This is a genomic window from Pseudomonas sp. Lb2C2 (genome assembly GCF_052112205.1).
Taxonomy (GTDB): domain Bacteria; phylum Pseudomonadota; class Gammaproteobacteria; order Pseudomonadales; family Pseudomonadaceae; genus Aquipseudomonas; species Aquipseudomonas kilonensis.
On the sequence record NZ_JAUTYW010000006.1, the window covers coordinates 288358 to 346028 of the forward strand.

General features: G+C 61.8%; 45 protein-coding genes and 3 pseudogenes (2 of these 48 only partly in view). 24 read left to right on the forward strand and 24 right to left on the reverse strand.

Annotated elements, in window-relative coordinates:
* The 15 genes from gspD to Q7F16_RS19980 form a co-directional block, all read right to left on the reverse strand.
* Positions 1–866, reverse strand: partial view of a type II secretion system secretin GspD gene (gene gspD, locus Q7F16_RS19910; RefSeq protein WP_409556663.1) — the start only. 1063 nt of this gene lie to the left of the window's left edge; only the first 866 of its 1929 coding nucleotides appear in the window; the start codon lies at positions 864–866; the stop codon falls past the left edge of the window.
* 8 nt (positions 867–874) lie between these two features.
* On the reverse strand, positions 875–1402 hold the full coding sequence (locus Q7F16_RS19915; protein WP_409556662.1) for a type II secretion system protein N: 528 nt from the start codon (positions 1400–1402) through the stop codon (positions 875–877).
* Positions 1399–1941, reverse strand: coding sequence for a cytochrome b (locus tag Q7F16_RS19920; RefSeq protein WP_046065116.1), 543 nt, complete (start codon positions 1939–1941; stop codon positions 1399–1401). Before Q7F16_RS19920 ends, Q7F16_RS19915 begins: the two co-directional genes overlap by 4 nt.
* Before the next feature lie 67 nt (positions 1942–2008).
* Positions 2009–3475, reverse strand: a complete 1467-nt coding sequence (gbpA, locus tag Q7F16_RS19925) for an N-acetylglucosamine-binding protein GbpA (protein ID WP_409556661.1) — start codon at positions 3473–3475, stop codon at positions 2009–2011.
* Between the two features lie 341 nt (positions 3476–3816).
* The gene (gene hemE, locus Q7F16_RS19930; protein ID WP_014336172.1) at positions 3817–4884 is read right to left on the reverse strand and encodes a uroporphyrinogen decarboxylase; all 1068 of its coding nucleotides are present in this window, start codon (positions 4882–4884) and stop codon (positions 3817–3819) included.
* A gap of 267 nt (positions 4885–5151) precedes the next feature.
* Complete coding sequence (locus Q7F16_RS19935; protein WP_003196992.1) at positions 5152–6570, reverse strand: FAD-dependent oxidoreductase; 1419 nt, start codon at positions 6568–6570, stop codon at positions 5152–5154.
* Between the two features lie 33 nt (positions 6571–6603).
* On the reverse strand, positions 6604–11052 hold the full coding sequence (gltB, locus tag Q7F16_RS19940; RefSeq protein WP_014336171.1) for a glutamate synthase large subunit: 4449 nt from the start codon (positions 11050–11052) through the stop codon (positions 6604–6606).
* Positions 11053–11402: 350 nt separating this feature from the next.
* Complete coding sequence (locus Q7F16_RS19945) at positions 11403–12989, reverse strand: AAA family ATPase (protein ID WP_046065076.1); 1587 nt, start codon at positions 12987–12989, stop codon at positions 11403–11405.
* Between the two features lie 10 nt (positions 12990–12999).
* The gene (gene aroB, locus Q7F16_RS19950) at positions 13000–14100 is read right to left on the reverse strand and encodes a 3-dehydroquinate synthase (protein ID WP_409556660.1); all 1101 of its coding nucleotides are present in this window, start codon (positions 14098–14100) and stop codon (positions 13000–13002) included.
* A 148-nt stretch (positions 14101–14248) separates the two neighbouring features.
* Positions 14249–14767 (reverse strand): shikimate kinase AroK, encoded by a 519-nt coding sequence (gene aroK / locus Q7F16_RS19955; protein ID WP_003196983.1) that lies wholly within the window; start codon positions 14765–14767, stop codon positions 14249–14251.
* Between the two features lie 4 nt (positions 14768–14771).
* Entirely contained in the window at positions 14772–16859 is a 2088-nt protein-coding gene (gene pilQ, locus Q7F16_RS19960) for a type IV pilus secretin PilQ (protein WP_409556659.1), read from the reverse strand.
* A 13-nt stretch (positions 16860–16872) separates the two neighbouring features.
* The gene (locus Q7F16_RS19965) at positions 16873–17400 is read right to left on the reverse strand and encodes a pilus assembly protein PilP (protein WP_014336165.1); all 528 of its coding nucleotides are present in this window, start codon (positions 17398–17400) and stop codon (positions 16873–16875) included.
* Entirely contained in the window at positions 17397–18020 is a 624-nt protein-coding gene (gene pilO / locus Q7F16_RS19970; RefSeq protein WP_014336164.1) for a type 4a pilus biogenesis protein PilO, read from the reverse strand. Before pilO ends, Q7F16_RS19965 begins: the two co-directional genes overlap by 4 nt.
* Positions 18017–18583: a PilN domain-containing protein gene (locus Q7F16_RS19975; RefSeq protein WP_046065071.1), complete on the reverse strand. Its 567-nt coding sequence runs from the start codon at positions 18581–18583 to the stop codon at positions 18017–18019. The genes pilO and Q7F16_RS19975 overlap by 4 nt, the downstream gene beginning before the upstream one ends.
* On the reverse strand, positions 18583–19647 hold the full coding sequence (locus Q7F16_RS19980; RefSeq protein ID WP_014336162.1) for a pilus assembly protein PilM: 1065 nt from the start codon (positions 19645–19647) through the stop codon (positions 18583–18585). Before Q7F16_RS19980 ends, Q7F16_RS19975 begins: the two co-directional genes overlap by 1 nt.
* A gap of 208 nt (positions 19648–19855) precedes the next feature.
* Between Q7F16_RS19980 and Q7F16_RS19985 the strand changes: the two genes are divergently transcribed.
* Entirely contained in the window at positions 19856–22300 is a 2445-nt protein-coding gene (locus Q7F16_RS19985; protein WP_373419637.1) for a penicillin-binding protein 1A, read from the forward strand.
* A 258-nt stretch (positions 22301–22558) separates the two neighbouring features.
* Here the strand turns inward: Q7F16_RS19985 and Q7F16_RS19990 are convergent, their stop codons facing one another.
* Together Q7F16_RS19990 and rpmE are read right to left on the reverse strand one after the other, a co-directional pair.
* On the reverse strand, positions 22559–23827 hold the full coding sequence (locus tag Q7F16_RS19990; protein ID WP_014336160.1) for a malic enzyme-like NAD(P)-binding protein: 1269 nt from the start codon (positions 23825–23827) through the stop codon (positions 22559–22561).
* A 322-nt stretch (positions 23828–24149) separates the two neighbouring features.
* A complete protein-coding gene (gene rpmE, locus Q7F16_RS19995) occupies positions 24150–24374 on the reverse strand; it encodes a 50S ribosomal protein L31 (protein WP_014336159.1) in 225 nt (74 codons plus the stop codon).
* Between the two features lie 289 nt (positions 24375–24663).
* Here rpmE and Q7F16_RS20000 point away from each other — a divergent pair, with 289 nt between their 5' ends.
* From Q7F16_RS20000 to Q7F16_RS20045, 10 genes are all read left to right on the forward strand, one after another.
* Complete coding sequence (locus tag Q7F16_RS20000) at positions 24664–26883, forward strand: primosomal protein N' (RefSeq protein ID WP_409556658.1); 2220 nt, start codon at positions 24664–24666, stop codon at positions 26881–26883.
* Positions 26884–27134: 251 nt separating this feature from the next.
* On the forward strand, positions 27135–28871 hold the full coding sequence (gene argS / locus Q7F16_RS20005; protein WP_046065069.1) for an arginine--tRNA ligase: 1737 nt from the start codon (positions 27135–27137) through the stop codon (positions 28869–28871).
* A gap of 1 nt (position 28872) precedes the next feature.
* The gene (locus tag Q7F16_RS20010) at positions 28873–29577 is read left to right on the forward strand and encodes an SPOR domain-containing protein (protein WP_014336156.1); all 705 of its coding nucleotides are present in this window, start codon (positions 28873–28875) and stop codon (positions 29575–29577) included.
* A gap of 262 nt (positions 29578–29839) precedes the next feature.
* The gene (gene hslV, locus Q7F16_RS20015) at positions 29840–30370 is read left to right on the forward strand and encodes an ATP-dependent protease subunit HslV (protein WP_003196958.1); all 531 of its coding nucleotides are present in this window, start codon (positions 29840–29842) and stop codon (positions 30368–30370) included.
* Between the two features lie 56 nt (positions 30371–30426).
* Positions 30427–31764, forward strand: a complete 1338-nt coding sequence (gene hslU, locus Q7F16_RS20020; protein WP_003196955.1) for an ATP-dependent protease ATPase subunit HslU — start codon at positions 30427–30429, stop codon at positions 31762–31764.
* A 196-nt stretch (positions 31765–31960) separates the two neighbouring features.
* Complete coding sequence (locus tag Q7F16_RS20025) at positions 31961–32338, forward strand: gamma-butyrobetaine hydroxylase-like domain-containing protein (protein ID WP_018606686.1); 378 nt, start codon at positions 31961–31963, stop codon at positions 32336–32338.
* Positions 32339–32616: 278 nt separating this feature from the next.
* The gene (gene phaC / locus Q7F16_RS20030) at positions 32617–34296 is read left to right on the forward strand and encodes a class II poly(R)-hydroxyalkanoic acid synthase (protein WP_014336154.1); all 1680 of its coding nucleotides are present in this window, start codon (positions 32617–32619) and stop codon (positions 34294–34296) included.
* A gap of 260 nt (positions 34297–34556) precedes the next feature.
* Positions 34557–35414: a poly(3-hydroxyalkanoate) depolymerase gene (gene phaZ, locus Q7F16_RS20035; protein WP_003186648.1), complete on the forward strand. Its 858-nt coding sequence runs from the start codon at positions 34557–34559 to the stop codon at positions 35412–35414.
* 112 nt (positions 35415–35526) lie between these two features.
* Complete coding sequence (phaC, locus tag Q7F16_RS20040; protein WP_095963518.1) at positions 35527–37209, forward strand: class II poly(R)-hydroxyalkanoic acid synthase; 1683 nt, start codon at positions 35527–35529, stop codon at positions 37207–37209.
* Between the two features lie 60 nt (positions 37210–37269).
* The gene (locus Q7F16_RS20045) at positions 37270–37890 is read left to right on the forward strand and encodes a TetR/AcrR family transcriptional regulator (protein WP_046064123.1); all 621 of its coding nucleotides are present in this window, start codon (positions 37270–37272) and stop codon (positions 37888–37890) included.
* A 203-nt stretch (positions 37891–38093) separates the two neighbouring features.
* Here the strand turns inward: Q7F16_RS20045 and Q7F16_RS20050 are convergent, their stop codons facing one another.
* From Q7F16_RS20050 to Q7F16_RS20060, 3 genes are all read right to left on the reverse strand, one after another.
* A complete protein-coding gene (locus Q7F16_RS20050; RefSeq protein WP_409557400.1) occupies positions 38094–38990 on the reverse strand; it encodes a phasin family protein in 897 nt (298 codons plus the stop codon).
* Between the two features lie 10 nt (positions 38991–39000).
* Positions 39001–39423, reverse strand: coding sequence for a phasin family protein (locus Q7F16_RS20055; RefSeq protein WP_046064121.1), 423 nt, complete (start codon positions 39421–39423; stop codon positions 39001–39003).
* Between the two features lie 184 nt (positions 39424–39607).
* The gene (locus tag Q7F16_RS20060; protein WP_014336150.1) at positions 39608–39883 is read right to left on the reverse strand and encodes a polyhydroxyalkanoic acid system family protein; all 276 of its coding nucleotides are present in this window, start codon (positions 39881–39883) and stop codon (positions 39608–39610) included.
* Between the two features lie 155 nt (positions 39884–40038).
* Between Q7F16_RS20060 and ubiE the strand changes: the two genes are divergently transcribed.
* The 13 genes and pseudogenes from ubiE (at position 40039) to Q7F16_RS20125 (ending at position 50170) form a co-directional block, all read left to right on the forward strand.
* Positions 40039–40809 carry a bifunctional demethylmenaquinone methyltransferase/2-methoxy-6-polyprenyl-1,4-benzoquinol methylase UbiE gene (gene ubiE, locus Q7F16_RS20065; RefSeq protein ID WP_003196937.1) on the forward strand — a complete coding sequence of 257 codons (771 nt, stop codon included), beginning with the start codon at positions 40039–40041 and terminating at the stop codon, positions 40807–40809.
* Positions 40809–41433, forward strand: a pseudogene (locus Q7F16_RS20070) (ubiquinone biosynthesis accessory factor UbiJ). Before ubiE ends, Q7F16_RS20070 begins: the two are co-directional and overlap by 1 nt.
* Positions 41430–43034, forward strand: a complete 1605-nt coding sequence (gene ubiB, locus Q7F16_RS20075) for a ubiquinone biosynthesis regulatory protein kinase UbiB (protein ID WP_014336148.1) — start codon at positions 41430–41432, stop codon at positions 43032–43034. Before Q7F16_RS20070 ends, ubiB begins: the two are co-directional and overlap by 4 nt.
* Positions 43035–43115: 81 nt before the next feature.
* Positions 43116–43514 (forward strand): phosphoribosyl-AMP cyclohydrolase, encoded by a 399-nt coding sequence (gene hisI / locus Q7F16_RS20080; protein WP_003196931.1) that lies wholly within the window; start codon positions 43116–43118, stop codon positions 43512–43514.
* Positions 43507–43839: a phosphoribosyl-ATP diphosphatase gene (locus tag Q7F16_RS20085; RefSeq protein ID WP_003186671.1), complete on the forward strand. Its 333-nt coding sequence runs from the start codon at positions 43507–43509 to the stop codon at positions 43837–43839. The genes hisI and Q7F16_RS20085 overlap by 8 nt, the downstream gene beginning before the upstream one ends.
* A gap of 24 nt (positions 43840–43863) precedes the next feature.
* Complete coding sequence (locus Q7F16_RS20090) at positions 43864–44151, forward strand: twin-arginine translocase TatA/TatE family subunit (protein ID WP_046064117.1); 288 nt, start codon at positions 43864–43866, stop codon at positions 44149–44151.
* A gap of 10 nt (positions 44152–44161) precedes the next feature.
* Entirely contained in the window at positions 44162–44584 is a 423-nt protein-coding gene (gene tatB / locus Q7F16_RS20095; RefSeq protein ID WP_409557399.1) for a Sec-independent protein translocase protein TatB, read from the forward strand.
* On the forward strand, positions 44581–45378 hold the full coding sequence (tatC, locus tag Q7F16_RS20100; protein ID WP_014336144.1) for a twin-arginine translocase subunit TatC: 798 nt from the start codon (positions 44581–44583) through the stop codon (positions 45376–45378). Before tatB ends, tatC begins: the two co-directional genes overlap by 4 nt.
* Positions 45375–46082 (forward strand): 16S rRNA (uracil(1498)-N(3))-methyltransferase, encoded by a 708-nt coding sequence (locus Q7F16_RS20105; RefSeq protein WP_057448761.1) that lies wholly within the window; start codon positions 45375–45377, stop codon positions 46080–46082. Before tatC ends, Q7F16_RS20105 begins: the two co-directional genes overlap by 4 nt.
* A 222-nt stretch (positions 46083–46304) precedes the next feature.
* Positions 46305–47273: pseudogene (locus Q7F16_RS20110) on the forward strand (methyl-accepting chemotaxis protein); the annotation flags it as partial.
* A gap of 144 nt (positions 47274–47417) precedes the next feature.
* Positions 47418–48131 carry a methyl-accepting chemotaxis protein gene (locus Q7F16_RS20115; RefSeq protein ID WP_413201715.1) on the forward strand — a complete coding sequence of 238 codons (714 nt, stop codon included), beginning with the start codon at positions 47418–47420 and terminating at the stop codon, positions 48129–48131.
* 203 nt (positions 48132–48334) lie between these two features.
* Positions 48335–49315 (forward strand): annotated as a pseudogene (locus Q7F16_RS20120) (methyl-accepting chemotaxis protein); the annotation flags it as partial.
* Between the two features lie 141 nt (positions 49316–49456).
* Positions 49457–50170 carry a methyl-accepting chemotaxis protein gene (locus Q7F16_RS20125; protein WP_409557475.1) on the forward strand — a complete coding sequence of 238 codons (714 nt, stop codon included), beginning with the start codon at positions 49457–49459 and terminating at the stop codon, positions 50168–50170.
* Positions 50171–51933: 1763 nt separating this feature from the next.
* Here Q7F16_RS20125 and mdoH read toward each other — a convergent pair.
* The 4 genes from mdoH to pip all read right to left on the reverse strand — a co-directional run.
* Positions 51934–54504 (reverse strand): glucans biosynthesis glucosyltransferase MdoH, encoded by a 2571-nt coding sequence (mdoH, locus tag Q7F16_RS20130; protein WP_041475673.1) that lies wholly within the window; start codon positions 54502–54504, stop codon positions 51934–51936.
* Complete coding sequence (locus tag Q7F16_RS20135) at positions 54497–56239, reverse strand: glucan biosynthesis protein G (protein WP_162493979.1); 1743 nt, start codon at positions 56237–56239, stop codon at positions 54497–54499. The genes mdoH and Q7F16_RS20135 overlap by 8 nt, the downstream gene beginning before the upstream one ends.
* A gap of 350 nt (positions 56240–56589) precedes the next feature.
* Positions 56590–57027 carry a D-aminoacyl-tRNA deacylase gene (dtd, locus tag Q7F16_RS20140; protein WP_186652509.1) on the reverse strand — a complete coding sequence of 146 codons (438 nt, stop codon included), beginning with the start codon at positions 57025–57027 and terminating at the stop codon, positions 56590–56592.
* Positions 57024–57671, reverse strand: partial view of a prolyl aminopeptidase gene (gene pip, locus Q7F16_RS20145; RefSeq protein ID WP_046064110.1) — the 3' portion only. Its footprint extends 324 nt past the window's final position; only the last 648 of its 972 coding nucleotides appear in the window; its start codon lies off the right edge, out of view; it ends in the stop codon at positions 57024–57026. Before pip ends, dtd begins: the two co-directional genes overlap by 4 nt.

Here is a 57671-nt window from a genome sequence, read left to right on the forward strand (position 1 = left end):
TTATCCTGCCCGACGCCTTCCAGCACCTCGGTCAATTGCTTGGCATCGCTATGGCGCAGACGGATGACCCGGGCGTTGTCCTGGGATACGACGGCAGGGACGTCGAGGGTCCGAGCCAGGTCGACCAAGCGCTGACGCACCGCCGGTGCGCCGATGATCACCAGGCGATTGCTGCGGGCATCGGCGATCACCAGGCCCGCCATATCGCCCTCGCGCTTGCCACCGGCGGCTTCCATCAGCGGAGCGATATCGCCGGCCTGGGCATGCCGCAACCGCACTACCACATGATTGCGGTTGCGCCCTGAGTCCAACTGCCGAACCACGTCGGCAATGCGCTGGGCATTGGCAGCCGTGTCGGTGACCACCAGCGCGTTGGACGATACCGAAGGGCCGACGTAACCATTGGCCGACACCAAGGGCCGGACCAGCCCGGCGACGTCGGCAGCGATGCTCGATTGCAGGTCGATGACCCGGGTGACGAACTGCGACGGTGTGGCGCTTTTCGCATCAGCGATTCCAGCGCGGGTCTTGGCCTCGCTGACCGGGGTGATCAGGATCCGCTCGCCCTCGTCGATCACGGTGAAGTTGTGTGCATCGAGTACCGAATAAAACAACCGACGCACCCCTTCGCGGTCCAGTGCCTGGCGGGACATCACCGTAATGCGCCCGGACACCCGGGGATCGAGCACCACGGTCTTGCCCAGGATCGCCGAGAACTCCTCGACCACGTCGCGCAGTTCCGCATTGTTCATCGCCAGTTGCCATTGGGTCTCCTCGGCCTGCAGCGAACCGGAGAACGCCACTGGGCAGGACACGGCCAGGCAGAACAGGACGCGCGAAACACCGCCCCGGATAAAGCTGTTCATGAATTCGATCACTCTGATTGCCCGGCCACCGGGCGTAGGTATTGCGAGGAATGCAGCGCGGCATGGCGCCCGTCTTCGAGCTCCAACCGGCGTAGCAAGGGCTTGACCGCGTGTCGCAGGGCCAACCGTTCTTCACGTCCGTTGCGCCACAACATCACATGGCTGGCCTCGACCCGGCGCAGCACGCTGCCACCAGGCAAGCGCTCGCCCACCTGGTAAATGCGCGGGCCGGCGGCGTCCGCCAGCAATGCCCGGGACAAGCCTTGGTCGGCGACAAAGCTGGCCTGCAACGTAATCGGTTCGGCGCTCGGTGCGTCGGCACCTTCAGGCGCCAGACCAAGCACCGTGGCCACGGCTTGGACGTTGGGCACGTCGCGAACAGGAGCCACCGGCGGGTTGCTCAGCACCGGCACATCACGGCCCAATGCCTGGCGAAAGCGCCACTCTTGCCCGGCCAGGAAGATCCCGTACAGCAGCGGCAGGAGCACCAGCAGCAGCTTCGGCAGACGGCTGCCGCCCCGAAAAGACAGGCTCACCGTTGTGCTCTCCGGATCGTGCCCGCAGGCTTGGCGAAGGACATCCGCCGCACCACCCTGCGTCCGGAAAACTCATGCCAGAGCACCGCGCACAGATGCAGCGCGACCAGCACCGAAAGCCCCGCACAAGACAGAGTATGGAGGGTGTGGGCCAGTTCGATCAGTGCCGGATCGCCCAGTGGCTGGGGGATGTGAACAAGGCCGAAGATACTGATGGCGCTTTTCATCATCAGCACACCGGTCACCAGCACGATGCCGATGATCAAGTAGATCAACGCGTGTACCGCCAGGGCCAGCCGCTGTGTAAATGAAGGCGCCGTTCCACGGGCTTCCAGCCCGCCGAAAAACAGGTAGGCCCGCCACACAAACAGCGGAATGAACAGCGTGGTCAGCGACACATTGAGTGAGCCGACCCACTGTTCGGTCGAAGCTGAAACCGGGTTGAACGCCACATAAAAACCGGACGCCAACGCCCATAAGATAATGGCCGCCGACACCCAGTGCAGCAGCACCCGTCGCCTGGAGTAATGGATTGGCATCATTGCGCCCTCGTCTGAAGGCTCCAGGCAACCCGTGCGGATCGCCTGGAGCCATGCCTGTCAGGACTTACAGCTTGTCCCAGGCGCTCTGCCAGGCAGCGCCGACACCCGGTTCGAAACCGTTCGCTGTCGGGCTGTACTGCTTGCAGAAGCCGGACTCTGCGCCCTGCTTGCATTCGAAGACTTCGTCAGTCTTGGGCTGCAGCACTTTCGTGCCGGCGGTGTAGTCCCTGAGGCCTTCAGGGAAGACGAAGTCGTACTCGATGTCTGCGCCTTCACCGGTCAGGGTGACGGTCTGGGTCTCCTGGCGCGTGGTGCGGCCGTCTTCGGTGGTGCCCACCAGCGTCAGGGTGTGCGCGCCAGGGGCGGCGCCACGCAGGTCCAGGCTCAGGCCAGTATTGCCTTCACCTACGGTCTGCACGATACCCACCTGCTTGTTCTTCTCATCGAACAACGTGGCTTCAAGGTTCATCCTGCGGTTCGTCTGCGCGGTGAAGGCCATGCTGACCCGACCTTTGTCGAGCACGTACTCTGGCTGCAGGGAAGAAATCGCCATGCTGGCGCCAGCGTCTTCCTTCATGTCCAGTTGCACTTCATAGCGCTTAACGCCGCTTTCGTCCTGGGCGTACAGGCTGTTGGCACCATTGACCGGTGTGATATTGCCTTCCGCGTCCCGAACACCTGCACGAATCAGGGTATGGGCGTTGTTGATGGCTTCGGCCAGTTTGAACGACCAGTTCTCAGGCTTGCCTTCCTCAGCGTTGTCGATGCTGATCTCTACGCTGTATTCGGCACTTTCACCGGTCGCGGAGAATGCCCGGGCCTTGACCTTGTCACCCACCAGCAATGGGGTCGATGGCGCAATGCTGCCCACCGGCTGCCAGCCGCCCGGCAATGCGGCTTCGGCGAGGATGTTCACATCCGCCGGGGCATAGAATGCGTTGGCGGTGTCGGCGACTGTCCAGACCGCCAGGATGACGTGATGTCCCGACTTGCTGTCGGGAATGACGCAGTTGTGCTTGGCACCCCCTATCGGGGGTTGATTACCGCCATCCACCGTACAGAACGGCGTGCTATCGAACGAGGCACGCTTGAGTACTTCGTTTGGATTCCAACCGTCGCGGGTAATGAAGTATTCGTGTTTGGTCGCCGGGTGTGCCGCGGTGTATTGCCATTGAAAGGCAAAGTTGCGGTCCCTGATTTCAGTCAGGTGCCAGCGCGTGGCCGACTGCGCATCAAGGGCAGAAAACCGGGCGATGCCGCCGCTGGCGATTTTGCCGTCGATAGGACCTTGCATCGGCGCACCGCCTACGCCATTAGGAAACCCCTTGAAGGTTTCACCAGTACTCTGTGGCTCGCTTTGCGCGCCGCCGCAGTGTTGGTTGACACCTTGCTGGCACAACAGCGCACGGGAAGGCGGCACTTCGACATAACCATGAGCCATCGCGCCCTGGGACGCCGCCATGGCCGATAACAGAACTAATGACGATGCACACCCTGTTAACACACTGCTCTTGTTGAAGTTATTCTTCATATAAGTTCCAGACTAGTCATCAAAATTGAAAGACGAATCACCGTCCTCTTGAAAGGTGCGCCAGACCGCTCAGCGCCTGACCTTGCAAGTGCCCGGAACCTTATAGAAAGTTTAACTTTCACTATGTAGGACAAATCTCTCAAGACAGAAGGAATGATCTCTGTTTCCATTTCTCTTACATAACTAGAGAAAACTCTTACAAATAGAAATAGCTATCAAACACAAACAAACAGAAACACCAGACAAAACAACTGACTAGTTTCACTCAGGACCGATCAAAAACCGGACATTAAAAAGCCTGTCCGGCACGGGTCCGGACAGGCTGGGTGACAGGGTTGCAATCAGACGTGATATTGCGCCGACAACTCATGCACCGCCCGCAGGAAGGCACCGGCGTGTTCGGGGTCGACTTCCGGGGTGATGCCATGGCCGAGGTTGAACACATGGCCGCTACCACTGCCGTAGCTGGCCAGGATGCGCCCGACTTCAGCACGAATGGCTTCAGGCTTGGCGTAGAGCACGGTCGGGTCCATGTTGCCTTGCAGGGCGACCTTGTGACCGACGCGCTCACGAGCGTTGCCAATGTCGCAGGTCCAATCCAGGCCCAGGGCGTCGGCGCCGGCATCGGCGATGCTTTCCAGCCACAGGCCGCCGTTCTTGGTGAACAGGATCACCGGGACTTTGCGACCCTCGTGCTCGCGGATCAGGCCGCTGACGATCTTGCGCATGTAGGCCAGGGAGAACTCCTGGTACGCCGCCGCCGACAGGTTGCCGCCCCAGGTATCGAAGATCTGTACCGCTTGCGCACCGGCCAGGATCTGGCCGTTGAGGTAGGACGTGACCGACTGGGCCAGCTTGTCCAGCAACAGGTGCATGGCTTGCGGGTTGTCGTAGAGCATTGCCTTGGTCTTGCGGAAGTCCTTCGACGAACCGCCTTCGACCATATAGGTGGCCAGGGTCCATGGGCTGCCGGAGAAACCGATCAGCGGCACACGACCGTTGAGTTCACGGCGAATGGTGCTGACCGCGTCCATGACGTAGCCCAGGTCTTTCTGCGGATCAGGAATCGGCAGGGCCTCGATGTCGGCCAGGGTGCTGATGACTTTCTTGAAGCGCGGGCCTTCGCCGGTCTCGAAGTACAGGCCTTGGCCCATGGCATCGGGAATGGTCAGGATGTCGGAGAACAGGATGGCCGCGTCCAGCTGCGGATACCGATCCAGCGGCTGCATCGTCACTTCGCAGGCGAACTGGGGGTTCATGCACAGGCTCATGAAGTCACCGGCCTTGGCTCGGCTGGCGCGGTATTCCGGCAGGTAGCGACCGGCCTGGCGCATCATCCACACCGGGGTGACGTCTACGGGTTGCTTGAGCAGGGCGCGAAGGAAACGGTCGTTCTTCAGGGCAGTCATGTCGGCATCCGGAAAAAAAGTGCGGGCATTTTCTCAGAGCGCGACGCAAAAGGCACGGCAAGAGCCGTGCCTTTTATCTATCGGGGCAATTTGTCGCGGTGCAACACAACTTTCGCAACACCACAAAACACCTGTGGGGACAGTTTTGTTGTGGGAGCAAGGCTTGCCCGCGATGAAAACACCGCGGTCTCTTGAGTACCAAGGCGTCTGGATCGCGAGCAAGCTTTGCTCCCACAAAGCTCGCCCACAGGGGTTTGTGTCGTTTGATCAGACTTGCAGGTAATCCAGGATCCCTTCCGCCGCATTGCGGCCTTCGAAGATCGCCGTCACCACCAGGTCGGAACCGCGGACCATGTCGCCACCGGCGAAGATCTTCGGGTTGCTGGTCTGGTGCTTGTACTGGCCCTGTTCCGGTGCCACGACGCGGCCCTGGCTGTCGGTCTGGATGCTGAACTGCTCGAACCACGGCGCCGGGCTTGGGCGGAAGCCGAAGGCGATGACCACGGCGTCGGCCGGGATGATCTCTTCGGAACCGGGAATCGGCTCGGGGCTGCGGCGGCCACGGGCGTCCGGTTCGCCGAGACGGGTCTCGACCACCTTCACGCCTTCGACCTTGTCCTCACCGACAATGGCGATCGGTTGGCGGTTGTAGAGGAACTTCACGCCTTCTTCCTTGGCGTTCTTTACCTCTTTGCGCGAGCCGGGCATGTTGGCTTCGTCACGACGGTAGGCACAGGTCACCGACTTGGCGCCCTGGCGAATCGACGTACGGTTGCAGTCCATCGCCGTGTCGCCACCGCCGAGCACCACGACCTTCTTGCCTTTCATGTCGACGAAATCTTCCGGCGACTTTTCAAAGCCCAGGTTGCGGTTGACGTTGGCGATCAGGAAGTCGAGTGCGTCGTAGACGCCCGGCAGGTCCTCACCGGCAAAGCCGCCCTTCATGTAGGTGTAGGTGCCCATGCCCATGAATACCGCATCGTATTCTTCGAGCAGTTGCTCCATGGTCACGTCCTTGCCCACCTCGGTGTTCAGGCGGAACTCGATGCCCATGCCGGTGAAGACTTCGCGACGATTGCTCAGCACGGTCTTTTCCAGCTTGAACTCGGGGATGCCAAAGGTCAGCAGACCGCCGATTTCCGGGTTCTTGTCGAACACCACCGGGGTCACGCCACCACGCACCAGCACATCGGCACAGCCCAGGCCCGCCGGGCCGGCACCAATGATCGCCACGCGCTTGCCGGTCGGCTTGACCTTGGACATGTCCGGACGCCAGCCCATGGCGAACGCGGTGTCGGTGATGTACTTCTCCACCGAACCGATGGTCACCGCGCCAAAACCGTCGTTGAGGGTGCACGCACCTTCGCACAGGCGATCCTGCGGGCACACCCGGCCGCAGACTTCCGGCAGGGTGTTGGTCTGGTGGGACAGCTCGGCGGCCTGGAGGATGTTGCCCTCGGCCACCAGTTTCAGCCAGTTGGGAATGAAGTTGTGCACAGGGCACTTCCATTCGCAATACGGGTTACCGCAGCCCAGGCAACGGTGGGCCTGGTCGGCCGACTGCTGGGGTTTGAAAGGTTCGTAGATTTCCACGAACTCTTTCTTGCGTTGACGCAACAGTTTCTTCTTCGGATCCTTGCGCCCGACATCGATGAACTGGAAGTCGTTATTCAGACGTTCAGCCATTGTTAAAACCTCATCAAACTCTTCAGGCGCATATCACTGCGGGTTGGCACGAGTGCTGGAAAGCAACGACTTCAGGTTGGCAGCCTTGGGCTTGACCAGCCAGAAACGGCGCAAGTAGTCATCGAGGTTCTCGGCGAGTTCACGACCCCACTCGCTGTCGGTTTCCGCGACGTACTCGTTCAGCACGTTTTGCAGGTGGCTGCGATAGGCTTCCATCGCCTCGCCGCTGATCCGCTGGATTTCCACCAGTTCGTGGTTGACCCGGTCAACGAAGGTGTTGTCCTGGTCGAGCACGTAGGCGAAACCGCCGGTCATGCCAGAGCCGAAGTTATAACCGGTCTTGCCCAGCACGCAGACAAAACCACCGGTCATGTACTCGCAGCAGTGATCGCCGGTGCCTTCCACCACAGTGTGGGCCCCGGAGTTACGCACGGCAAAACGCTCGCCCGCGGTGCCGGCGGCGAACAGCTTGCCGCCTGTGGCGCCGTAGAGGCAGGTGTTGCCGATGATGGCACTGTCCTGAGTCTTGTAGACGCTGCCCTTGGGCGGAACGATGACCAGCTTGCCACCGGTCATGCCCTTGCCCACGTAGTCGTTGGCATCGCCTTCCAGGTACATGTTCAGGCCGCCGGCGTTCCAGACGCCGAAGCTCTGGCCTGCGGTGCCCTTGAAGCGGAAGGTCACCGGCGCCTTGGCCATGCCCTGGTTGCCGTGCTTGCGCGCGATTTCGCCGGAGATCCGTGCGCCGATGGAACGGTCGCAGTTGCAGATATCCAGGTCGAACTCGGCACCGCTCAGGTCGTTGATCGCCGCAGCGGCCATGTCGACCATCTTCTCGGCCAGCTCACCCTTGTCGAATGGCGGGTTGCGATCAACCTGGCAGAACTGTGGCTTGTCTGCCGGAATGTAATCGCTGCCCAGCAATGGGGTCAGGTCCAGGTGATGCTGCTTGGCGGTCTGGCCTTCGATCACTTCCAGCAGATCGGTACGGCCGATCAGCTCTTCAAGCGAGCGCACGCCCAGCTTCGCCAGCCACTCACGGGTCTCTTCGGCCACGTAGGTGAAGAAATTCACCACCATGTCGACGGTGCCGATGTAGTGGTCCTTGCGCAGCTTGTCGTTCTGGGTCGCCACGCCGGTGGCGCAGTTGTTCAGGTGGCAGATGCGCAGGTATTTGCAGCCCAGGGCGATCATCGGCGCGGTGCCGAAGCCGAAGCTCTCGGCGCCGAGGATGGCGGCCTTGATCACGTCCAGGCCGGTTTTCAGGCCACCATCGGTCTGCACCCGGACCTTGCCGCGCAAATCATTGCCGCGCAGGGTCTGGTGGGTTTCAGCCAGGCCCAGTTCCCACGGCGCACCCGCGTACTTGATCGACGTCAGCGGCGATGCGCCGGTGCCGCCGTCGTAGCCGGAGATGGTAATCAGGTCGGCATAGGCCTTGGCTACGCCGGCCGCGATGGTGCCAACGCCGGCTTCCGCCACCAGTTTCACCGAGACCAGCGCCTTGGGGTTCACCTGCTTGAGGTCGAAGATCAGTTGCGACAAGTCTTCGATCGAGTAGATGTCGTGGTGCGGCGGCGGCGAGATCAGGGTCACGCCGGGTACCGCGTAGCGCAGCTTGGCGATCAGGCCGTTGACCTTGCCGCCGGGCAGCTGGCCGCCTTCGCCGGGCTTGGCGCCCTGGGCAACCTTGATCTGCAGCACTTCAGCGTTGACCAGGTATTCCGGCGTCACACCGAAGCGGCCGGTCGCCACCTGCTTGATTTTCGAACTCTTGATGGTGCCGTAGCGCGCCGGGTCTTCGCCGCCTTCACCGGAGTTGGAACGCGCACCGAGGCGGTTCATGGCTTCGGCCAGGGCTTCGTGGGCTTCAGGGGACAAGGCGCCCAGGGAAATACCGGCCGAATCGAAGCGCTTGAGCACCGATTCCAGCGGCTCTATTTCACTGATGTCCAGCGGCGTGTCGAGGGTCTTGACCTTGAGCAGGTCGCGGATCATCGACACCGGACGGTTGTCCACCAACGAGGTGTATTCCTTGAACTTGCTGTAGTCGCCCTGCTGCACGGCGGCTTGCAAGGTGCTGACCACGTCCGGGTTGTAGGCGTGGTATTCGCCACCATGGACGAACTTCAGCAAACCGCCCTGCTGGATCGGCTTGCGCGGGCTCCAGGCTTCGGCCGCCAGGGCTTTCTGTTCGGCTTCGATGTCGACGAAACGCGCACCTTTGATGCGGCTCGGCACACCACGGAAGCTCAGCTCGCAGACTTCTTCGGACAGGCCGATGGCCTCGAACAGTTGCGCGCCACGGTACGAGGCGATGGTCGAGATACCCATCTTCGACAGGATCTTGAGCAAGCCCTTGGTGATGCCCTTGCGGTAGTTCTTGAACACCTCATAGAGGTCGCCCAGCACTTCACCGGTACGGATCAGGTCGCCCAGCACTTCATAGGCCAGGAACGGATACACCGCCGAGGCACCGAAACCGATCAGCACCGCGAAGTGATGCGGATCGCGGGCGGTGGCGGTCTCTACCAGGATGTTGGAGTCGCAGCGCAGGCCTTTTTCGGTCAGGCGATGGTGCACCGCGCCGGTGGCCAGCGAGGCGTGGATCGGCAGCTTGCCCGGGGCGATGTGACGGTCGCTGAGCACGATCTGGGTACGACCGGCGCGCGCGGCTTCTTCAGCCTGATCGGCAACGTTGCGGATCGCCGCTTCCAGGCCGACACTTTCGTCGTAGTTCAGGTCGATGACCTGGCGCGCAAAGCCCGGGCGGTCGAGGTTGGTCAACGAGCGCCACTTGGCCGGGGAAATGACCGGCGAGCTGAGGATCACCCGCGAGGCGTGTTCCGGCGACTCCTGGAAAATGTTGCGCTCGGCACCGAGGCAGATTTCCAGGGACATCACGATCGCTTCGCGCAGCGGGTCGATCGGTGGGTTGGTCACCTGGGCGAACTGCTGGCGGAAATAGTCGTACGGCGTACGCACGCGCTGCGACAGCACGGCCATCGGCGTGTCGTCACCCATGGAGCCGACCGCTTCGTAGCCCTGCTCGCCCAGCGGACGCAGCACCTGGTCACGCTCTTCGAACGTCACCTGGTACATCTTCATGTACTGCTTGAGCTGGTCGACGTCGTAGAACGCCGAGCCGTGGTCGTTGTCTTCCATGGTCGCCTGGATGCGCAGGGCATTCTTGCGCAGCCATTGCTTGTATGGATGACGGGACTTGAGGCGGTTGTCGATGGCGTCGGTGTCGAGGATCTGGCCGGTCTCGGTGTCCACGGCAAAGATCTGGCCCGGGCCCACGCGCCCCTTGGCGATGACGTCCTCAGGCTGGTAGTTCCAGACACCGATTTCCGAAGCCAGGGTGATGAACCCGTTGGTGGTGGTAACCCAACGCGCCGGACGCAGGCCGTTACGGTCCAGCAGGCATACGGCGTAGCGACCGTCGGTCATGACGATACCGGCCGGGCCATCCCACGGCTCCATGTGCATGGAGTTGTATTCGTAGAAGGCGCGCAGGTCCGGGTCCATGGTCTCGACGTTCTGCCAAGCCGGCGGCACCAGCATGCGCACGCCGCGGAACAGGTCGATACCACCGGTCACCATCAGTTCCAGCATGTTGTCCATGCTCGAGGAGTCCGAGCCCACGCGGTTGACCAGCGGGCCGAGCTCTTCGAGGTCCGGCATCAGGTCGTTGGCGAACTTGGTGCGACGGGCCACGGCCCAGTTGCGGTTGCCGGTGATGGTGTTGATCTCGCCGTTGTGGGCGAGGAAGCGGAATGGCTGGGCCAGCGGCCATTTCGGCAGGGTGTTGGTGGAGAAGCGCTGGTGGAACACGCAGATCGCGGTTTTCAGGCGCTCATCACTCAGGTCCGGATAGAAGGCGGTAAGGTCCGCCGGCATCATCAGGCCTTTGTAGATAATGGTCTTGTGGGAAAAGCTGCAGATGTAGTGATCGGTGTCGGCGGCATTGGCCACGGACGAACGGCGACGGGAGCTGAACAGCTTGATCGACATGTCCTGGTCGCTCAGGCCTTCACCGGCGATGAACACCTGTTCGATCTGCGGCAGGCGCTCAAGCGCCAGGCGGCCGAGGACGCTGGTGTCGATCGGCACTTTGCGCCAGCCGACCAGTTGCAGGCCGGCGGCCAGGATCTCGCGATTCATGTTTTCGCGAGCCGCTTGGGCCTTCACCGGGTCCTGATTGAAGAACACCATGCCCACGGCGTACTGCTTGGGCAGGGTCACGCCAAACGTTTCCTGGGCTACGGCACGCAGGAACTCGTCGGGTTTTTGAATCAGCAAGCCACAACCGTCGCCGGTCTTGCCGTCGGCGTTGATCCCACCGCGGTGGGTCATGCAGGTCAGGGCCTCAATGGCCGTTTGCAAAAGGGTATGGCTGGGCTCGCCCTGCATATGGGCTATCAGGCCGAAACCGCAGTTATCCTTGAATTCATCTGGTTGGTACAGACCTGCTTTCATAGACACTTTCTCACCAGGCTGCCTCTAATCGAGGCAAATTTCTTTTCAATTCAACCATTTGCATGCCGCGCCGAACGTACGCCAGCTTTGCGGGGGCAAAAGGGAGGTCATTGTACACACCGACACAGAGGCTCACAAATTTGACGACGAACTGTCGCAAATCCATGTCGCATTTGTGAAAGGTTTAAAGCTATATGCTGTGCTAGTCAAAACTTTTTTGGGTTCGACCGCTACGACTCAAACACTACTGTGACGCAGACACCACAAGGCGCGCGGCCTGAAAGGTCGCCCGCCCCTGCGGAAATTTTGAGGTTGCCGGGAGAGGCGGCCTGGGTAAGGCCGCCGAATCTTCAGCGAGTTGCTGCCAGTTCCTGTTGGACGCTGGCGACAGTGCGAGGCCAAGGTTTACCAGCCTGAACCTTCGCTGGCAAGGCCTTGATGGCGGAAACGGCTGCATCACGGTTGGCAAAGCTGCCGTAGGTGATGACATACAGCGGCTTGCCATTGAGCACTTTCTTGAAATAGCGGTACTCGCCGCCCTGCTCCTTGACGAAGTTCTGTGCCGTGGCTTCGGAGCTGGTGCCGAGGATCTGCACCACGTAGTTACCCGGTGCCTGGCCGGCGTACCAGCTGCCGCCTGCGGCCTTGGCCGGGGCAGCAGCAGGCTTGGCGGCAGGTGCTGGCGCCGCGGGCTTGGCAGCGGGCGCTGGAACCGGGGCTGGCTTGGCGGTGGCCACCTGGGTGGGCGCTGGGGTCGGCTTGGCGGCCGGGGCAGGCGTTGGCGTCGGTGCGGGACCAGCCGGCACGCCCACAGGCGGTGCGGTGGTGGTCACGGTTGGCGGCACGTCGCTGCTGTCGTCGATCGGTGGCGCTGCACCGTCGTCGCCTTCGGTGATGCCACCGGCCGCTTCGGCCAGCGGGCCGCGCATCACTGGCTGCGACTGGCCGACCAGCGGCAACGGCATCGGCTGGGTGTTGCCGGCGAATTCCACGGCCGGCGCACCACCGTTGGGTTGCGGCGTCCCTTGGCCGAGGGGCAGTTGCGCCTGTTCGTTGGCAGGGGCACCCGTGGTGGGTGCCTTGGTGCGACCCGGCATCAGCCAGGCGGCGGCAACCGCGACCACGACGACGGCGGAAATTGCCAATACGTGTTTCTTCGGCATGTTGAACCCCATACTTGGACGCTTCACCGCTGAGCGGCTGGCAATCATGACTTCGATCAGAGCATCGCGGGCGACCTGGTTGATGTTGCCAGGCCAACCGTCGGAGCTTTCGTGAATCTCAGAGATCTGATCGGCGGTAAAAAGTTCGATACCCCGGCCCGCACCCTCAAGACGCTGGGCCAGGTATTCACGCGTTTCTTCCTCGGTGTAGGGCGCCAGCTCGATGACGTGGAAGCGCTCTTCCTCAAGGCTCAATTGGTCCAGGTCGGCGATCAGCGACGACTCACCGAACAGGAACACATGAGGACGACCCTCCGGCGCACCGGCTGCCAGGGCCAGCAGGGCCTCAAGAGCCGACTCGTCGAGTTGCTCGGCATCGTCCACCAGCAGATAGACTTCCTGCCCGGTCAGCGCCAGTTGCACGATCTGATCGAGAACTGCACCGACTTCGGCCTGCGCGACGTTCAGCGCCTGGGCCACCTGACGCAATACACCGGCGGCATCGCCAGCGCCACGGGCCGACACCACCACGCTTTGCACGGACTGCTTGTTGGTGCTGGCCACCAGGGCCTGGCGCAGCAAGGTCTTGCCACTGCCCTGAGGACCAGTGACCACCAGTAGCAACTGGCTGTAGCGCGCCAGGTGATGCAACTGGCCCAGCACCGGCTTGCGTTGGGCAGGGAAGAACTTGAAGCCCGGGACCCGCGGCGCAAAAGGGTCATGACTCAATTGGAAATGGCCGAGGAAAGCCTCGTCGGCATGCAAACTAGTCATCGGAATCTTATTAACCTTTAAGCTGAGCCAGGGCGCGGTAGTCCGCTCCCAGCGTGGCCTGTAGAACTTCTTTCGGATAATCGTCGGTCACCACCGCTTCGCCCATGTGGCGCAGCAGCACCAGGCGCAGACGACCGTCGATCACTTTTTTGTCGATTGCCATGTGTTCAAGAAAATCCGCCTCGCTCATTTCCTCGGGCGGAACCACCGGCAGCCCGGCGCGCTGGAACAGACGAATACCGCGATCACGCTCCTGTTCGCTGATCCAGCCCAGGCGCGCAGACATCTCCAGGGCCATGACCGTACCGGCCGCAACCGCTTCACCGTGCAGCCAGACACCATAGCCCATGTGGGTTTCGATGGCATGGCCAAAGGTGTGACCCAGGTTGAGGGTGGCACGCACCCCTGACTCACGCTCATCGGCACCGACCACGGCAGCCTTGGCGGCGCAGGAGCGCTCGATGGCGTAGGTCAGGGCCGCTTGATCCAGCGCACGCAGGCGGTCGACGTTCTCCTCGAGCCAGCCCAGGAATGGCTCGTCGCAGATCAGCCCGTACTTGATGACTTCCGCCAGCCCCGCAGACAGTTCGCGGGCCGGCAAGGTATTGAGGGTCGCGGTGTCGATCAGCACCACATTGGGCTGATAGAAAGCACCTACCATGTTCTTGCCCAGCGGATGGTTGATCCCGGTCTTGCCGCCCACCGACGAGTCGACCTGCGACAGCAGCGTGGTGGGGATCTGGATGAAATCGACGCCGCGCTGATAGCAAGCGGCTGCAAAACCGGCCATGTCGCCGATCACGCCGCCACCCAGGGCAACCACCGTGGTGCGGCGATCGTGGCGCGCGGTCAGCAGGCCGTCGAAAATAAGTTGCAGGGTTTCCCAGTTCTTGAAGGCTTCGCCGTCGGGCAATACCACGGAAGTGACCGAGAAGGCCGACAGGCTGCGGGTCAGACGTTCCAGATACAGGGGGGCGACGGTTTCATTGGAAATGATCGCCACTTGCCGCCCGGCGATATGCGGTGCCAGCAGTTCGGGCTGGTCCAGCAAGCCTTCGCCAATATGAATCGGGTAGCTGCGCTCGCCCAGGTCGACCTTAAGTGTCTGCATGTGTCCCCACAGTGAAGATGGAATCAGGCGTCCTGCCTGCAATTAACGAAAGTCCACGGTGCTTGTTTTGATACCAGTTAATGGCCATCCGCCACGCCCCAGGCGGGCCATGACGGGACGTCGAGGATAGCGCATTTCGCCAAGCGCATTAACGGGGAGGCAGTTGCTGAAGGCGATCGAGAATATCCAGCACCACCATCCGCGGCGGCCGCTCGTCGGTTTCCACCACCAGGTCGGCGATCTCCCGATACAGCGGGTCACGCAGCTCCAGCAGATCCCGAAGGGTCTTGGCCGGGTCGGCGGTGCGCAACAGCGGGCGGTTGCGATCCCGGGCGGTGCGACCGACCTGCTGCTCGACAGAAGCATGCAGATAGACCACCCGTCCGCCGGCATGCAGCGCCCGACGATTGGCTTCGCGCATCACCGCGCCGCCACCGGTGGCAAGCACCACGCCATCGAACGCGCACAGCTCGGCGATCATCGCCTGCTCACGGTCACGAAAGCCCGGTTCGCCTTCCTTGTCGAAAATCCATGGGATATTGGCGCCCGTGCGCAATTCAATTTCCTTGTCGGAATCTTTGAACGGCAGGCGCAGCTCTTTGGCCAGCAAACGGCCGATGGTGCTTTTTCCAGCGCCCATCGGCCCAACAAGAATCAAATTTCGCACAGAATCAACGACTCACAGCAATCGCCTGGTTATTCATGATACGCGGAGTGAGGAACACCAGCAGCTCGGATTTGCTATCCGAAACCACATCACGCCGGAAAAGGCGGCCAAGATACGGCACATCGCCAAGAAATGGCACCTTATCTACAACCTTGCTCTGAGTATTTGAGAAAACCCCACCAATCACAATGGTCTCGCCATCATTGACCAGGACCTTGGCATTGACCTCGTTTTTCTTGATCGGCGGTACATCATTCACCTTGTTCAGGTAGTCCGGCTCATCCTTGGTGACCTTGACCTCCATGATGATCCGGTTGTCCGGGGTGATCTGCGGAGTCACCTCCAGCGACAGCGAAGCCTCCTTGAACGACACTGACGTAGCACCGCTGGAACTGGCTTCCTGATAAGGAATTTCCGTGCCCTTGAGGATCTTTGCCGTCTCCTTGTCGGACGTCACTACCTTGGGCTGGGAGACGATTTCCCCGTTGCCGGTTTTCTCCATGGCCGTCAGCTCAAGGTCCAGCAATACGTTGTCGGTAATGAAGGCAATGCCGATGCCCGAGGTATTGCCCGAGGCGCCCAGGTCGACGAACGGCTGGTTGGTACTGGTGCTGCCCGGCGTGCCGATGGTGGTGGAGTCGCCCGTGGTGACCCCCGAGGAACTCCAGTTGCCTTTGTTTTGAATCGAACCGCCCCAGCGCACGCCCAGGCTTTTGTCGTAGTCGACGTTAGCCTCGACAATCCGCGCCTCGATCATCACCTGGCGCACCGGAATATCCAGCTGCGCCACGATCCGGCGTAGCTCATCGAGACGGTCCTGGGTCTGGTAGGCAATGATGTTGTTGGTTCGCTCATCGACCGTGATCGTGCCGCGCTCATCGGCTTTTGCCTCGGCACTGGTCACCGACTGGAACAGCTTGGCGATGTCCGCCGCCTTCGCATAATTGACCTGCAACAGCTCACGCCGCAGCGGCGCCAGGTCGGCAATCTGTTTCTGCGACTCCAGTTCCTGGCGCTCACGGGCGGCAATTTCATCGGCCGGAGCCACCAACAGCACGTTGCCAACCTTGCGCTTGTCCAACCCCTTGGTCTTGAGCACCAGGTCGAGCGCCTGGTCCCAAGGCACATTCTGCAACCGCAGGGTAATGCCACCCTGCACCGTGTCGCTGGCCACGAGGTTCAGGTTGGTAAAATCGGCAATCAGTTGCAGGACCGAACGCACCTCGATGTCCTGGAAGTTGAGTGAGAGCTTCTCGCCACTGTAGGCCGCGCGATCGGCGTTGCGTTTCTGCAGGTCGTCGACGGTCATGGGCCGGACGCTGACAGTGAGCTTGTTGTCGGTCTGGTAGGTCGAGTAGTCGAAGGTGCCACTGGGTTCGATACTGATGGTCGCCCGGTCGCTGCCGGCGCTGGCATTGACGAATTGCACCGGGGTGGCGAAGTCCTTGACGTCCAGGCGCACCCGCAGCGGCTCTGGCAACTGGGTCCTGGCAAAATTTAGGATGATCTTGCCTTCGCGCTCCTGGATATCCGGGGCGATGGACGGATCAGACAGATCGATCACCACGTTGCCTTCGCCCTGGGTCCCGCGCTGGAAGTCCACCCCACGGATCGCCTTGCCCACCGGCGCACTGGCCCTCGCCGGCGCAGCGCTGGCAACCGCCGGGCGCTGGGCCTGGGCGGAGTTCTTCGGGGCAGCGCTCTTTGGGGCGGAGCCCTTGCCAACCACCACGAACAGGTTATTCCCTTCGACCCGGGTGTCATACGGCGCCAGTTGGGTAAGGCCGATGATCAACCGGGTGCGATCCCCAGCCTCGACCACGGTGGCGCTGCGTGCATTACCCCCGCCCAGGTCGCGGCGCTTGCTGGAAAGTTGATTGGTCACGCCCGGCAGGTCCAGTGCAATCCGCGCCGGCTGTTCGGTGGTGTAGCCCCGGGGTGTCGGCGGCGGCCCGTCGAAGGTGAGCTTCAACTCGACACGGTCCCCCGGCAACGCCGCCACATCCAGCGTCTTCAGACTGGCCCCATGAACCATCGGCGACAACAGCGCTATCCATAGCGAAATACCGAGGGCTGAAAAAAACCTGTTCATTGTTCGAGTTCCACTATGAATGCTCTTTCAAAGGAATGGTCCGTGGTCGCTCCAGCCAGGCACCCTCGCCATCGGGAACGATTTCGACCACATCGACCTGGGTGGCACTGATGTTGACGATCCGCCCGTCGTTGCGCCCCAGATAGTCACCGACCTTGAGCCGATGCACCCCGCCCGCGCCCCGCAGGAGCGCGAAGGAGCCACTGACGTTGGAGATCGTACCGACCATTTCAAACTGCTCGATGTTGAAGCCTTCCAGGTACTGCTTGACTCGGCTGGGGTCGGGCCGGACGTTGCGTGAGCCCCGCTGCCGGTCGGCCTGGTCCACGCGGACCTGCCGGGAAAACGGGCTGCGCAGGTTGGCGGCACTGTAGGTAAAGGTCTCGTGGGGCCTGAACGTCGGCGTCGGCTCGATCTTGCCGGGCGGCCGCAGGCGCATTTCGTTCATGTAGGCGTCCAGGTCGCTGAAACCCTCATCGTTGTTGCACCCCGCCAGCGCAACCAGGCCTGCCAGCAGGCAGATGCGACACACCGGCCTCATGGTTGCGCCTCCTGCTCGTTGTATCGGTAGGTCTTGGCCTGGATGCTCATGCGCAGCTTCGCGCCTGCCTCGGGCTCCATCGGGGCGATCTCGAAATCGTGCAGCGTGACAATCCGGGGCAGCCCCGCCACCCCACTGACGAACGTCGCCAGGTCGTGATAGCCGCCGGTGACGGTGATCTGGATTGGCAACTCGATGTAGAACGGCTGGGTGACCTCCGGCAGCAGCTTGATTTCCTCGAACTCCAGGCCGCTGCCCAGGCCGGTGCGCGTAATGTCCTCCAGCAGGCCCGGCACTTCGGTATCGCTGGGCAATTGCCGCAACAGCACACCAAAAGACGTTTCCATCTGCTTCATCTGCTCGGTGTAGCGTTCCAGGTTCGCGGCCATGTGGGCCTTGCCCGCGAATTGCGCCTTGAGGGTGTTTTCTTCCTCGCGCACCTGCTGCAACTGATTCTCCAGGTCACTCAAGGCAAAGTTATAGCCCAGCCCCAGCACCAGGACCACCAGCAGGACACCCGCCAGCCACTTGACGGGCACCGGCCAGGAACCGATGTTGTTGGTGTCCAGGTCACTGAGGTCGATCTTGCGCAGCGCGTCGAACCACTCCCCCGGTTTCATTGGGCGTCCTCCGCATCGGCCGGGCGGGTCTGGCGAACCGTCAGCTGGAAAACGTTGGCCTGGTCGAGCTGCCCAGCGGTGGTGGCCTTGACCTCCGTCAGGCTGGGCGTGTCGAACAAGTCCGACGAGTCCAGGTTGCGCATCAGATCCGAGACCCGGTTGTTCGACTCCGCGGCCCCCTTGATCGAGAGCGTCCGCTCTTCCATCCTCACTTCGGTGAAATACACCCCGTCCGGCAAGGTCCGCACCAACTGGTCGAAGATGCGCCCACTGACCGGCCGGTTACCTTGCAAGTCCTGGATGATGCGCATGCGCTCCAGCAATTGCTGGCGCCGGGCTTTCAATTCGCTGATCTGCTTGATGCGCTCGTCCAGCACGGCGATCTGCCCTGAGAGATGGCTATTGCGAGCAACCTGTTGGTCGATGGCGCTGTCGATGTAACGGACCGCGACCAGGACCACGCCGACCGCGCCGACCAGTGCCCCCACCAAGGCCAGCAAAAAGCGCTTGCGCCGTTCTTCACGCAGCTCTTCGCGCCAGGGGAGCAGGTTGATCCGCGCCATCAGTCGAAACTCCTGAGGGCCAGCCCACAGGCAATCATCAGTGCTGGCGCATCACTGGCCAGGGCGCCGGCGTTGACCTTGCTGCTCAGGGCCATGTTGGTAAACGGGTTGGCCACCTGGGTCGGCGTGCCCAGGCGCTGCTCGATCAACCGATCCAGACCGGCGACCGAAGCAGTACCCCCGGCCAGCAGAATGTGGTCCACCGCACTGTACTGGCCTGAGGCGAAGAAAAATTGCAGGGACCGCGACACCTGCTGTACCAGGGCCTCGCGAAAAGGTTGCAGTACCTCGCTGAGATAATCGTCGGGCAGGCCACCCTGCTTCTTTGCAAGGCCCGCCTGCTCGGGTGTCAGGCCATAGCGGCGCTGAATTTCCTCGGTCAGCTGGCGGCCGCCGAACAACTGTTCGCGGGTATAGATGATGCGCCCGTTATGCAGCACGCTGAGGGTGGTCATGGTGGCACCGATGTCGACAACTGCCACGGTCAGCCGTTCCTGGGAGGCAGCCAGTTGCGTGGCGAGCAGGCCGAACGCGCGCTCCAGCGCATAAGCCTCCACATCGACCACCCGGGCCGTCAGCCCGGCGAGCGCCAACGCGGCCTCGCGGACCTCGACGTTTTCCTTGCGGCACGCCGCCAGCAGCACTTCGACGCGCTCGGTACTGCGTGGCGAAACACCCACCACTTCGAAATCAATGGCCACCTCATCCAGGGGATAGGGAATGTATTGATCGGCCTCGATCTTGAGCTGGTTTTCCATGTCATCGTCGGACAGGCCGGCGTCCATCTCGATGGTCTTGGTGATCACCGCCGAACCCGCCACGGCCACCGCCACGCTACGCAGGGGCGTCCTGGCCTTGGCCAACAGCCGCGACAACGCCTGCCCCACCCCTTCGAGTTCAGCGATGTTCTTCTCGACCACGGCGTTGGCTGGTAACGGTTCGACCGCGTAGGACTCGACGCGATAGCGTTCACCCTGGCGGCTCAACTCGAGCAGCTTCACCGACGTCGAACTGATGTCGATTCCCAGAAGCGCATGGGCTTTTTTATTGAAGAGTCGTAGCACTACCAATTCCCTATGACTATCCGTGAGTTACGGACTCTCTAATACGCATTGCGTTCAATCACTCCGGTCCGACGGACGTCCGGATGGCATTCCCGACGAAAAAAAATGCTTATAATGCCCAGCGTTTTTTTTCGCTTTGTTGCAAGCACGGGTCCATCCCTGCACCTGGCGCCTTTTTCATTCTTTGCCTGGATATCCAAAAGCCTTGATTCGTCTGCTGAAATTTTTCGGATGGTCCATCGTCGCCGTTTTCTGCGGACTGCTCTTGGGCCTGAGCGGTGCCTTTCTTTACCTTAGTCCGGGATTGCCGTCCGTGGAGGCGCTGAGAAGTATTCAGTTGCAGATTCCCCTACGGGTGTACAGCAGCGACAACAAGTTGATTGCCGAATTTGGCGAAATGCGCCGCACACCCATCCGTTTCGCCGACATTCCCCCTAATTTCATCAATGCGTTACTAAGTGCTGAAGACGATAACTTCGCCAATCACTATGGCGTCGATCCAGGCAGCCTGATGCGTGCCGCCAGCCAGTTGGTCAAGAGCGGGCACATCCAGTCCGGCGGCAGCACCATCACCATGCAGGTGGCCAAGAACTTCTTCCTGTCCAGCGAGCGCAGCTTCTCGCGCAAGACCACCGAGATCCTCCTGGCCCTGCAGATCGAGCGGCAGTTGACCAAGGATGAAATCCTAGAGCTGTACGTGAACAAGATTTACCTGGGCAACCGCGCCTACGGCATCGAGGCGGCGGCGCAGGTGTATTACGGCAAGTCGATCCGCGATGTGAGCCTGGCGCAGATGGCGATGATCGCCGGCCTGCCCAAGGCACCGTCGCGCTTCAACCCGCTGGCCAACCCGGCGCGCAGCAAGGAGCGTCGCGACTGGATCCTGGGGCGCATGTACAAGCTCGGCAAGATCAGCGAGGCCGACTACACCACCGCGATCAATGAACCGCTGAACGCCAGCTATCACGTACCGACCCCGGAAGTGAACGCCCCGTACATCGCCGAGATGGCCCGTGCCGAGATGGTCGGGCGCTATGGCAGCGATGCTTATACTGAAGGTTTCCGCGTGACCACCACGGTGCCGAGCAACTTGCAGGAAATGGCCAACACCGCCCTGCACGAAGGCCTGATGACCTACGACCAGCGCCACGGCTACCGCGGCCCTGAATCGCGCCTGCCGGGCAAGACCAAGGAAGCCTGGGCACTGGAGCTGACCAAGCAGCGCACCATCAGCAGCCTGGAGCCGGCGATCGTCACGTCGGTGGACAAGGACGGCATCAAGGTGCTGACCCGCAGCGGCGAACAGGAAGAGCACGTGGCCTGGGACACCATGAAATGGGCCCGTCCGTTCCTCAATACCAACAGCATGGGCGCCACCCCACGGCAGCCGTCGGATGTCGCCCAGGTCGGCGACCTGATCCGCGTCCAGCGCCAGGCGGACAACACCCTGAAGTTCAGCCAGATCCCGGCCGCCCAAGGTGCACTGGTGTCCCTCGACCCGCAGGACGGTGCCATCCGCTCCCTGGTGGGCGGCTTCGCCTTCGAGCAAAGCAACTACAACCGGGCGCTGCAGGCCAAGCGCCAACCGGGCTCGAGCTTCAAGCCGTTCGTCTACAGCGCCGCCCTGGATAACGGCTACACCGCCGCCAGCCTGGTCAACGATGCGCCAATCGTGTTCGTCGATGAGTACCTGGACAAGGTCTGGCGACCGAAGAACGACACCAATACGTTCCTCGGCCCGATTCGCCTGCGCGAGGCACTGTACAAATCCCGCAACCTGGTCTCGATCCGCCTGCTGCAGGCATTGGGCGTGGATCGCACCATCGACTACATCAGCAAGTTCGGCTTCAACAAGCAGGACCTGCCGCGCAACCTGTCCCTGGCCCTGGGCACCGCGACCTTGACGCCGATGGAGATCGCCACAGGCTGGAGCGCGTTCGCCAACGGCGGGTACAAGATCACCCCGTACATCATCGACAAGATTGAAAGCCGCAACGGCGAAACACTGTTCGTCGCCAATCCACCACGCGTTCCCACGGGTGAGCAGGCCAGCGATGGCGTCGCCGCACCGTCCACCGAGACGTTCACGGTCAATGCGACACCAGGTGAAGCCACCACGCCCCCTGGCCTGCCCCAAGCGCCTGCCATCGCGGAACGCATTGTCGATGGCCGTACCACCTACATTCTCAACAGCATGCTGCAGGACGTGATCAAGCTCGGCACTGGCCGCCGCGCCCTGGCCCTGGGCCGCACCGACCTGGCGGGCAAGACCGGTACCACCAACGAATCCAAGGACGCCTGGTTCTCCGGCTACAACGCCGATTACATAACCACCGTCTGGACCGGTTTCGACCAGCCCGAAAGCCTGGGTCGCCGCGAGTTCGGCGGCACCGTGGCGCTGCCGATCTGGATGAGCTACATGGGCGCCGCCCTCAAGGACAAGCCGCCGCACACCCAGCCGGAACCGGAAGGCATCCTCAGCCTGCGGGTCGACCCGGTCAGTGGCCGCGCCGCCACGCCAGGCACCCCGGGTGCGTACTTCGAGCTGTTCAAGAGCGAAGACACGCCACCGTCGGTCAACGAGCTGGGCAACGGCGTGGCACCGGGCAGCCCGCTGCCGGCGGATGAAGCGGCGCCGATCGATCTGTTCTGACCGCCCCCCCAAAAAAAGCCCCGCCTTCGGAAGAAGTGCGGGGCTTTTTCAATCGGACATTGTGTAGATAACCCGTGGCGAGGGAGCTTGCTCCCGCTCGGTTGCGCAGCGACCGCCTCTTTTGGGGCTGCTGCGCAGCCCAGCGGGAGCAAGCTCCCTCGCCACGGGCTCTGTGGTTTTCTTGAAGGGTTGTTCCTATCGAAATAAAAAGCCCCGACTCACAGGAGCCGGGGCTTTTCGTTGAAGCGCTACAACGGCTTAGCCGTTGAACACGTCATCCACGCTCTTGAGCGGGTAGTTCTTCGGATACGGCAGGGTGGCCACACCAGTCTCGATGGCGGCCTTGGCGACGGCATCGGAGATCAAGGTGATCAGGCGGGCGTCCATTGGTTTCGGAATGATGTACTCACGACCGAATTCCAGCTTGATGCCGCCGTAGGCGTCGCACACTTCCTGAGGCACCGGCAGCTTGGCCAGTTCGCGCAGGGCGTTGGCGGCCGCGACTTTCATTTCTTCGTTGATGCGCTTGGCGCGAACGTCCAGGGCACCACGGAAGATGAACGGGAAGCCCAGTACGTTGTTGACCTGGTTCGGGTAGTCCGAACGGCCGGTGGCCATGATCACGTCGTTACGGGTCGCGTGCGCCAGTTCCGGGGCGATTTCCGGATCCGGGTTCGAGCACGCGAACACGATTGGGTTAGGCGCCATGCGCAGCAGGTTTTCCGCGCTCAGCAGGTTCGGGCCCGACAGGCCGACGAACACGTCGGCACCGTCCAGCGCGTCCGCCAGGGAGCGCTTCTCGGTCGCGTGGGCGAACACGGCCTTGTACTGGTTCAGGTCGTCACGGCCGGAGTGGATCACACCGGTACGGTCGACCATGAAGATGTTTTCGATATTGGCGCCCATGCTCACCAGCAACTTCATGCAGGAGATGGCCGCAGCGCCAGCGCCGAGGCAGACGATCTTGGCTTCCGGCAGGGTCTTGCCGGCGATTTCCAGGGCGTTGATCATGCCGGCCGCGGTAACGATGGCGGTGCCGTGCTGGTCATCGTGGAATACCGGAATGTCGCACTGTTCGATCAGGGCGCGCTCGATCTCGAAGCACTCAGGTGCCTTGATGTCTTCCAGGTTGATGCCACCGAAGGTGATGGAGATGCGCTTGACGGTGTCGATGAAGGCTTGCGGGCTCTCGGAATCGACTTCGATGTCGAATACGTCGATGCCGGCGAAGCGCTTGAACAGCACGCCCTTGCCTTCCATGACCGGCTTGGAAGCCAATGGGCCGAGGTTACCCAGGCCGAGAATCGCGGTGCCATCGGAAATGACTGCAACCAGGTTGCCTTTACCGGTGTATCTGTAGGCCAGTTCAGGGTCGCGAGCGATTTCGCGGACTGGTTCGGCTACGCCGGGGCTGTAGGCCAGCGACAAGTCGCGAGCAGTAGCGGTGGCCTTGGTGAGCTCGACACTCAGCTTTCCTGGACGAGGATGAGCGTGATATTCGAGAGCGGCAGTTTTCAGATCAGACATGTGGGCATTCCGCTTTTTACTGTGTTGGACAGACGGACCGCCGAGGATACGCGCCTCGTAAAGTCCCCACAAGACTGACCAGTCACTACTGTCAAGCGCCCAGCCCTACGACTTTGGGCCAAGGGCCGCGAAACACAAGGCCTACATGCATACAATCAGAGAGAAAAATGTCTACAATTTTTCGCCGAGACATCCCACGCCGCCCATTGAACGCGACGAAACCCGACACCTCGATTTATCGCAGACACAAAAAAGGCGTCCACAAGGGACGCCTTCTTTATCAATCTGGAGTGGTCGAGACGATCCTCCAGAATGATCAGCCTCAGGCTTTTGGAGTAACCTTGCCGAAAGCACCGAAACGATCGGCGAACTTCTGAACACGGCCGCCGGTATCCAGAGTCTTTTGCTTACCGGTGTAGAACGGGTGGCATTCGTTGCAAACGTCGATCGCCAGGGCTTTGCCGTAGGTCGAACGCGTTTCGAACTTGTTGCCGCAGCTGCAGGTTACGGCAATTGCTGGGTATTCCGGATGGATATCGGTTTTCATGCTGTTTTCCTCAGGCTAGCGTGCCGCCATCCAACACTATTGTTGAATACCGCACGTAATTAGGCCGCGGATTCTACCAGACAACATCAATCACGCAAGCTATGACTTGTACCAACCGTCTGCTAGGCTCCCGGCCTCAAGCACAATCCCTGTGGGAGCGAGCTTGCTCGCGATAGCGGTGGGTCAGTTGCAGTGATACTGGCTGTGCCGCAGCCATCGCGAGCAAGCTCGCTCCCACATTGAATCGTGCTCAGCCTTGCGAACTTGTCCGCCTATCGAGATCCCCCGCGTGCCCGACGCCATCCTGCGCCTCGCCCTGCCTTCGCCCCTGCGCCGCCTGTTCGACTACCGCGCCCCGGCCGGGGTCCTGCGCGCCCAGTTGCAGCCGGGCATGCGCCTGCGGGTGCCGTTCGGCCGGCGGGAAATGATCGGTATCCTGGTGGAGGTCACCGACCACAGCGCGGTTCCGGTCGACAAGCTCAAACCAGCCCTGGCCCTGCTCGATGCCACGCCACCGCTGCCCGCCGCGCTGTTCAAGTTGTGCCTGTGGACCTCCCAGTATTACCAGCACAGCCTCGGCGACACCCTGAGTTGGGCGCTGCCGGTGCTGCTGCGCCAGGGCGAACCGGCCGAGGCGCGCCAGGAGCGTTTCTGGTCGGTGGCCCCCGGCGCCTCGCTGGACGACCCGCGCATCGCCCGTGCCCCGCGCCAGCGTGAGGCCTTGACGACCCTGGCCCAGCATCCCCACGGCGTGGCGCATCAATTGCTGAGCAAACTGATGCTCAGCAAGGACAGTCTCGATCTGCTGCTGGCCAAGGACCTGGTGCAGGTGGAAGTGCGCAGGCACGCCCCCGGTGTCCGCCATGAACATTGGCTGGCCCAGCCGGAACTGCCGCTCAACGCCGAACAGCGGGCTGCTTGCGAAGCGATTCGCGCAGGTCTCGACAGCTATCACGCCTTTCTGCTGGCCGGTGTCACTGGCAGCGGCAAGACCGAGGTCTACCTGCAACTGATCCGCCAGACCCTGGAGGCCGGCAAGCAGGCCCTGGTGCTGATTCCGGAAATCAACCTCGGCCCGCAAACCCTGGCGCGCTTCGAACAGCGCTTCAACGCCCGGATCGCCCTGGTGCATTCGGCGGTCAACGACCGCGAACGCCTGGAGGCCTGGCTCGCCGCCCGTGACGGCGAGGCCGATATCATCATCGGCACCCGTTCGGCCCTGTTCACACCGATGAAGAACCCTGGCCTGATCATCATCGACGAAGAACACGACGGCTCTTATAAACAGCAGGAAGGCCTGCGCTACCACGCCCGCGACCTGGCGCTGGTGCGCGCCCGCCAGGAAAACATTCCGATCGTCCTCGGCTCGGCCACGCCATCGCTGGAAAGCCTGCACAACGCCTACACTGGCCGCTACAGCCTGCTGCGCCTCAATGAGCGGGCCGGCGGCGCCAAGCAACCGCGCTTCCTGCGCCTGGACGTGAAAAGTCGCCCGCTGGACAGCGGCATTTCCGGGCCAATGCAGCAAGCCATCGGCCAGACCCTGGCCGCCGGGCAACAGGTCCTGGTGTTCCTCAATCGCCGCGGTTTTGCCCCGACCCTGTTGTGCCACGACTGCGGCTGGATGTCGGGCTGCGAACGTTGCGACGCACGGATGACCGTGCACCAACGCCATGGCGAGCTGCGTTGCCACCATTGCGGCCACGTCGAGCGCGTGCCAAGGCATTGCCCGCAGTGCGGCAAAGTGGACTTGCGCCCGGTCGGTGCCGGCACCGAGCGTGCCGAAGAACGGCTGGGCATCCTGTTCCCCGATTACCCGGTACTGCGGGTGGATCGCGACAGCACCTCGCGCAAGGACGCGATGAACCAGTTGTTCGCCACGATCCAGAAGGGCCAGCCGTGCATCCTGGTGGGCACGCAGATGCTCGCCAAGGGGCACCACTTCCCACGGGTCACGCTGGTGTCGATCCTCGACGCCGACGGCGGACTGTTTTCCGGTGACTTCCGCGCCAGCGAGCGCATGGCGCAGTTGATCGTCCAGGTCGCAGGCCGGGCCGGGCGGGCCGAGGAGCCGGGCAAGGTGATCATCCAGACCCACCTGGCCGATCATCCGCTGTTGATCCAACTGACCGAACAAGGTTATTTCGCCTTCGCCGAACAGGCCTTGAGCGAACGCCGCAGCGCCGGCCTGCCGCCTTTTGCCCACCTGGCGCTGTTGCGGGCCGAAGCCCACAAGCCGGGGCAGGCCGAAGGTTTTCTCGATGAGGCCTGCAGCGAGGCAGAACGCTTGCTGGCGGAGCAGAATCTCACCGGCATCGAACTCCTGGGCCCGGTACCGGCACCGATGGAACGGCGGGCCGGGCGCTATCGCGCGCAGCTTTTATTACAGGCCAATGCCCGGGCACCGCTGCATCGACTGCTGAGCGCCTGGCTGCTGGTGCTGGAACAGATGCCCAGCGGGCGGGCGGTGCGCTGGTCGCTGGATGTGGATCCGGTGGATTTGTATTAGCAACCCCTTGTGGGAGCGAGCTTGCTCGCGATAGCGGTCTGGCATTCAACATCAATGCAAGCTGACCCGCCGCCATCGCGAGCAAGCTCGCTCCCACAGGGGATTGTGTACATCCAGGTCACCAAGAATAGTCACCACACATCCCCAACCGACCCGCTACAGTTGGCAAGCCCGTCTTCGCCACGGATAATGCCCAGTTTTTCCACCAGCGCATCGAAGCGCCGCCGCGCCTGCGGTTGAAAGAGAAGACCATGAAAGACACCATTCGCCAGCTCATCCAGCAAGCCATCGCCCAACTCGTCACTGAAGGTGTGCTGCCAGAAGGCCTGTCGCCGGCGATTCAGGTCGAAAACACCCGCGACAAGACCCACGGCGATTTCGCCAGCAACATCGCGATGATGCTCGCCAAGCCAGCTGGCATGAAGCCACGAGACCTGGCGGAGAAAATCATCAATGCGCTGCCGGCCGACGAGAACGTCAGCAAGGCGGACATTGCCGGGCCCGGGTTCATCAATTTCTTCCAGAACACCCAGGCCCTGGCTGCGCGCCTGGACGCGGCCCTGGCTGACGAACGCATTGGCGTGCGCAAGGCCGGCCCGTTGCAGCGCACTGTGGTCGACCTCTCGGCCCCCAACCTGGCCAAGGAAATGCACGTCGGCCACCTGCGCTCGACCATCATCGGCGACGGCGTGGCCCGGGTCCTGGAGTTTCTCGGCGACACGGTGATCCGCCAGAACCACGTCGGCGACTGGGGCACCCAGTTCGGCATGCTGATGGCCTACCTGCAGGAAAACCCGATCACCAGTGACGAGCTGTCGGACCTGGAGAACTTCTACCGCGCCGCCAAGCAACGCTTCGACGAGTCGCCCGAGTTCGCCGACCGCGCCCGGGGCCTGGTGGTCAAGCTGCAGGCCGGCGATGCCGAGTGCCTGGCGCTGTGGAGCAAGTTCAAGGACATCTCCCTGTCCCACTGCCAGAAAATCTACGAGCTGCTGAACGTCAAATTGACCATGGCCGACGTGATGGGCGAAAGCGCCTATAACGACGACCTGATCAACGTGGTCAACGACCTCAAGGCCAAGGGCATGCTGGTGGAAAGCAACGGCGCCCAGTGCGTGTTCCTCGACCAGTTCAAGACCGCCGATGGCGAGCCGCTGCCGGTGATCATCGTCAAGGCCGACGGTGGCTACCTCTACGCCACCACCGACCTGGCGGCCGTGCGCTACCGCAACGGCGTGCTCAAGGCCGATCGCGTGCTGTACTTCGTCGACCAGCGCCAGGCCCTGCACTTCCAGCAAGTGTTCGAAGTCGCACGCCTGGCCGGTTTCGTGACCCATCCGATGGAAATGGAACACATGGGCTTCGGCACCATGAACGGCGCCGACGGCCGCCCGTTCAAGACCCGCGATGGCGGCACGGTGAAGCTGATCGACCTGCTGACCGAAGCCCAGGACCGCGCCTACACCCTGGTCAAGGGCAAGAACCCCGAGCTGGCCGAAGACGAACTGCGCAAGATCGCCAAGGTCGTGGGCATCGACGCGGTGAAATACGCCGACCTGTCCAAGCACCGCACCAGCGACTACAGCTTCAACTTCGACCTGATGCTCAATTTCGAAGGCAACACCGCGCCGTATCTGCTGTACGCCTACACCCGCGTGGCGGGGGTGTTCCGCAAGCTCGGCAAAAGCTTCAATGAAGTGGACGGCCAGATTGTGCTCGAGGCCCCTCATGAACAGGAGCTGGCGGCGAAGCTGGCGCAGTTCGGCGAGGTACTGAATAACGTCGCCGACAAGGGCACACCGCACACCCTGTGCGCCTACCTGTACGATGTCGCCGGCCTGTTCTCCAGCTTCTACGAGAACTGCCCGATCCTCAACGCGCAAACCCCAGAGCAAATGCAGAGCCGCCTACGCCTCGCCGCGCTGACCGGGCGTACGCTCAAGCAAGGCCTGGAACTGCTGGGCCTGGAAACCCTGGAGCGCATGTAAGTTGGCCGCCAAGAAAAAACCTGCACCCAAGCGCGGCGCCAGTCGTTACCAGCCTCCAGCCAAAAAACCGATTCCGGGCTGGTTGTGGATGGCCATCGGCCTGACCGTCGGCGCGTTCATTGTGTTCCTGATGAAGCTGGAGCCGGGCCAGGGCGATGACGTCAAGCGCGTCCGACAAGAACAGCAGAAAGCCACGCGGATCGCCGAGGCGAACAAGACCCCGCCGAGCCCGACGCAACCGGTGAAGCCGAAGTACGACTTCTACACCTTGCTGCCGGAATCGGAAGTCATCGTGCCGCCCGAGGCCGTGCCGGAGAAAACCCTGCCGACGCCGCAAGTGCCTCAGGTGCCCACCACGCCGGTGACCCCGGCCGAAGCGGCGAAAATCGACACCGCTCGCGCCCAGGCGGCCTTGGCCGGCATCACGCCGCCACCGGCCCCACCGGTGCAGAAAGCCGCGCCGGTGACGAAGTTCTTCCTCCAGGCCGGTTCGTTCCGCAAGGAAGCCGACGCCGACAAGGTCCGGGCGCAGATCATTCTGCTGGGCCAGTCCGTGTCGGTGGAGTCCGGCACCGTGAAGGACGAAACCTGGTACCGGGTACTGGTCGGGCCGTTCAGCAACCGCGAAGAACTGACCAAGGCCCAGAAGCAACTGGCTGGCAGCGGTTTCAGCAACCTGTTGTTACAACAACGCCAGAGCCGCTGATCTCCGCATCCCTGCGGTAGTGAGTGGTGGCGACGGTCTTTTGTGGCGAGGGAGCTTGCTCCCGCTGGGCTGCGTAGCAGCCCAAAAGCTTGGGACCGCTGCGCGCTCCAGCGGGAGCAAGCTCCCTCGCCACAGAAAAGCTCTCTGTCAAAACAGCCAGACACCACTCGTCCCCTCCCCCACCCCGCAGTTGAAAAACCCCGCGCCACCCCCATATGAGTTCCATCCGGGCATTTTCGCCCCGCTGCGTGGAGACTCTCCCTTGACCACCATCGTTTCAGTCCGCCGTCATGGCAAAGTCGTCATGGGCGGCGACGGCCAGGTTTCACTGGGCAACACCGTGATGAAAGGCAACGCGAAGAAAGTCCGCCGCCTGTATCACGGCGAAGTCATCGCCGGTTTCGCCGGGGCCACTGCCGACGCCTTCACCTTGTTCGAACGTTTCGAAGGCCAGCTTGAGAAACACCAGGGCCACCTGGTCCGTGCCGCCGTGGAACTGGCCAAGGAATGGCGTACCGACCGCTCCCTGAGCCGCCTCGAAGCCATGCTCGCGGTCGCCAACAAGGACGCCTCGCTGATCATCACTGGCAACGGCGACGTCGTTGAGCCCGAAGACGGCCTGATCGCCATGGGTTCCGGCGGAGCCTACGCCCAGGCTGCGGCCAGCGCCCTGCTGAAAAAAACCGACCTGTCGGCCCGTGAGATCGTCGAGACTGCCTTGGGCATTGCCGGCGACATCTGTGTCTTCACCAACCACACCCAGACCATTGAGGAGCAGGACCTCGCGGAATAAGCCTGTCCAGGCGACCCACGCCACGGCCCATTCTTGCTTGAGGACCACCCATTATTATGTCCATGACTCCCCGCGAAATCGTCCACGAACTCAACCGCCATATCATCGGCCAGGACGATGCCAAGCGCGCCGTCGCCATCGCCCTGCGTAACCGCTGGCGCCGGATGCAACTGCCCGAAGAACTGCGCGTCGAAGTGACCCCCAAGAACATCCTGATGATCGGCCCGACCGGTGTTGGTAAAACCGAAATCGCCCGTCGCCTGGCCAAACTCGCCAACGCGCCGTTCATCAAGGTCGAAGCCACCAAGTTCACCGAAGTCGGTTATGTCGGTCGCGATGTCGAGTCGATCATCCGTGACCTGGCCGATGCCGCCATCAAGCTGCTGCGCGAACAGGAAATCACCAAGGTCCGCCACCGCGCCGAAGACGCCGCCGAAGAGCGCATCCTTGACGCCCTGCTGCCACCAGCGCGCATGGGCTTCAACGCCGACGCCGCCGCGACCCAGGACTCCAACACCCGCCAGCTGTTCCGCAAGCGCCTGCGCGAAGGCCAGCTGGACGACAAGGAAATCGAGATCGAAGTGGCCGAAATGGCCGGCGTCGATATTTCCGCGCCGCCCGGCATGGAAGAGATGACCAACCAGTTGCAGAGCCTGTTCGCCAACATGGGCAAGGGCAAGAAGAAAAACCGCAAGCTCAAGGTCAAGGAAGCCCTGAAACTGGTGCGCGATGAGGAAGCCGGCCGCCTGGTCAACGAAGAAGAGTTGAAGGCCAAGGCGCTGGAGGCGGTCGAGCAGCATGGCATTGTGTTCATCGACGAAATCGACAAGGTCGCCAAGCGCGGCAATGTCGGCGGTGCCGATGTGTCCCGCGAAGGTGTACAACGCGACCTGCTGCCGCTGATCGAGGGCTGCACGGTCAACACCAAGCTGGGCATGGTCAAGACCGACCACATCCTGTTCATCGCTTCCGGCGCGTTCCACCTGAGCAAGCCGAGCGACCTGGTGCCGGAGCTGCAGGGTCGCCTGCCGATCCGTGTCGAACTCAAGGCGCTGACGCCGGAAGACTTCGAACGCATCCTCAGCGAGCCCCACGCGTCCCTGACCGAACAGTATTGCGCGCTGCTCAAGACCGAAGGCCTGAACATCGAGTTCACGCCAGAAGGCATCAAGCGCCTGGCCCAGATCGCCTGGCAGGTCAACGAGAAGACCGAGAACATCGGTGCCCGTCGCCTGCACACGCTGCTCGAACGCCTGCTCGAGGAAGTCTCGTTCAGCGCTGGTGATCTGGCGAGCGCCCACAACGAAGCGCCGATCCTCATCGACGCCGAGTACGTCAACAGCCACCTGGGTGAGCTGGCGCAGAACGAAGACCTGTCGCGGTATATCCTGTAAGCCACACCCAGTGTGAGCGAGCTTCTGTGGCGAGGGAGCTTGCTCCCGCTGGGCCGCGAAGCGGCCCCAAAAACCCGAGGCCGCCGCTTATCAGGCGGATGGTCGCTAGTCTTTTTGGGAGGGCTTCGCCCTCCAGCGGGAGCAAGCTCCCTCGCCACATATTGTTCACGCAAGGCTTCAAGAGACTGACGATCCCATGACCAAACTCCCCACCGCCATCAACCTGCACAAAGCCTCCAGGACCCTGACGCTCAAATACGCGCCGGACGAGGAGTATCACCTGCCCGCCGAGTTCCTGCGGGTACACTCGCCTTCCGCCGAGGTCCAGGGCCACGGCAAACCTATCCTGCAATACGGCAAGCTCAACGTTGCCCTGACCAAGGTCGAACCGGCCGGCCAGTACGCACTGAAACTGACCTTCGACGACGGCCACGACAGCGGACTGTTCACGTGGGACTATCTCTATCAGTTGGCGGTGCGTCAGGAAGACTTGTGGAACGATTATCTTGGCGAACTAAAGGCTGCCGGGAAAACCCGCGATCCGAACGAGTCCGTCGTCAAGCTGATGCTCTAACTCAAGGGCTGGCGCTTTAGGGCGAATTTTCTAGACTCATCTGCTTGAATGCCCGCGCGGCAACGTCAATGACTGGCCTGCTTGCGAAAAAAATTAAACTCGGGTAACCAATGGAGCTGGCAAGTTACCTGCAAAGGAACCGACGAGTTCCTGGCATACGTTTCCTCATTGGACCTCGATGCGGAATTAATGGTCACCCGAGCAGCGTATCTGGTATCGGCTGTGTGGCTTCATGGCACGATCCGGGTACTCGTCTGAAGGACAATGGAGCGTCGTAGATGAGCAACAAGAACAACGATGACCTGAAGTATCAAGCCTCGGAAAATACCCTGGGGTTGAATCCCGTCGTCGGCTTGCGCAGAAAAGATCTGCTGGCCTCTGCCCGCATGGTGCTGACCCAGGCCATCAAGCAACCGCTGCACAGCGTCAAGCACGTCGCCCATTTCGGCGTCGAACTCAAGAATGTCCTGTTCGGCAAATCCGAACTGCAACCGGCCGGCGACGACCGTCGCTTCGCCGACCCGGCGTGGAGCCAGAACCCGCTCTACAAGCGCTACCTGCAAACCTACCTGGCGTGGCGCAAGGAACTGCACGCCTGGATCGACGACAGCAACCTCTCGCCCGCGGACATCAGCCGCGGGCATTTCGTGATCAACCTGATGACCGAAGCCATGGCCCCGACCAACTCGGCGGCCAACCCGGCGGCGGTCAAGCGCTTCTTCGAAACCGGCGGCAAGAGCCTGCTGGACGGCCTGTCCCACCTGGCCAAGGATCTGGTGCACAACGGCGGGATGCCGAGCCAGGTCAACATGGGTGCGTTCGAGGTCGGCAAGAGCCTGGGCGTGACCGAAGGCGCCGTGGTGTTTCGCAACGACGTGCTGGAGCTGATCCACTACCGGCCCATCACCGAGCAGGTCCACGAGCGACCGCTGCTGGTGGTGCCGCCACAGATCAACAAGTTCTACGTATTCGACCTGAGCCCGGACAAGAGCCTGGCGCGCTTCTGCCTGCGCAGCAACGTGCAAACCTTCGTCATCAGTTGGCGCAACCCCACCAAGGAGCAGCGCGAGTGGGGCCTGTCGACTTACATCGAAGCGCTCAAGGAGGCGGTGGACGTGGTCACGGCCATCACCGGCAGCAAGGACATAAACATGCTAGGGGCCTGCTCGGGCGGCATCACCTGCACCGCGCTGCTGGGCCATTACGCCGCCCTCGGCGAGAAAAAGGTCAATGCCCTGACCTTGCTGGTGAGTGTGCTCGACACCACCCTGGACACCGACGTGGCACTGTTCGTCGACGAACAGACCCTGGAGGCGGCCAAGCGTCACTCCTACCAGGCCGGTGTACTCGAAGGCCGCGACATGGCCAAGGTGTTCGCCTGGATGCGCCCCAACGACCTGATCTGGAACTACTGGGTCAACAACTACCTGTTGGGCAACGAGCCGCCCGTGTTCGACATCCTGTTCTGGAACAACGACACCACACGGCTGCCGGCGGCGTTCCACGGCGACCTCATCGAAATGTTCAAGAACAATCCACTGATCCGTCCCAATGCACTGGAAGTGTGCGGCACACCCATCGACCTCAAGCAGGTCACCGCCGACATCTACTCTCTGGCCGGCACCAACGACCACATCACGCCGTGGAAGTCCTGCTACAAGTCGGCGCAGTTGTTTGGCGGCAAGGTGGAGTTCGTGCTGTCGAGCAGCGGCCATATCCAGAGCATCCTCAATCCGCCAGGCAACCCCAAGTCGCGCTACATGACCAGCGAGGAGATGCCGGCCAAGGCCGAGGACTGGCAGGAAAACTCCACCAAGCACACCGATTCCTGGTGGCTGCACTGGCAGGCCTGGCAGGCCGAGCGCTCGGGCAAACTGAAGAAAGCCCCGACCGTGCTGGGCAACAAGGCCTACCCGGCCGGTGAAGCGGCGCCCGGCACTTATGTGCATGAGCGGTAATGGATGCAACTCGTCTGCTGCGGGAGTGGGCTTGCTCACGAATACATCCCGCCAGCCGACACTGAATGCAAGGCCCACAGCGCTGGCGAACATAAAACTCATGTTCACAGCAGATCCCATGTGGGAGCGAGCTTGCTCGCGATGACGGCGGCACATTCAACACCTGTATGTGCTGACACATCGCAATCGCGAGCAAGCTCGCTCCCACAGGGGATAGGGGAAAAATGAAAGACAGCGACCCAACCCACAGGGCTTGAAGCATGCCGCAACCGTACATCTTCCGTACCGTCGATCTGGATGGCCAGACCTTGCGCACCGCGGTACGTCCCGGCAAGCCTCACTTGACGCCCCTGCTGATTTTCAACGGCATTGGCGCCAACCTCGAGCTGGTGTTCCCGTTCATCCAGGCCCTGGACCCGGACCTGGAAGTCATCGCTTTTGACGTGCCCGGCGTTGGCGGTTCATCGACGCCCAACCGGCCGTATCGCTTTCCTGGCCTGGCCAAACTCACCGCGCGGATGCTCGATTACCTGGACTATGGGCAGGTCAACGTGATCGGCGTGTCATGGGGGGGCGCCCTGGCCCAGCAGTTCGCCTACGACTACCCCGAGCGCTGCAAGAAGCTGGTGCTGGCGGCCACGGCGGCTGGGGCGGTGATGGTGCCGGGCAAACCGAAGGTGCTGTGGATGATGGCCAGCCCCCGGCGCTACGTTCAACCGTCCCACGTGATGCGTATCGCCCCACTGATCTACGGCGGTTCGTTCCGTCGCGACCCGAGCCTGGCGGCCAGCCATGCGGCCAAGGTTCGTTCGGCGGGCAAGCTCGGTTATTACTGGCAACTGTTCGCCGGCCTGGGCTGGACCAGCATCCACTGGCTGCACAAGATCCACCAGCCGACCCTGGTGCTGGCCGGCGACGACGATCCGCTGATCCCGCTGATCAACATGCGAATGCTGGCCTGGCGCATTCCCAACGCCCAATTGCACATCATCGATGACGGCCATCTGTTCCTGATCACCCGGGCCGAGGCAGTGGCACCGATCATCATGAAATTCCTCGAGGAAGAACGTCAGCGTGCCGTGATGCATCCGCATCCCTCGCCGCTGGGCGGCGGCTGAAACCGCCCATTAGCGCCTGGCAGGACGCCGGACCGCGCAGCGACCCGAAACAGCGACTATGTTGTCTGGTTCGGTGTGTTTGTTTTTAGCCTGATGACGAAGGAGTTGACTCATGCGCGACAAACCGGCGAAGGGTTCCATACCCGCCCCTGCCAACTTCATCAACGCACAAAGTGCGGTCACCGGCCTGCGTGGCAGGGACTTGCTGTCGACCTTGCGCAGCGTCGCCGCACACGGCTTGCGCAACCCGGTGCACAGTGCCCGGCACGCGTTGAAACTGGGCGGCCAACTGGGCCGCGTGCTGCTGGGCGAGACCCTGCACCCCACCAACCCCAACGACCCGCGTTTTGCCGACCCCACCTGGCAGCTCAATCCGTTCTACCGCCGCAGCCTGCAGGCTTACCTGAGCTGGCAGAAGCAGGTCACGAGCTGGATCGACGACAGCACCATGAGCCAGGATGACCGCGCCCGAGCCCACTTCGCCTTCGCCCTGCTCAACGACGCCGTATCACCGTCCAATACCTTACTCAACCCGCTGGCGGTCAAGGAACTGTTCAACTCCGGCGGCAGCAGCCTGGTCCGAGGCCTCAGCCATCTGGTGGACGACCTGCTGCACAACGACGGGTTGCCGCGACAAACCACGCCCCATGCCTTTGAAGTCGGCAAGACCCTGGCGACCACCCCTGGCGCGGTGGTGTTTCGCAACGAATTGCTCGAGCTGATCCAGTACCGGTCCATGAGCGAAAAGCAATACGCCAAGCCGTTGCTGATCGTGCCGCCGCAGATCAACAAGTTCTATATTTTCGACCTGAGTCCTTCCAACAGCTTCGTCCAGTACGCCCTGAAAAACGGTTTGCAGGTCTTCATCATCAGTTGGCGCAACCCTGACGTACGCCACCGCGAATGGGGCCTGTCCAGCTACGTCGAGGCCGTGGAAGAGGCCATGAACGTCTGCCGGGCGATCACTGGCGCCCGCGAGGTCAACCTGATGGGCGCCTGCGCCGGGGGCCTGACCATCGCGGCCCTGCAAGGCCACCTGCAAGCCAAGCGCCAGTTGCGCCGGGTCGCCAGTGCCACTTACCTGGTGAGCCTGCTGGACAGCCAGATCGACAGCCAGGCCACGCTGTTCATCGACGAGCAGACTCTCGAAGCCGCCAAGCGTCGTTCCTACCAGAAAGGCATCCTCGATGGCCGCGACCTGGCCCGGGTGTTTGCCTGGATGCGCCCCAACGATCTGATCTGGACCTACTTCATCAACAACTACCTGCTGGGCAAGGAGCCACCGGCCTTCGACATCCTCTACTGGAACAACGACTGCACCCGGCTGCCGGCGGCTTACCACGGCGACCTACTGGATTTCTTCAAACACAACCCACTGACCCATCCCGGCGGCCTGGAAGTGTGCGGCACGCCCATCGACCTGCAGAAAGTGACGGTGGACAGCTTCAGCGTGGGCGGCATCAACGACCACATCACGCCCTGGGACGCGGTGTATCGCTCGACGTTGCTGCTCGGTGGCGAAAAACGCTTCGTGCTTTCCAACAGCGGCCATGTCCAGAGCATCCTCAACCCGCCGGGCAACCCCAAGGCCAACTTCATCGAAAGCGCGAAACTGAGCAGCGACCCACGGGCCTGGTACTACGACGCCAAGCACGTCGAAGGCAGTTGGTGGACCCAATGGCTGGGCTGGATCCAGGAACGTTCCGGCGCCCAACACGAAACCCAGATGACCTTGGGCAACGCGAACTACCCGCCCCTGGACGCCGCTCCCGGGACCTATGTTCGCGTGCGCTGAAGGTCTCACCCCACGGCCAGGCGATTGGCCGTGGCATGACTTGATCATTAAGAAGACCGGATGAAAACCCGCGACCGTATCCTTGAATGTGCCCTGCAATTGTTCAACGAAAAGGGCGAACCGAACGTCTCCACCATGGAAGTTGCCAACGAAATGGGCATCAGCCCGGGCAACCTCTATTACCACTTTCATGGCAAGGAGCCGCTGATCCTCGGGTTGTTCGAGCGGTTCCAGGGCGAACTGGCACCGCTGCTGGACCCTCCGGCGGACGTGCAGTTGGCGCCGGAAGATTACTGGCTGTTCCTGCACTTGATCGTCGAGCGCCTGGCTCAGTACCGGTTTCTGTTCCAGGACCTGTCGAACCTGGCCGGACGCCTGCCGAAGCTGGCCAAGGGCATCCGCCAGTTGCTCAATGCCCTGAAGCGCACCCTTGCCTCACTGCTGGCGCAACTCAAGGCCCAGGAATTACTGGTCAGCGATACCCAGGCCCTGGGGCAGTTGGTGGAGCAGATCACCATGACCTTGCTGTTCTCCCTGGACTACCAGCGAATCCTCGACCGCGAAGGCGAGGTTCGGTTGGTGGTCTACCAGATCATGATGCTGGTGGCCCCGCACCTGCCGCCCGCGACCAAAGTGGCGACTGAGCAACTGGCGTTGCGCTACCTGGAAGAACACGACTAACCACCGGCAGTGGCAGATCCATTGTGGGAGCTTTGTGGGAGCAAAGCTTGCTCGCGATCCAGGCGCTGCGGTCCTCAAGAGACCGCGGCGTTTTCATCGCGGGCAAGCCTTGCTCCCACAAAGCTCGCTCCCACAGGTTGACCTGCGTACAAACAAAAACGCCCGACCTTTACAGGCCGGGCGTTTTTGCATGTCCCGCAGAATCAGGACTGGGTGGTAGGCGTCGATGGAGCCGGCGCTGGAGTTGGCGTGGCGACCGGGGTTGGAGCGGCGGCGGAGTTCACCGGGCTCGTCGGGGTTGCCGGTTTGGCGGCCGCGGTCGGCGCCTTCGGTGCAGCGGCTTTCGGCGCGGCCGGTTTTTTCACGGCCGGTTTTTTCGCCGCAGCAGGTTTGGCCGCCGCTTTTGCCGCAGGCTTGGCGGCGGGTTTCGCTGCCGGTTTGGCCGCCGCCGTTTTAGCCGCGGGTTTGGCCGCAGGCTTGGCTGCCGCTTTGGTCGCAGGTTTGGCCGCTACCGGTTTGGCCGCCGCCTTGGCAGCAGGTTTGGCCGCAGCAGTTTTAGCCGCGGGCTTGGCCGCTGCTTTCGCCGCAGGTTTGGCGGCGGGTTTTGCCGCAGCCTTGACCAGTGGCTTGGCCGCCGTTTTAGCGGCCGGCTTGGCCGCTGCAGTCTTGGCCGCCACGGGTGCGACTTTGGCGCCGGTGAGTTTTTCGATCTGCTTGGTCAAGGTGTCGACCTTGCTGTGCAGCGCCTTGACTTCATTACGGCTCGGCACACCCAGACGCGAGATCGCACTGTTCAGGCGCTTGTCGAAAGCCCCTTCCAGTTCGTCCCATTTGCCCAGTGCACGATCCTTCACGCCGCCGATTCGCGACTTGGCGGACTCGGCAGAGTCCTTGGCTGCATCGACTTGTTTGCCGACTGCCGTCTTGGTGAGTTTTTCGGCCTTTTCGCCGTCCTTAACCAGGGACTCGAAGAGCTTGCTGCCGTCAGTGTCGATCTTCGAGTACACGCCTAAACCAGCAAGCCAGATTTTGCGGGAATACTTTTCAATCTTCCCGGCCCACGAGCTGCCCTCTTTTTCTGTGATTTTTTTGCCAGCCATCCCGTTCTCCTTAATGTTTACGCGCGACACGTTCGAGCAATGCTGTCAGCTCATCGAGCTTAGCAGAGAGTGTCTCAACGTCATGTTTAGACGGAATGCCGATACGATTCAAGGCACTTGCAACACGGGCATCGAATACCTTCTCGACTTTATCGAGTTGTACTTCAACCCGGGCCTTGAAAGTATTGACCTCGCTCTTGGCTTCAATCAACTCGCTGTTGGCCGCTTCAAGTTTTCCGGCAATTTTCTTTTTGCCTTTGGTTTCAATAACTTCGCCAGCCTTTACCAACTCCTGGAAGTACTCGCTGCCTTCCTGGCCGACCTTCGTGTAGGCGCCCAGGCCCGCCAGCCAGATCTTGCGCGCGTACGTTTTCACGTCGCTGAGCGTGGAAGATTCAACGTCGGTTTTTTTCTTCAAAATAACTTTGGCCATGGTGCACCTCACTCGAAAAAAGGTTTGAGGAACTGCCCGCACAGGGACGGGCTCAGGCACAAAGTAGTGACAATAATTAGAAAGGGCACCCTAACAACTGACACAAAACTGAGGGCGATGACTTCCCCTGTGGGTGGATGGGTGGTGAACTTGAGTCATGCATTCCACCCACCCTTTCGGTCGATCAGGCCAACGCCTTATCCAGTGCTTTTTCGATTTCGCTCTTGATCGTGCCGCTCATGGCCGACATCAACATGCCCAGCTCCACGTCGACGCGGATCGAGTCGTCGCCCACATGCACTTCGCCCTTGACCCCGGAACGCTTGAGTTTCAGGGTGTCGCCCACCCACTGCGGCTCCAGGCCATAGCTGTCGGACAACTTCTGCGCCAACTTGTCGGCTTTCTCGCGCGCCGCTTCCTTGCCCAGGCCATGGGCTCGCTCAACAGTTATACGGGCCATCGGGTGACTCCTGTTTTATCGGGACTTGCCTGAACGTTTCAGACCCTGGCTGCGTCAAAACGTCCCGGCGGTAGCCCATCTTACCTTCAGCCTTGCCAAGACAAAGCCCTCTACCGGGATTAGAATGTCCCGCATTCTTTTTTGGTGACCGCGATATGACTGATCAGCGCAAAGGCAGCGATGCCGAACCCACCACTCACTTCGGCTTCAAGAACGTGCCGGAAAGCCAGAAAGCGGAAAAAGTCGCTGAGGTTTTCCACTCCGTAGCCGCCAAGTATGACTTGATGAACGACCTGCTCTCGGGCGGCATGCACCGCCTGTGGAAGCGTTTCGCGATCGAGCTGTCGGGCGTGCGCAGCGGCAATCGCGTGCTGGACATCGCCGGTGGCACGGGTGACCTGACGAAGAAGTTTTCCCACATTGTCGGGCCGACCGGCCAGGTGGTCCTGGCCGACATCAATGAATCCATGCTCAAGGTCGGTCGCGACCGCCTGCTGGACCTGGGTGTGGCCGGCAATGTCGAGTTCGTCCAGGCCGACGCTGAAAAGCTGCCGTTCCCCGACAACCATTTCGACTGCGTGACCATCGCCTTCGGCCTGCGCAACGTCACCCACAAGGAAGATGCCCTGCGCTCGATGCTGCGCGTGCTCAAGCCCGGCGGCCGCCTGCTGGTGCTGGAGTTCTCCAAGCCGACCAACGCGCTGATGTCCAAGGCCTATGACGCCTACTCGTTCGCCTTCATGCCGCTGATGGGCAAGCTGATCACCAACGACTCGGAAAGCTATCGCTACCTGGCCGAATCGATCCGCATGCACCCGAACCAGGAAACCCTGAAGTCGATGATGGTCGAGGCCGGTTTCGACCGCGTGACCTACCACAACATGACCGCAGGCATCGTTGCCCTGCATCGCGGCATCAAACCCTGATGCTTCTCACCGGCCTGCTCGCCAGCGTCGAACTGGGCCTCAACCGGGTGCTGCGCCTGGACAGCACGGCGCTCGCGCGCCTGGCGCACTTGAGCGGTAGCGTGATCGCCGTCGACTGCCGCAACCCGACGTTGCGGTTGTTCATCCTGCCCAGCGACGAAGGCCTGCTGCTCGCCGCGCACTGGGAGGCCGCAGCGGATTGCACGCTGCGCGCCCCGGCGTCGAGCCTGCTGAACCTGGCCCTGGGCAAGGACAAGACCGCGGTGCTGCACAGCCCCGACGTGGAGCTCGACGGCGACAGCGGCGTACTGCTGGAGCTGGCGGCAACTCTCCAGGACCTGGAGCTGGACTGGGAATACGAAGTGTCCCGCTGGATCGGTCCGGTGGCGACCCAATTGCTCAGCGGCCATTTGCGCAGCCGCAGCCGCTGGTATCGCCAGGGCTTCGCCAGCCTGGGACAGAATCTGAGTGAATACCTGGCCGAAGAATCGCGTACCCTCGTAGGCCAACGCGAAGCACAAGCCCGTTTTAATGAACTGGACCAGGTCAAACTTGACCTGGAACGTCTCGAGGCGCGTTTCGAGCGCCTTTCCCGATCCCTTGAAACCAAGCGATAACGCATGAAGCTGCTTGCCGTCCGCCGTTTGTTGCGCATCCAGCGCGTCGTGATCCGCTACCGCCTCGATGACCTGCTGTTCGCCCTGCCGCTGCCCTGGTTTCTCCTGGCCCTGCGCTTCGTGCTGCCGTGGCGCTGGTTTCCCCGGCGAACGCTGGACCTGAGTCGCGGCGCGCGCTTGCGCCTGGCCTTGCAGGACCTGGGGCCAATCTTCATCAAGTTCGGGCAGATCCTTTCGACCCGGCGCGACCTGTTGCCCGAAGACATCGCCGATGAACTGATGCGCCTGCAAGACCGCGTGCCGCCGTTCGATTCCAAGGTGTCGGTGGCGCTGATCGAGGAACAACTGGGCAAGAAGATCAGCGAAGTCTTCAGCCGTTTCGACGTCGAGCCCCTGGCCTCGGCCTCCGTGGCCCAGGTTCACGCCGCCCAGCTCAAGAGCGGCGAAGAAGTGGTGGTCAAGGTCATTCGCCCAGGCCTCAAGCCGATCATTGCCCAAGACCTGGCGTGGCTGTTCATTCTCGCTCGCGCCGCCGAACGGTTGTCGGCCGATGCCCGCCTGCTGCACCCGGTGGACGTGGTCCAGGACTACGAAAAAACCATCTACGACGAACTCGACCTGCTGCGCGAGGCGGCCAACGCCAGCCAACTGCGTCGCAACTTCGAAGGCTCGCCGCTGCTGTATGTGCCGCAAGTCTATTGGGACTGGTGCCGGCCGAAAGTACTGGTGATGGAGCGTATCTACGGCATCCAGGTCACCGACCTTGCGACCCTGGCCGACCAGCGCACCGACATGAAGATGCTCGCCGAACGCGGCGTGGAAATCTTTTTCACCCAGGTGTTTCGCGACAGTTTTTTCCACGCCGACATGCACCCAGGCAACATCTTCGTCAGCACGGTGCAGCCGTGGAGCCCGCAATACATTGCCATCGACTGCGGCATCGTCGGTAGCCTGACCCCCGAAGACCAGGACTATCTGGCGCGCAACCTGTTCGCCTTCTTCAAGCGTGACTACCGTCGCGTCGCCCAGTTGCACATCGATTCGGGCTGGGTGCCGGCCGAGACCAAGCTCAACGAATTCGAAGCGGCGATCCGTACCGTGTGCGAACCGATCTTCGAAAAACCGTTAAAAGATATTTCCTTCGGCCAGGTGCTGATGCGCCTGTTCCAGACCGCGCGACGCTTCAACATGGAAGTCCAGCCACAGTTGGTGCTGTTGCAGAAAACCCTGTTGAACATCGAAGGTCTCGGCCGCCAGTTGTACCCGGACCTGGACCTGTGGAACACCGCCCAACCGTTCCTCGAACGCTGGATGCGCGAGCGCGTCAGCCCCAAAACCTTGCTGGGCAACGTGCAAAGCCAGTTCGAGCAGCTCCCGCACCTGGCCAACATGACCCGCGACCTGCTCGAACGCATGTCCCAACCCCACGCACACGACCCGGCGCCGCCGTGGCACCGACGCAAGGATGACTGGTTCCTGCGGCTGCTTGGCGCGGCTCACCTGGGAGGTGGCGCAATGCTGGCGGCTGGTGGACCGTTGAGCGAATTGGGCCATTGGCCCGCCGGAATCATGGTGATCGTTGGTTTGTATCTGGTCGTTCGCCGATAGCCAGCACCGGTTCGCGCTGGCACACTGTTTCAACGCTGGGCCCGCCGACGTCAGGTGCGCGGCCCATGGTCGGAGTCAAAGATGAAAAACTGGCAGGACGAGATCAAATGGGACGCTGACGGCCTGGTGCCGGCCATCGCCCAGGACCACAAGACCGGGCGCGTATTGATGATGGCCTGGATGAACCGCGAAGCGCTGGCCTTGACCGCCGCCGAGAACCGCGCCATCTATTGGTCACGTTCCCGTGGCAAGCTGTGGCGCAAAGGTGAAGAGTCCGGGCATGTGCAGCACCTGCATGAGATGCGCCTGGACTGCGACGGCGACGTCATCATCCTGATGGTCGAGCAAGTCGGTGAGATTGCCTGCCACACCGGCCGTCAAAGCTGCTTCTATCGCGTCTTCGAGAACGGCGACTGGAAAACCGTCGACCCGGTGCTCAAGGACCCGCATGCCATTTATTCAGGACATACCCATGAGTGACACCCTGACCCGCCTGGCCCAGGTGCTGGAAGAGCGCAAGGGCGCCGCGGCCGACAGTTCCTATGTCGCCAGCCTGTACCACAAGGGCTTGAACAAGATTCTGGAGAAAGTCGGCGAAGAGTCGGTCGAGACCATCATCGCCGCCAAGGACGCCGCCATCAGTGGCGATTGCAGCGACGTGATCTACGAGACCGCCGACCTGTGGTTCCACAGCCTGGTCATGCTGGCCCAACTGGGGCAGCATCCGCAGGCCGTACTGGATGAACTGGACCGTCGCTTCGGTCTGTCCGGGCATGTCGAGAAAGCCTCGCGCCCGTCCGCCTGATCAACTTTTGAGAGGAATAGCCACATGGGTATTTTTGACTGGAAACACTGGGTCGTCATCCTGGTCGTCGTGGTGCTGGTGTTCGGTACCAAGAAACTGAAAAACCTCGGCACCGATGTCGGCGAGTCGATCAAGGGTTTTCGCAAGGCCATGAACGATGATGAGAAACCAGCCGATCCGACGACAACCCAGGCTCAGCCCGCACAACCGACCCAACCGGTACACCCGCAGGCCACTCAACCTGTGAATGCGCCGAATACCATCGACGTGCAGGCCCAGAAAGTCGAAGAGCCAATCCGCAAAGACTCGTGAGCACTGACTAATGTTTGGGATCAGCTTCACTGAACTGCTGCTCGTCGGCCTCGTCGCCCTGCTGGTACTGGGTCCCGAGCGTCTGCCGGGTGCTGCGCGCACCGCCGGTCTCTGGATCGGCCGTCTGAAGCGCAGCTTCAATGCGATCAAACAGGAAGTTGAACGTGAAATCGGTGCCGACGACATCCGTCGGCAACTTCACAACGAACATATTCTGTCCCTGGAGCAGGAAGCGCGGAAAATCTTCACGCCGACCCAACAGGAGCCGACGTCGGTCCAGCCCGTGGCCGAACAGGCGATTGCGCCCCAGGCACCCGCGGATGGCGTGGGGTCGGCGGCTGAACCGACGCCAGTGACACCGACGGTAGCGGACGCAGCGCCCGCTGCTGTCCCTGCGCCTAACGACCCTACTTTGCCGCCGCGAGCCCCATGAGCGATATCCCTGAAAACGACCAGCCGATGCCGCTGGTATCGCACCTCACCGAGTTGCGCACCCGCCTGCTGCGTTGCGTCGCGGCGGTTTTCATCATTTTCGCCGGACTGTTTTCCTTCACCCAGCAGATCTACACCTTCGTCTCCACGCCGCTGCGCCAGTACCTGCCGGTAGGGGCGACAATGATTGCCACCGACGTGTCGTCGCCGTTCCTGACGCCACTGAAGCTGACGATGATGGTCTCGCTGTTCCTGGCGATCCCGGTGATCCTGCACCAGATCTGGGGCTTCATTGCACCGGGCCTGTACAAGCATGAAAAACGCATCGCCGTGCCGCTGCTGGTGTCCAGCATCCTGCTGTTCTACACCGGCATGGCCTTCGCCTATTACCTGGTGTTCCCGCTGATCTTCAAGTTCTTCGCCGCCGCCACCCCGGCGGGCGTGGAAATGATGACCGACATCAGCAGCTACCTGGATTTCGTCATGACGCTGTTCTTCGCCTTCGGCGTGGCGTTCGAAATCCCGGTGGCGGTGGTGCTGCTGGTGTGGATCGGCGTGGTTGACGTTGCCTACCTGAAGAAGATCCGCCCCTACGTGATCATCGGCTGCTTCGTGGTTGGCATGATCCTGACCCCGCCGGACATCTTCTCCCAGACCCTGCTGGCTGTGCCGATGTGGCTGCTGTTCGAGATCGGCATCCTGTTCGGTGGCCTGGTGCGCAAGCGCCGGGAAGAAGAACCCGAGGAACAACCGGTCGATGACCACAACGACCAGCCGCCAGCGACCCAAGCGTGAACCTGCTGCTGCTCGAAGAGGCCGACTTCATCGGGCCTGACCGCGTGATCCTGAGCGATCGCCGGTTGACCCACATGCAGGAAGTCCATCGCAGCGCCGTCGGTGACAGCCTGCGGGTCGGGCGTATCGGTGGGTTGATGGGTACGGCCCAGGTGCTGCGCCTGGAAGCCCGCGAAGCCGAACTGCAAGTGACCCTCGACCAGCCAGCGCCGGCCAAGTTGCCGCTGACCCTGGTACTGGCCCTGCCGCGTCCGAAAATGCTCCGGCGGGTGTTCCAGACCGTCGCCACCATGGGCGTGCCGCGTGTGGTGCTGGTCAACAGCTATCGCGTGGAAAAGAGCTTTTGGCAGACACCGTTCCTCGAGCCCGAGGCCATCCGTGAGCAACTGATCCTGGGCCTGGAACAAGCCCGGGACAGCGTGCTGCCAGAAATCATCATCGAAAAACGCTTCAAGCCCTTCGTCGAGGACCGCCTGCCGGCCATCGTGAACGGCACCCTCGGACTGGTCGGCCACCCTGGCAACCACCCGCCCTGCCCGCGAGCGCTAACAGAACCGGTGACCTTGGCCATCGGGCCCGAAGGCGGTTGGATTCCCTACGAGATCGACCTGCTGGGCAAGGCCGGCCTGCAACCGGTACAACTGGGTGAGCGGATCCTGCGGGTCGAGACCGCGGTTACAGCGCTGCTCGCACGACTGTTCTGATCCTCTGCGGCCTGATGCTCCCCTCGCCACAAGTCAGCGAGCTCAATATCTTCCGCTCATTTCTACAGATCCCTCCCTGAAGGCCGATATAGCACGGATAAAACAAAATAAGCGCTGCGAGGGAGTATCGGCATGTTCCAGTGGTTTGCCCAGAGTCTGGGAAATGTAAGCGTCAATCGCAAACTCGGCGCAGGCTTCGGCCTTGTGCTGTTCCTGACCTTGATGATCGCGTTTACCGGCTGGACCGGCCTGGGCAACGTGATCAGCCGTGGCGACAAGCTGGGGTTCATTTCCGAACTCAGCGGGTTGACCAAGGACTTGCGCCTGGCGCGCATGGACTACTACAACTCTCGTGGTGAAAACGGTCCGCAGGAGGTCAACGATCTGACTGGCAAGCTCGACGCGGGGCTCAAGACCGCTCGCGAGCTGATTGAGCAGCCGGACGATGTTGCATTGATCGACCAGCAGTTGGCCGCCGTCGCCGAATACAAAAGCGCCTTCGCCGAGATGATCCTCGCCACCGCCAGCCGTGAAGACGCCCGCAGCAAACTCGGCGCCAGCGCCGACAACGCCGTGGCCCGCGTCACCGAAGTGGAAAAAGCGCTGCTGCAAGGCGGCGATGTCACCCAGTTCAACAGCGTGGTGAGCCTGAGCAAGGCGATCCAACAGGCGCGCTATCAGGTTCGCGGCTACACCTACAGTGGCAAAAGCGAGGCCCAACAACCGGCCATCGATGCAATTACCGATGTCCTGAAACTGCTTGCACGTTTGCCGGCCCAGTTGCCTGAAGAACACGCCGACAGGCTCCAGCAGGCCAGCGACTCGATGAACGTCTATCGAGCAGCGGTTAGTCAGTTCCGCGATTCCCAGCTTGATACCGCCGCAGCACTCAAGCGCATGGCCGAGCAAGGCGAAGTGTTGCTCGAAGCCAGCCAAAAGTTGACCATCTCCCAGACCGGCGTGCGTGACCGTGATGCGGCCCAGGCCAAGACCTTCCTGATCGTGGCCGCAACCCTGGCCCTCTTGTTCGGCATCATCTCAGCCGTGGCGATCACTCGGCAGATCGTCGGCCCCTTGAGCCAGACCCTCAAGATCGCCGAGGGCGTGGCCGCCGGTGACCTGACCCACGACCTCAACTCCGAGCGCCGCGACGAGCTGGGCCAGCTGCAGCGGGCCATGCAGCGCATGACCGTGGGCCTGCGCCAATTGATCGGCGGCATCAGCCAAGGCGTCACACAGATTGCCAGCGCCGCCGACCAGCTCTCGGCCGTTACCGAGCAGACCAGCGCCGGCGTCAACAGCCAGAAAGTGGAAACCGACCAGGTCGCTACCGCGATGCACGAAATGACCGCCACCGTGCAGGAAGTGGCACGTAATGCCGAGGAAGCCTCCGAAGCCGCCCTCGCCGCCGACCAGCAGGCACGCGAAGGTGAAAAAGTGGTTGGCGAAGCCATCGCCCAGATCGAACGCCTGGCCCTCGAAGTGGGCAACTCCACCGCGGCGATGGGCGACTTGAAGCGTGAAAGCGACAAGATCGGCAGCGTGCTCGACGTGATCAAGTCCGTCGCCCAGCAAACCAACCTGCTGGCCCTCAACGCCGCCATCGAAGCGGCCCGTGCAGGGGAAGCCGGACGTGGCTTTGCGGTCGTGGCCGATGAGGTTCGCAGCCTGGCGCAGCGCACCCAGAAGTCCACCGAAGAAATCGAAGAGCTGATCGTCGGCCTGCAATCGGGTACCCAGCAGGTCGCGACCATCATGGACAACAGTCGCAACCTGACCGACAACAGCGTCGAGCTGACCCGCCGCGCCGGTGGTTCACTGGAAAACATCACTCGCACGGTCTCGGCGATCCAGTCGATGAACCAACAGATCGCCGCAGCCGCCGAGCAACAAAGCGCCGTGGCCGAGGAAATCAACCGCAGCGTGCTGAACGTACGCGACGTGTCCGAACAAACCGCCGCCTCCAGTGAAGAAACCGCCGCCTCGAGCGCCGAACTGGCGCGGCTGGGCGTTCATTTGCAGACGTTGGTGGGGCGCTTCAAGGTCTGACACCCTGGCGAGGGAGCTTGCTCCTTCGCCACGGGAATACACCCGCCTATTTCCTACAGATCGCTACAACATGGTCGATACTCTTCTCATAAAGCCTATAAAAGGTTCGAGGGAGTATCAGCATGTTCAGTTGGCTGACCGAGAAGCTGGGAAATGTAAGCGTCAATCGCAAACTGGGTTTCGGTTTTGGCCTGGTACTGCTCATGACCGTCCTGAGCACCTTCGCCGGCTGGAACAGCCTGAGTAGTGTGATCAGCCGCGCAGATAAGCAGGCGTCGATCGCCGAGCTCAACGAGCTGGACAAGGATCTGCGCGTCGCCCGTCTCGACTACGAAATGCGTCGGGGTGAACAGGGCCCGACAGCCGTCAGCGAACTCTTGGTCAAGCTGCTGGAAGGCACCCACGCCTCTCTCAAAACATTTACGCGTGCCTCGGACCTGGAAATGCTCAACCAGCAATTGGCGACGCTCGACGAGTACAAGCGCGCCTTTGCCGACATGACCCAGGCGACGCAGAACCGCGAATCGGCCCGATCCAAGCTGGGAGCCAACGCCGACAACGCCGTGGCCAAGGTGAAGGAAGTCGAAGATGCCTTGCGCCAAGGCGACAGTGTCCCTCTATTCAACGACGTGGTTGAGCTGAGCAAACTCATCCAGCAAGCGCGCTACCAGGTCCGGGGCTACACCTATAGCGGCAAGGCCGAAGCCGAGCAACCGGCGCTGGAGGCCATTGATAACGTCTTGAAAACCCTGGAGGCCCTGCCAAGCAAACTGCCGGAGCAATACGCCGCCAACCTGCAACAGGCCACCGAATCAATGAAGGCCTATCGCACCGCAGTCAGTCAGTTCCGAGACTCTCAGGTAGCCAATGCCTCAGCCCTCAAGCGAATGGTGGAGCAAGACACCCGTTTGAACGATTTAAGCCACCGATTGACTGCCTCCCAGACCGAGAGACGTGATCAGGAAACGATTCACGCGAAAGAGGCGTTGATCACCGTCACCCTCCTGGCCTTGGCGTTTGGCCTGCTGGCAGCGTGGATCATTACCCGGCAGATCGTCGTTCCGCTGCAACACACCCTGGTTGCAGTCGAACGCGTCGCTTCGGGCGACCTGAGCCATAACCTTGAAGTCAATCGTCGCGACGAAATGGGCCAGTTGCAAAGCAGCCTGCAACGCATGGTGATCAGCCTGCGGCAACTGATCGGCGGTATCAGCGATGGGGTTACGCAAATCGCCAGCGCCGCCGAACAGCTCTCGACCGTCACCGAGCAGACCAGTGCCGGGGTCAATAGCCAGAAAATGGAAACCGATCAGGTCGCCACGGCCATGAATGAAATGACTGCCACGGTGCAGGAAGTGGCACGCAACGCCGAAGAAGCCTCCGAAGCCGCCGTCGCCGCCGACCAGCAGGCGCGCGAGGGCGAAAGGGTCGTCGGCGAAGCCATCGCCCAGATCGAGCGCCTGGCTAAGGAAGTGGGTAACTCCACCACGGCGATGGGCGATTTGAAGCGTGAAAGCGACAAGATCGGCAGCGTGCTGGACGTGATCAAGTCCGTCGCCCAACAGACCAACCTGCTGGCCCTCAACGCCGCCATCGAAGCGGCCCGTGCAGGGGAAGCCGGACGTGGCTTTGCGGTCGTGGCCGATGAGGTTCGCAGCCTGGCGCAGCGCACCCAGAAGTCCACCGAGGAAATCGAGGAATTGATTGTTGGCCTGCAGAGCGGTACCGAAAAGGTCTCGACGATCATGGACAGCAGCCGCGGCCTGACCGACACCAGTGTCGAACTGACCCGCCGCGCTGGTGGCTCGCTGGAAAACATCACCCGCACCGTCTCAGCGATCCAGGCGATGAACCAACAGATCGCGGCGGCGGCCGAGCAGCAGAGTGCTGTGGCTGAGGAGATCAACCGTAGTGTGCTGAATGTGCGTGATGTGTCGGAGCAAACGGCGTCGTCCAGTGAGGAGACTGCCGCCTCCAGTGCTGAGCTGGCGCGGTTGGGGGTGCATTTGCAGGCGTTGGTGGGGCGGTTCCGGGTTTGATTTGGGTATTGGTGTCGTGTGTATATCCGTTATTTAGGTAACGGCTGCTGACGGTTCCGCTCTTACAGCGGCTCACTTTTGAGAAGCCCGGGAGCCGGCCCAGTCAAAAGTAAGCAAAACGCTTCTGCCCCACCACTCGGTGCCTCGCCTAGGCTCGGCATGCCCTCACTCCGGCATTGCTCCGTGGGCCCGCCGCGAAGGGCCATCCATGGCCCAGCGCGGCTACCTCGGCATCCATGCCGAGGTGCCCACTGCGCAATACCTGCGTTCGGCCAGCGTGGTTAACGGGGCGCCCGAGATCAACGTCCACCGCGAGGCGGCCTAGTAGCCGACCTGGCTCTCCCGGTCGTACACCCTTTAGATCTGTGGGAGCAAGGCTTGCTCGCGATAGCGGTCTGTCAGGCAACATCAATACTGACTGCCCCGCCGCCTTCGCGAGCAGGCTCGCTCCCACAATGGGATCGAAGTACGACCGGGAGAACCAGGTCGGCTGTCAGGCCGCCTCGCGAGCAAGCTTTGCCCCCACAGGCCCTGCTCAAACAGATCTGATGGGTGTACGACCGGGAGAGCCAGGTCGGCTGTCAAGCCGCCTCGCGAGCAAGCTTTGCTCCCACAGGTCCTGCTCAAACAGATCTGATGGGTGTGCGACCGGGAGAGCCAGGTCGGCTGTCAAGCCGCCTCGCGAGCAAGCTTTGCTCCCACAGGTCCTGCTCAAACAGACCTGATGGGTGTGCGACCGGGAGAGCCAGGTCGGCTGTCAGGCCGCCTCGCGAGCAAGCTTTGCTCCCACAGGCCCTGCTCAAACAGATCTGATGGGTGTGCGACCGGGAGAGCCAGGTCGGCTGTCAGGCCGCCTCGCGAGCAAGCTTTGCTCCCACAGGTCCTGCTCAAACAGACCTGATGGGTGTGCGACCGGGAGAGCCAGGTCGGCTGTCAGGCCGCCTCGCGAGCAAGCTTTGCTCCCACAGGCCCTGCTCAAACAGATCTGATGGGTGTACGACCGGGAGAGCCAGGCCGGCTACTAGGCCGCCTCGCGGTGGACGTTGATCTCGGCGCCCCGTTAACCACGCTGGCCGAACGCAGGCATTGTGGAGTGGGCATCCCGGCATGGATGCCGGGATAGCCGCGCTGGGCCATGGATGGCCCTTCGCGGCGGGCCCACGGAGCAATGCCTTCGTTCGGGCATGCCGAGCCTAGGCGAGGCACCAAGTGGTGGGGCAGAAGCGCTTTGGTTACTTTCGCGCTTTTCGAAAGTGACCCGCCGTAAGGGCGGAACCCTAAGTAGCCGTTACCTAACCAACTGATATACATACAAAAATACCTGCGTCCCGCAAGCCGTCATCCCAAGGCTACGGCGCCTTGCGCCATTGCCTACAACTACGCCAGAATCCGCTGGCTTGTGCGCCTTGGGCCTGGGCTCTAATGTTTGCCAGTCGCTGTCAGTTCAGCGATCGGGTTTAGCAGCTCGGCACAATATCAAGGCACGCAGGTCCGCTTTATGGCGGCTGTGCGTGGGGCACTTCGGTGCGCCGGGTTCCTTGATTCCTGGTCTGCTAACCCGCGCACAGTCGCCACCCTTTTCGTTTAGCAGCGATGTCTGGCGGCTCCATCAATCAAGGAGCGTCAACCATTGGTTTGTTGGCGAATCGGGTACTGGACAACGTCAATACACAGTCCTGACCTCGCCACGGATAGCGCTCAAATACTGAAATAGCGCCCAACAAAAAGCCCCGCTTCCTTCCAGAAGCGGGGCTTTTTGCGTATCAGGCCACTTGAGGCTGTACGCTCACCGGCTGTAGCGGCAGCAACGGTGCATGAGGATCGGCCTTGACCGACTCACGCCACGCCGCCAGCCACTCCGGATGAGCCTCGCTCCAGACCTGCTCATGCAGGCGGGACAGGGCCACCGGGTCACTTAGCAACGCCAGTCGCTCAGCGTTGCTGAGCTCGGCAGGACCAACCTTCAGGGCGTGACGAACACGTTCGACCCGCAGCCATTCAATCGGCTCGGCCTGGCCGTGACGCGAGGTGGCCAACGCACACGCCAAGGCGTTCTGTTGCGGATCGACCACCGCCCGGATGAAACCGTCGTTCAGCGCATGCCAACGGTTTTCATGGGTGTACTGGTCCGTCGACAGCAGCTCCTGGGGCGGGGCGTATTCCTCAGGGATCAGGAACAGGCTCTCATCGCGGGACTTCAAGCCCAGGCCCACGCGGCTGGAGATCACCGACACCGGGATCGACAGGATCAACGACCCGACGATCGGCACCAGCCACCAGAGGAAGCTTGGGTTCAGCCAGATCACCAGCAAGGCCCAGAAAAAGCCCAGCAAGGTTTGCGGACCGTGGCGCTTGACCGCTTCGCTCCATGGCGTGGAGTCGTCGTCACGTTTCGGCGAGTTCCAGGTCGCGGCCCAGCCCAGGAAAGCGGCGAGCACGAAACGGGTGTGGAAGATCATGCGAACCGGCGCCAGCAGCATGGAGAACAGCATCTCCAGCAACATGGACATGGTCACCTTGAACTTGCCACCGAACTCCTTCGCGCCCTTGGCCCAGATCAACACGATGCTCAGCAGCTTGGGCAGGAACAGCAGCACGATGGTGGTCGAGAACAGGGCGATGGCCTTTTCCGGATGCCATTGCGGCCACAGCGGATAAAGCTGGCGTGGCTCGAGGAAGTACTGCGGCTCCATCAGCGTGTTCACCGCCAGCAGCGCGGTGGACAGCACCAGGAAGAAGAACCACAGCGGCGCCGACAGGTAGGACATCACGCCGGTCAGGAACACCGCACGATGCACCGGGTGCATGCCCTTGACCAGGAACAGCCGGAAGTTCATCAGGTTGCCGTGGCACCAGCGACGGTCACGCTTGAGTTCGTCCAGCAGGTTCGGCGGCAGTTCTTCGTAGCTGCCCGGCAGGTCATAGGCAATCCACACGCCCCAGCCGGCACGGCGCATCAACGCAGCTTCGACGAAGTCGTGGGACAGGATGGCACCGGCGAACGCGCCTTTACCGGGCAACGGCGCCAGGGCGCAGTGCTCGATGAACGGTTTCATGCGGATGATCGCGTTGTGACCCCAATAATGGGATTCGCCCAACTGCCAGAAGTGCAGGCCGGCAGTGAACAAGGGGCCATACACCCGAGTGGCGAACTGCTGCATGCGCGCATACAGCGTGTCCATGCCCGAGGCCCGTGGCGCGGTCTGGATGATGCCGGCATCCGGCGTGGCTTCCATCAGGCGCACCAGGCTGGTCAGGCACGTACCGCTCATCACGGAGTCCGCGTCGAGTACGACCATGTACTTGTAGTCACCACCCCAACGACGGCAGAAGTCGTCGAGGTTGCCACTCTTGCGCTTCACGCGACGGCGACGACGGCGGTAGAAGATTTTGCCGAAGCCCCCGGCTTCACGGCAGACGTCCAGCCAGGCCTGTTGTTCGGCCACGCAGATGTCGGTTTCGTTACTGTCGCTGAGCACGAAAAAGTCGAAGCGATCCAGGTCGCCAGTGGCGGCCACCGACTCGAAGGTCGCGCGCAAACCGGCGAATACCCGTGCCACGTCTTCGTTGCAGATCGGCATCACCAGCGCGGTGCGGGCGTCCTTGGGAATCGGCTCGTTACCGGCGCTAGCGCCGGAGATGCGATATTTGTCGTGGCCGGTGAGCAATTCGAGAAAGCCCATCAGCGCCGTCCAGAAACCCGCCGACACCCAGCAGAACAGGATCCCGAACAGAATCAGGATGCTGGTTTGCAACGCATACGGCAGCACTTGCGTGGCCGTCTGCATCAGCGGTTGGTGCAGGACTTCGTCCAGGTCCACCAGCGACCAGCCCTGGTACGGCATGATGCCCTTCATGTACCAGCCGGCGACGATGGTCTGGCCAAGCATCAGGATCAGCAGGATGTAGCGGCGGATCGAACCCACGGTACGCCAGCGTGCATGGGGCAGCACGCGCTCATCCTTGGGCGGCTTCGGCGGGTTGGTACGACCGGTCAGGCGCCGCCAGCCGCGCACCAGGATATTGGTGCGCCACGGCTCCGGTACGACCTTGGTCCGGCGAATCGGCGGTGTCGCCTTCAAGCACACCCGGCCGCTGGAGTCGAGGGCCAGCATTTCGGCGTCCTCGAGTTCCTCGGCGGTGCTCAGCGTCAGGCGACGGCCCACCGAGGCTTGCGCCGCCTCGTTGGGTGCGTCGAATGTCGAAGAAGCCAGACGCTCATGCAATTCGCTGAATGACGAGCAGCCCGCCAGCTCGGCGCGCTGCTCGTCGGTCATCGGCAAATGGGCCAGATACTCACGCAGAGACTCTGGTTGTACGGACGTATTACTCATCGGCAGGCAACTGGTAGCTCCAGGTCTCGGTCAGGACTTGTTCAGTCTGTTCCGGTTCCTGTGGGGTTGGGGTCGGCTCGGCGGCGGCGGTGGCCGCCTTGACGGCCTTGGCTTCTTTCTGCTCGCCGGCTTGCTCGTTGGCTTTCTCTTTTTCGCTCTGCTGCTTGGCGACCTTGTCGGCCTTGGCCAGCGTGGCCACGGAATGCGCGGTGGCTGGCAGCTCGACAGGAACCAGCGGCCTGACCAGTGCGGCACGCATCTCGGTCGCTTTGCTCGGGTCCTTGATCTTCAAGCGCAACGTCAGGCGCCAGCCCTTGGTCTCAGGGTTGTAGCGCACGCTGTTCTCGACGATCTCGCCGTTGTCGCCAACACTCACCTGGCTACGCACTTCAGCGTCTTCAGGCAGCGCTTGCAGGGACGGCCCTTCGAAATCCACCAGGTAGGCGACGCTGCCGTCCGGCTGACGGATCAGGTTGGACTGCTTCACGTCACCGGTGGAACGCAGGGTCTGCTTGACCCAGGCGCTGTCTGGCGAGTGCAGGTTGGCTTCATCGAGCGTCCAATGCAGACGGTAGGCGAAGTCCAGCGGCTGGCCAGGCTCAGGCAGTTTTTCCGGGCTCCAGAACGCAACGATGTTGTCGTTGGTTTCGTCGGCGGTCGGAATCTCTACCAGATCGACAGAACCCTTGCCCCAATCGCCTTTCGGTTCGATCCAGGCGCTTGGACGTTTTTCGTAACGGTCATCCAGGTCTTCATAGTGGCTGAAGTCACGACCCCGTTGCAGCAAGCCGAAACCACGCGGGTTTTCCACCGAGAAGTTGCTCACGGCCAAGTGTTTCGGGTTGTTCAGCGGACGCCAGATCCACTCGCCGTTGCCGGCATGGATGGACAGGCCGCTGGAATCGTGGAGCTCACGACGATAATTCAGCACCTTGGACGGCTGGTTGGCGCCGAACAGGAACATGCTGGTCAACGGGGCGATACCCAGCTTGTTGACGCGATCACGCAGGAACACCCGTGATTTCACGTCGACGACGGTGTCGGTGCCCGGACGCACGGTCAGGCGATAAGCACCCGTGGCCCGTGGCGAATCCAGCAGGGCGAAGATCACCAGGTGCTTGTCGGTCGGTTTCGGACGCTGGATCCAGAACTCGCGAAAGCGCGGGAACTCCTCACCGGATGGCAACGCGGTGTCGATGGCCATGCCACGAGCGGACAAACCGTAAACCTGGCCCTTGCCGATGACGCGGAAATAACTCGCGCCCAGCATGGTCATGATTTCGTCTTGCTTGTCGGCCTTGTTGATCGGGTACAACACGCGAAAACCCGCGTAGCCCAGCTGTTCGGTGGCCTTGGGATCGAACTTTACGTCGCCGAAATCGAAACGGGTCGGGTCGTACTTGATCTCGTCGACGGTGGTCGCGGTGATTTCGTTGATCTTCACCGGCGTGTCGAAATGCATGCCCTGGTGATAGAAGGACAGCCGGAACGGGGTCTTCTGGTCGGCCCATTCAGCTTTTTCGGTGCGGAAACGAATTTTCTGATAATCGGCGAATTTCATTTCGCGGAATTCGTTCGGCAAATTGCTGCGCGGGGCTTCGAACTTCTGCCCGGCCAGTTCTTGTGCCTTCGCCGATACATCATCCAGGCTGAATGCCCACAATTGGCCCGCGCCGAACAGGCACAGCAGGGCCGAGCCCGCTACCAAGGCGCTTCTAAACCGTTTGGCAGTCATTTTTGGTGCATTACAGGGACTAACAATCACGAGCAACCCTCGCCGAAAACTGATCAAAAAACCAACGGCCAGATAAAGTATCTGCACGGTAACGGCGCTGAAAAACCGTCCCTGCCGACCACTCTTGCCAAGTTGGCGAGCATTGTTCCGACTCCGATGGGACAAAATGATTCCCCAAACGGTCCAGGACAAGTCTCTACCTAAGTCAAATGGACCAGCGAACGCTGATCCCCCGTAGCGCGCGATTATCTAGTAGCCCGCGTGACAACGCATCAGGGGCAGCAAAGTATTTATCGAGAAAACTCCCTGTTTTGCCTCGAAACAGAACCGAAAAGATGTTTCAAACGCTTTCAGACCTGTAACAGGAAGGTTACCGGGCCATCATTGACCAAATGAACCTGCATGTCGGCGCCGAATCTACCTGATGCCACAGTGCCATGCACCTGTTTCGCCTGAGTTAGCAAATAGTTGAACAACTCTTCGCCCAAGGCAGGAGGCGCGGCGGTCGAAAAGCTCGGGCGCAGACCGCTTTTGGTGTCTGCCGCCAAGGTGAACTGCGACACCAGCAACAACCCACCACCGACATCCGCCAGGGACAGGTTCATCTTGCCGTCGGCGTCGCTGAACACTCGATAGTTAAGCAGCTTGTGCAGGAGTTTGTCGGCGCTGGCCCGGCTATCCCCGGGCTCGACGGCCACCAACACCAGCAAGCCCTGATCCACGGCCCCGACGATCTCGCCTGATACTTCGACCCGTGCGCCGCGAACGCGTTGCAACAGTCCCTTCATGCTTCTTCGGGCGGCAGGTCGAGCAGGCGCCGGGCCATTTGCGCAGCGGCGCGCACCAGTGCGTCGGTGATCCCCGGCTCAGAAGCGGCGTGACCGGCGTCGCGAATGACCTGCAGTTCGCTGTTGGGCCAGTTCTGATGCAACTCCCAGGCATTGTCCAGCGGGCAGATGACGTCGTAGCGGCCATGCACGATGACGCCCGGCAAATGGGCGATCTTGCCCATGTCGCGAATCAACTGGTTAGGTTCGAGGAAGGCATTGTTGGTGAAGTAGTGGCATTCGATCCGGGCGATCGACAGCGCTCGCTGCGGCTCGGAGAAGCGATCGACCACCAGCGGGTTGGGACGCAGGGTCGCGGTGCGACCTTCCCAGGTGGACCAGGCCTTGGCCGCGTGCATCTGGGCGATCTGGTCGTTACCGGTCAGGCGCTTGTGAAAAGCGCTGAGCAGGTCGTCGCGCTCGTCCAACGGGATCGGTGCGATGTAGTCCTGCCAATAGTCGGGGAACAGGCGACTGGCGCCGGCCTGGTAGAACCACTCGATTTCCTGCGGTCGGCAGAGAAAGATCCCACGCAGGATCAGGCCGTGTACCCGCTCTGGATGAGTCTGGGAGTAGGCCAGGGCCAGGGTCGAACCCCAGGAACC

What these genes read in the sequence shown, in the direction of transcription:
- tatC (WP_014336144.1), top strand. Translation starts at nt 44,581, where the DNA reads ATGAGCGATATCCCTGAAAACGACCAGCCGATGCCGCTGGTATCGCAC.
- Q7F16_RS20060 (WP_014336150.1), bottom strand. Translation starts at nt 39,883, where the DNA reads ATGGCCCGTATAACTGTTGAGCGAGCCCATGGCCTGGGCAAGGAAGCG.
- Q7F16_RS19975 (WP_046065071.1), bottom strand. Translation starts at nt 18,583, where the DNA reads ATGGCGCGGATCAACCTGCTCCCCTGGCGCGAAGAGCTGCGTGAAGAA.
- mdoH (WP_041475673.1), bottom strand. Translation starts at nt 54,504, where the DNA reads ATGAGTAATACGTCCGTACAACCAGAGTCTCTGCGTGAGTATCTGGCC.
- dtd (WP_186652509.1), bottom strand. Translation starts at nt 57,027, where the DNA reads ATGAAGGGACTGTTGCAACGCGTTCGCGGCGCACGGGTCGAAGTATCA.
- hisI (WP_003196931.1), top strand. Translation starts at nt 43,116, where the DNA reads ATGAAAAACTGGCAGGACGAGATCAAATGGGACGCTGACGGCCTGGTG.
- phaC (WP_014336154.1), top strand. Translation starts at nt 32,617, where the DNA reads ATGAGCAACAAGAACAACGATGACCTGAAGTATCAAGCCTCGGAAAAT.
- phaC (WP_095963518.1), top strand. Translation starts at nt 35,527, where the DNA reads ATGCGCGACAAACCGGCGAAGGGTTCCATACCCGCCCCTGCCAACTTC.
- Q7F16_RS19965 (WP_014336165.1), bottom strand. Translation starts at nt 17,400, where the DNA reads ATGAGGCCGGTGTGTCGCATCTGCCTGCTGGCAGGCCTGGTTGCGCTG.
- gltB (WP_014336171.1), bottom strand. Translation starts at nt 11,052, where the DNA reads ATGAAAGCAGGTCTGTACCAACCAGATGAATTCAAGGATAACTGCGGT.
- Q7F16_RS19945 (WP_046065076.1), bottom strand. Translation starts at nt 12,989, where the DNA reads ATGACTAGTTTGCATGCCGACGAGGCTTTCCTCGGCCATTTCCAATTG.
- Q7F16_RS20025 (WP_018606686.1), top strand. Translation starts at nt 31,961, where the DNA reads ATGACCAAACTCCCCACCGCCATCAACCTGCACAAAGCCTCCAGGACC.
- pilO (WP_014336164.1), bottom strand. Translation starts at nt 18,020, where the DNA reads ATGAAACCGGGGGAGTGGTTCGACGCGCTGCGCAAGATCGACCTCAGT.
- gbpA (WP_409556661.1), bottom strand. Translation starts at nt 3,475, where the DNA reads ATGAAGAATAACTTCAACAAGAGCAGTGTGTTAACAGGGTGTGCATCG.
- Q7F16_RS20135 (WP_162493979.1), bottom strand. Translation starts at nt 56,239, where the DNA reads ATGACTGCCAAACGGTTTAGAAGCGCCTTGGTAGCGGGCTCGGCCCTG.
- Q7F16_RS19920 (WP_046065116.1), bottom strand. Translation starts at nt 1,941, where the DNA reads ATGCCAATCCATTACTCCAGGCGACGGGTGCTGCTGCACTGGGTGTCG.
- aroB (WP_409556660.1), bottom strand. Translation starts at nt 14,100, where the DNA reads ATGCAGACACTTAAGGTCGACCTGGGCGAGCGCAGCTACCCGATTCAT.
- Q7F16_RS20115 (WP_413201715.1), top strand. Translation starts at nt 47,418, where the DNA reads ATGCACGAAATGACCGCCACCGTGCAGGAAGTGGCACGTAATGCCGAG.
- pilQ (WP_409556659.1), bottom strand. Translation starts at nt 16,859, where the DNA reads ATGAACAGGTTTTTTTCAGCCCTCGGTATTTCGCTATGGATAGCGCTG.
- hemE (WP_014336172.1), bottom strand. Translation starts at nt 4,884, where the DNA reads ATGACTGCCCTGAAGAACGACCGTTTCCTTCGCGCCCTGCTCAAGCAA.
- Q7F16_RS20125 (WP_409557475.1), top strand. Translation starts at nt 49,457, where the DNA reads ATGAATGAAATGACTGCCACGGTGCAGGAAGTGGCACGCAACGCCGAA.
- Q7F16_RS19935 (WP_003196992.1), bottom strand. Translation starts at nt 6,570, where the DNA reads ATGGCTGAACGTCTGAATAACGACTTCCAGTTCATCGATGTCGGGCGC.
- phaZ (WP_003186648.1), top strand. Translation starts at nt 34,557, where the DNA reads ATGCCGCAACCGTACATCTTCCGTACCGTCGATCTGGATGGCCAGACC.
- Q7F16_RS20090 (WP_046064117.1), top strand. Translation starts at nt 43,864, where the DNA reads ATGGGTATTTTTGACTGGAAACACTGGGTCGTCATCCTGGTCGTCGTG.
- argS (WP_046065069.1), top strand. Translation starts at nt 27,135, where the DNA reads ATGAAAGACACCATTCGCCAGCTCATCCAGCAAGCCATCGCCCAACTC.
- ubiB (WP_014336148.1), top strand. Translation starts at nt 41,430, where the DNA reads ATGAAGCTGCTTGCCGTCCGCCGTTTGTTGCGCATCCAGCGCGTCGTG.
- rpmE (WP_014336159.1), bottom strand. Translation starts at nt 24,374, where the DNA reads ATGAAAACCGATATCCATCCGGAATACCCAGCAATTGCCGTAACCTGC.
- ubiE (WP_003196937.1), top strand. Translation starts at nt 40,039, where the DNA reads ATGACTGATCAGCGCAAAGGCAGCGATGCCGAACCCACCACTCACTTC.
- Q7F16_RS20050 (WP_409557400.1), bottom strand. Translation starts at nt 38,990, where the DNA reads ATGGCTGGCAAAAAAATCACAGAAAAAGAGGGCAGCTCGTGGGCCGGG.
- Q7F16_RS20085 (WP_003186671.1), top strand. Translation starts at nt 43,507, where the DNA reads ATGAGTGACACCCTGACCCGCCTGGCCCAGGTGCTGGAAGAGCGCAAG.
- Q7F16_RS19990 (WP_014336160.1), bottom strand. Translation starts at nt 23,827, where the DNA reads ATGTCTGATCTGAAAACTGCCGCTCTCGAATATCACGCTCATCCTCGT.
- hslU (WP_003196955.1), top strand. Translation starts at nt 30,427, where the DNA reads ATGTCCATGACTCCCCGCGAAATCGTCCACGAACTCAACCGCCATATC.
- tatB (WP_409557399.1), top strand. Translation starts at nt 44,162, where the DNA reads ATGTTTGGGATCAGCTTCACTGAACTGCTGCTCGTCGGCCTCGTCGCC.
- Q7F16_RS20045 (WP_046064123.1), top strand. Translation starts at nt 37,270, where the DNA reads ATGAAAACCCGCGACCGTATCCTTGAATGTGCCCTGCAATTGTTCAAC.
- Q7F16_RS20055 (WP_046064121.1), bottom strand. Translation starts at nt 39,423, where the DNA reads ATGGCCAAAGTTATTTTGAAGAAAAAAACCGACGTTGAATCTTCCACG.